This is a genomic window from Pseudoalteromonas sp. G5_S1_54_S4, assembly GCF_054968565.1.
In genome coordinates this window covers 57672-115342 of record NZ_JBQKUL010000004.1, presented here as the reverse complement: position 1 = coordinate 115342, position 57671 = coordinate 57672, and the positions used below count along the sequence as shown (strand labels likewise).

The following is a 57671-nucleotide window of genomic DNA, read 5'->3' as shown; positions in this document are numbered from 1 at the left end:
GTTGCACCGATGGATTCTAATTACCGCCGGGACAAGCCCGGTAAGTCGCCTATGGGGATGGATTTAATACCTGTGTATGAGGAAGAATCATCTGGTGATGACTTTGGCCCCGGAGCAGTAAAAATTGCGCCTCATGTAGTGAATAACCTTGGGGTTCGCACTGCACCTGTTGAACTGAAAAATATGCATACTGAAATCTCAACGGTAGGTTATGTTCAATATGATGAAGATACGCTAATTCATATCCACCCACGGGTTGATGGCTGGATTGAAAAACTTTACATCAAAGCAGCAGGTAACCCTGTAGAGAAAGGGCAGCCTCTTTATACACTATATTCTCCTCAGTTAGTTAATGCTCAGGAAGAGCTGTTAATAGCGTTAAAGCGCAACAATAGTTCTTTAATTTCAGCAGCCAAAGATCGCCTAAAAGCGTTACAGCTTTCAGCAGACTTTGTTCAAAAGCTAGAAAAGACACGAAAGGTTCAGCAAACAGTTACCTTTTATTCACCACAAGCAGGTGTTGTCGATGGTTTGAAGGTTAGAGAAGGTTTTTATGTAAAGCCGGGAAACACCTTATTAAGCATTGTCCAGCTAGATCAAGTTTGGGTTGAAGCAGAAGTGTTTGAACGTGACGCAGCCTTAATTAAAAAAGGACTTCCTGTATCAATGACACTGGATTATTTACCCGGTGAGGACTGGGCTGGTGTCGTTGATTATGTTTATCCAACATTGAACAGTAAAACACGCACACTCCGAGTGAGATTGAAATTTGATAACACAGACTATCAATTAAAACCAAATATGTTTGCACAAGTCTCTATTCACGCTAATCAAGCTGATAGCACCATCCTCGTGCCTAAAGAAGCCGTTATTAGAACAGGTAAACAGGACAGAGTAGTACTTGCGTTAGGTGATGGGCAATTTAAATCTATTGAAGTGACTATTGGCCGGGTTGATATCGACAGCATCGAAATATTAGACGGCTTAAATGAAGATGACGTTGTGGTGACATCTGCCCAATTCTTGATTGATTCTGAATCAAGTAAAAGCTCTGACTTTAAACGAATGACTCATGATGAAGTGCCTAACTCTGTTTGGATGCAAGGGGATGTTAATAGTGTTATGGCAGGGCACCGCATGGTTAATATTTCACATGGCCCTGCTGAAGCTTGGGATTGGCCTGAAATGGTTATGGATTTTACTGTGGCTGAAAAAGTCGATATTGACTCATTAAAGTCAGGTCAATCTTTGCACTTTGAAGTGAGCAAAACCGAAGACGGTGGATATGAAATTACTGGAATTCATATCATGAGTGAGCCTGGTGATATGAGTGAAGAAGTATCTTTTGCAACAGTATCAGGTCTAATTAATTCTATTAATGTTGATACGCGTGTTCTAAATATTAGCCGAGGCCCAATAGATAAATGGGATAGACCTGCTGCGACGATGGATTTTATCGTCGCGGACAATATAGAAATGGTTGATTTCAATGTCGGTGATAATGTCACTTTCACTTTTGAGGTTAGAGATGACTTAGTTATCACTGACATTTCTCTTGAATCAGATGAACAACACGGCAAGGAAAATAAAGCTGCTGTTGATCATTCTAATCATTAAGTGGGAGAAAAATAATGATTGAATCAATTATTAGATGGTCAATTGGCAATCGTTTCTTTGTTATCTTAGCTACCTTAATTTTGATTGGTGGTGGGCTATTTTCAATAAAGAATACGCCTGTTGATGCACTACCAGATTTATCTGACGTTCAAGTAATAATTAAAACGAATTACCCCGGTCAGGCACCGCAAGTTGTTCAAGATCAGGTTACTTATCCACTGACAACTGCAATGTTGTCTGTTCCCGGCGCTGTTACTGTTCGTGGCTATTCATTTTTTGGTGACTCATTTGTTTACGTCATCTTTGACGAAGACACTGACTTATATTGGGCAAGGAGCAGAGTACTTGAATATTTAAGTCAAGTAGCCCCTTCACTACCCGCTAGTGCGCGTCCACAACTAGGGCCAGATGCGACAGGTGTTGGCTGGGTTTACCTATATTCTCTTGTAGATAAAACGGGCAACTTGGATATTAGCCAATTGCGTAGTATTCAAGATTGGTTCTTAAAATATGAATTGCAAACTGTCCCCGGAGTGTCAGAGGTTGCTGCCGTTGGTGGAATGGTTAAACAATATCAAGTACAAGTCGATCCCGATAAGTTAAGAGCCTACGGTATACCACTTAGTCACATTCAAATGGCCCTTAAACGTGGTAACCAAGAAACAGGTGCCTCTGTTGTTGAAATGGCTGAAGCAGAGTACATGGTTACCGCTACTGGCTATATCAAAAGTATTTCAGATATAGAGTTGATCCCTCTCGGTGTGAACGAACAAGGAACGCCGCTTACTATTGGCGATGTGGCAGAAGTTAACTTAGGTCCACAAATGAGACGGGGCATCGCTGAACTTAATGGTGAAGGAGAAGTTGTTGGTGGTGTGGTTGTTATGCGCTTTGGTGAAAACGCACAAAAAACCATTGATGGAGTAAAAGCCAAATTAGAAGAGTTAAAAAAAGGTTTACCCGAAGGAGTTGAAATAGTTACGGTTTATGATCGCTCTGGCTTAATAGAAGAGGCGGTAGAAAACCTATGGAGTAAATTGCTCGAAGAGCTTGCTGTCGTCGCGATTGTATGTGTTGCATTTCTGTTTCATTTGCGATCTTCGATTGTTGCACTTGTCACTCTACCTATTGGCATCTTAGCTTCATTTATCATCATGCATATGCAAGGTATCAATGCGAATATTATGTCATTAGGTGGTATCGCTATTGCAATTGGTGCGATGACAGATGGCGCAATAGTGATGATTGAAAATATGCATAAACATATGGAAAAGACACCGCTAACAGATGAAAATCGTTGGCAAATAGTCTCAAAGGCGGCATGTGAAGTCGGTCCTGCATTATTCTTTAGTTTGCTCATCATTACAGTCTCATTCTTGCCTGTATTTATTTTGGAAGCGCAAGAAGGAAGAATGTTCTCTCCTCTTGCTTACACAAAAACATATGCAATGGCTGCATCAGCAGGCTTAGCGATAACATTGGTGCCTGTATTAATGGGGTACTTTATTCGAGGCAAAATTGTTTCAGAAAAGAAAAATCCGTTAAACCGATTGCTAATTGCTATTTACATGCCTGTTTTAAAGCAAGTAATGAAGTTTCCAAAATCGACAATTATAGCAGCAATATTAGTGACTATCGTCGGTTTTTGGCCTGTTGATAAGATTGGTAGCGAGTTTATTCCTCCTCTAGATGAAGGAGATTTAATGTACATGCCGACTACATATCCGGGGCTCTCTATTGGTAAGGCAAGAGAGATTCTACAGCAAACCGACAAGCTAATTAAAACAGTGCCTGAAGTTGAAACTGTATTTGGTAAGATCGGAAGAGCTGAATCTGCAACTGACCCTGCACCGTTAACTATGATTGAAACCTTCATTCAGTTGAAGCCTCAAGAAGAGTGGCGTGAGGGAGTTACAACAGAATCGTTAAAAGCTGAGTTTGATAAGTTGGTTAAGTTTCCGGGCTTGACGAATGCTTGGGTTATGCCAATCAAGACCCGAATCGACATGTTAGCAACAGGCATAAAAACGCCTGTGGGTATTAAAGTCGCCGGACCAGAGCTTGATGTGATTCAGGAAATCGGCCAACAAATAGAGCAAATTTTACCCGAAGTTACAGGCACAGCATCAGTTTACTCAGAGCGAGTTGCAGGTGGACGATATATCAAGGTTGATATTTCACGCGATAAGGCAAGTCGCTTTGGGTTAAACATCGAAGATGTTCAACAAGTGGTTTCTACAGCTATTGGTGGTATGAACGTTACCCAAACGGTAGAAGGTCAAGAGCGTTACCCTGTTAACTTACGCTATCCGCAAGACTATCGAGACTCTCCTGAGCAGCTATCACGATTACCTGTTGTAACACCAAGTGGTCAACGCATTGCACTAGGTGATGTCGCAGATATTCGAGTTGAGAACGGTCCGCCGGGAATTAAGAGTGAAAATGCTCGTTTAAATGGCTGGACGTTTATCGATATAGACGGTGTTGACGTAGGTACTTATGTTGAAAGTGCAAAAATACACTTGGCTAATAATCTAAAACTACCAGCAGGTTATTCAATTACTTGGGCTGGGCAATACGAATATATGGAAAGAGCGAAAGAAAAGCTCACCTATGTATTGCCTTTAACACTCGCCATTATTGTTATTCTACTTTACTTAAACTTCAGAGCGTTTAGTGAGGTGGCTATCATTATCGTTACCTTGCCGATGGCGATGATTGGTGGCTTATGGTTGATGTATCTGGAAGGGTTTAACTTCTCTGTGGCTGTTGGCGTGGGCTTTATTGCTCTAGCTGGGGTAGCGGTTGAGATTGGTGTGATAATGTTGGTCTATCTCAATCAGGCACTTGCTGAGCTTAAGGAAAAAGCTGAAGAGCGAGCTGAACTCATCTCAGAAGATGAATATCAAGATGCCTTATTGCACGGTGCTGGATTACGTGTTCGTCCTGTAATGATGACAGTAGCGACAATCATTATCGGCCTAATGCCTATTTTATATGGTACAGGAACAGGTTCGGAGATTATGAGTCGTATTGCTGCACCAATGGTAGGTGGGATGACAAGTGCAGTCCTGCTAACTCTAATTGTGCTCCCAGTAATTTACTCAATCGTTAAAAAGCCAGAATTAAACGCCTTTAACAAGGAGCTTTCTAAGGCGGAGCTAAAAAGTAATGCTTAGCACGGCTAGAAAATATCACAAATGGCTAATGGCATTTGTCGGAATACAATTCCTCTTCTGGTCTATTACAGGCGTGTATATGGTGACTATGGATATTCACTATATACACGGCGAAACCTTGGCTAAGAGTGAGGAAGCCAAAATAGATTTAGCAAGTATGGATTACTCCATTGTAAAGCTAGCTGCGGATTATCCTAAAGCTAGCCAAGTTACACTTACTCAAAGTATGGGCCGTCCTTTGTATTCTTTTATTAATGGAGAAAATGGAAAAGTAGCAATAGATGCTAAAACTGGAGCTGTTCAGGCACTTGTAGATGAAATCAAGGCTAAAGAAATCGCACAATACCATTATGCGCTGAATCATCAAATCGACAGCGTAAGGTTGATTAAGTCAGCGACAAACTTGCCTGCTGAGTTGTCCCCAAGGCATTTACCTGTTTGGAGAGTGACGTTTGAGCAATTCTCCACACCGACATTTTATATAAGTCAACAAACAGGATCACTTGTTGCCAAGCGTCATGATTACTGGCGATTGTTTGATTGGATGTGGCGGTTCCACATTATGGATTACTATGATGGAGAAAACGTATCTAACTGGTTTTTGTTCTTGGTCGCAACTCTAGGTCTAATGGGAGCAATTACTGGCGCAGTATTGACTTATTACCGAGTGCTTTCCCCAAATAAAAAGGGAGTCATTTGATGCGACTATTTAAGTTAAATACAACGATACACAAGTGGCTTTCTTTATTTGTTGGTTTACAACTGCTTATTTGGTTGGGAACGGGCCTTTACTTCAATTTGATGGATCACAGTAAAGCCAGTGGTAATGAACTTAGAGTTCATTCTCATCATGAAGGTAGCATTACAGGCTTTGACCTATTCCCTATTAAAGACATTACTAGTAATGCTCCGCAGGAAGTAAACCTTATATGGGTTTTACATCAGCCTTACTATCATTTTGTGTTCGATAAGGGGCAGCATAGCTATCAAGAACGCCACTCAAAGCTATTTGATGCTGTAACAGGAAAGCCATTTAATTTGTCTGAAGAACAAGTACTAACTTTGGCAAAAAACTCCTACTCAGGACAGGGTAAGTTAACTACTCCAGTGTTATCTCAACCTCCGTTTTCTGATCACGTAAGGCAGCAAAATCCTATGTGGCAAGTTGCCGTTGAGGATGAGAACAATACAACTATTTATTTAGATAGTATTACAGGTCAAGTACTTCGCCATGCCAATGATGATTTCAGATTGAAAGATCTGATGATGAAGCTTCACTTTATGGACTATGGCAATTCTGGAGGATTTAACCATTGGTTGATCATTGCATTTGCTTTTGCAACGCTATTCCTTTCAATTACTGGTGTTACTTGGCTGATACAACAGTATCGAAGTGGTTTACTGAAGCTAGGTTGGGGCACTAACAGGCAAAAAGTGGCAGTGACGTTTTCCAATGAAAATACTATTACTGACATCTCAGCAGTTGGTCGCTCAACTGTACTAGAAGGGCTAGCTAGTTCACATGTATACCTTCCTTCAGGTTGCGGTGGTGGCGGTACTTGTGGCAAATGCGTGTTCTTAAGTTCAACTAAATTACCTATCACACTATCTGAACAGGAACATTTATCTCAGGAGCAACTTAAGGAAGGTTATCGGCTTGGATGTCAGCATAGGTTCTCTGAAATTAGTTCGATTGAAGTTAATACTGATCGCAATATTGAAAATCATGAGCTAGTTGTGGTTGCGACTAATTTCATTACTCCTTTTATCAAGGAAGTGAAATTTAAGCTGAAATCAGGCAAACAGTTGGCATTTAAAGCTGGTGCATATATGCAATTTGATGTGCCAGCAGGGATGAATAGCTTACGTCCAGATGATATGCCAGAGTGCTATGAAAAATACTGGGATAGCTACTATCATGGAAAATTTTCTCATAACGGTGTAACTCGCCACTACTCATTAGTTAACTTTGACGAGGAGTCTGATGAGTTAATGTTTAATATCCGTTGGCAGACCGCAAAGAATGGTTTTAAAGCAGGAATAGGTTCAAGTTATTTAGGTTCACTCCAAGTAGGTGAAACGATAACTGCAAAAGGCCCTTTTTCTGATTTTTATGCCACTTCAAATAAAAAAGTTAGTCGCGTGTTTATTGGTGCGGGTTCAGGACTTGCACCACTGAGGTCTATTATTTTTGAACAGTTGAAAAAGCATAAAGATAAAAGTGGTTTGACTCTTATCTATGGTGCGCGAACTGAAGATGACTTGCTATACCATAATGAATTGAAGTCACTGAGTGAGAAGCATAAAAACTTCTCTTATATTCCTACTCTTTCTAATCCTTCAGAAGAATGGCAAGGGCACTCAGGCTATGTTCAAAAAGTACTTCTGCCGTATATGAACCAAAAATCAGAACTGCTTTTGGCTGAGTTTTACTTGTGCGGTCCAGAAGCAATGATGAGTGAAGTGGAAAAAATAATTACAGATGCTGGGATTCCAAGTAATCAAATTTTCAAAGATAAATTTAGTCGTTAATCCATTAAATAAATAGAGGTATATATGAAAACATTAATTAAATTTTTAACCGTAATCAGTGTCGTTTTTAGTAGTGCGGTATTTGCGCATGTGCATCTTGAAAAAAGTGTGCCTGCTGATAATGCAATGCTAATGAATCCTCCAGAAGAGTTAACTTTGGTGTTCACCAAAGAGGTACGGGTTGTAAAAGTTTCATTGGCCAATAAACAAGGCGAAGAATTTAAATTTGGATTCGAGCCTTCTAAAGTCGCTACTAGCAAATTTACATGGAAACTACCTAAATTAGCTCCTGCAAACTATGCTGTGGATGTAACCTTCTTAGGTAACGATGGTCATAAAATGAAACATAGCTTCGGCTTTATGGTTCACTAAAATAGGCGGTGTGATTGATATGGAAATGTATATCTGGAATACAGTCATTGTACTGTCAAAAATTGTATTTTACGTCGGCTTTGCCTGTATTGCTGGTTATACATTTTTCAGGCAAATATTTGAGAATAATGAATCTCATACTAATGCTGTAATAGCGAATTTAACGTGGACAAGAACTTATATAGTTATGGCTTTGATCGCTAATATTACTTGGTTCTTTGCCAGTACTGGTGCAATGGCAGAAGAGGGAATTCAGGGGGCGATAGACGCTGATATATTGGCTATTATGTGGGACTCCTCTGTCGGCACTGGAGCTTTGCTTCGAGCGCTTGGGCTAGTTACCGCAATAATCGCTTTAGCTTTAAGGTTCAAACTCGCTGTGAACTCGTACTTAAAACAAAGCGCTTTAATGTTGAGTTTATTAATCCTTGCATACTCATTCACGTTACTGGGTCATATTTCTGAGTTAGGCACAATTGAAAAAGGCTTGCTTATTTTGCATGTGCTCGTTATGGCATGGTGGTTTGGGGCGTTATTGCCACTAAAACAGGCTTGCCATCAGCTAAGTTATGCAGAACTTCATTTGCTGATGGAAAGCTTTGGCAAACAAGCAAGTTTTACATTGAGCCTATTGTTGGTAGCAGGCCTCTGGCTCGTGATTCAATTGGTCGGAAGTCTTGATGCACTAATAAGCTCAAGTTACGGACAAACACTGTTGTTTAAATTGGCCCTTGTAGTGTCTATTTTGGCACTTGCTGCTAAACATAAACTAATACTCGTTCCACAACTTAAAAATAGTCAAGGCAGAGAGGCTTTATCTAAATCTATCTCGATAGAAATGGTAGTAGCTTTTGCCATTTTATCTGTAACGGCTGGGCTTACTAGTGTTGTTGGCCCTGCAAATTAAAACCTAAAAGAGAAAATGAAAATGAAAACAATAAATATCCTACTCGTTTTATTAATGACGTTTAGTTTCGCAGCAAACGCTCATGGTGATAAGAATAAAGACAAAGGATTGTTTAAAGGTGTAGATACACCAGCCGCAAAAGTTGTTTTGGCATTTCATCAAGCACTTGAAACTGGCAATCAAAAACAGGCTAGAGCGCAGTTAGCGGATGATGTCATCATTTTCGAGGGAGGCCGCGTTGAAAGGAGCGCTGATGAATATGCTCATCATCATATGTTGTCGGATATGAAGTATTTAGCAGCGATGAAGAGCGACACACTTGAACATCAAGTGACGATACTTGGAAATACCGCTATCTCTGCGTCGCGTAGTCAAACTACAGGTACTCATAAAGGTGTTGAACGCGATTATCAAGGCATGGAAACAATGGTTCTCGAAAAGCAAAATGGTGAATGGAAGATTAAGCACATTCATTGGTCACATTAATTTATTGGTTAAATAACGGAGTACAAAATGAGAATTAAAAATCCATTACATCAAGTTTCTACGCCACGTAGACGCTTTGTACAAGGTGTAATTGCTGGCGGTGTATTAGCTGCTTTTCCAAGTGTTCTTCATGCAGCTTCATCTTTGATTGCTGGAACTTCAACAGGTACTGCGCCCGAACTAAGTGGAGAAGTAATAGATTTAGTGATAGATGAGTCACCCGTAAACTTCACAGGTGTTGTAAGAATGGCTACAACAATCAATGGCTCAATACCAGCTCCTACCTTGCGCCTCAGAGAAGGTGATGACGTTACTATCAGGGTAACTAATAAATTATCAGTGCCGAGTTCAATTCATTGGCATGGGATCATTCTTCCGTATCAAATGGATGGTGTACCGGGCATTAGCTTTAAAGGCATTATGCCTGGCGAAACGTTTGTTTATAAATTTAAGTTACAACAAAGCGGTACTTATTGGTATCACTCACACAGTGGCTTTCAAGAAATGACAGGTATGTACGGCGCATTAATTATTGAGCCAAGAGAAAAGGATATTATTAGTGCTGACAATGAGCATGTCATCCTATTGTCTGATTGGACTGATGATGACCCAATGGAGTTATTCCGTAAATTAAAAATTCAGGGGGATGTGTTTAACTTTAATCAGCCCACTGTACCTGAGTTTTTTGATGACATAGCAACAAGCGGCGTTGCTAATGCACTTCAACGACGTGAAATGTGGAACCAGATGCGAATGAGTCCAACCGATTTAGCTGATTTATCGGCTTCGGCAATGACCTATTTAATGAATGGTACTGCGCCAATGGCTAATTGGCGTGGGCTGTTTAAAGCGGGCGAAAAAGTACGTTTAAGATTTATTAATGGCTCAAGTAACACCTTTTTTGATGTACGTATCCCAGAGTTAAAATTAACTGTGGTACAAGCAGATGGACAAAATGTTGAACCCGTTACCGTAGATGAGTTTCGCTTTGGTCCAGGTGAAACCTACGATGTGGTTGTTGAGCCTAAAAATGACGCATACACAATTTTTGCACAAAGCATGGACCGCTCAGGTTATGCCAAAGGGACTTTGTCTGTCGCTGCTAATATTGATGCGCCAGTGCCTGCACTTGACCCAGTTGAGTGGTTAGCAATGCGGGATATGATGGGCAATATGGATCACTCTGCTATGCCTGGAATGGATCACAGCGCTATGGGCCACGCTAGCATGGACAAAACCAGTATGGATCAGGGGGCAATGGATCATAGCACAATGGACCACGGTGCAATGGCAATGGACCATAGTAAGCATAATATGGGTAAAAACCCACTGGCTGTTCCAAGTCAGAAAGTTCGCCACGCTAAAACAGAATATGGCGCCTCAATTGATCAGCGCGTTGATACGCCACGCACAAACTTAGACGATCCTGGTGTTGGGCTGCGCAATAACGGCCGTCGAGTTTTAACACTTGCAGATTTACGCTCTCTTGATGGCATAGTTGACCACCAAGCACCCGAAGCCGAAATTGAGCTGCATTTAACCGGCAACATGGAACGCTACAGCTGGTCTTTTGATGGCTTAGAGTTTGGTAAAAGTACCCCTGTGCATATGAAGCATAATCAGCGGGTACGAGTTATTTTACAAAACGATACCATGATGACACACCCTATGCATTTACATGGTATGTGGAGCGACTTGGAGAACGATCAAGGCGATGTGTTAGTTCGCCGCCATACCATAATGGTACAGCCCGCCCAAAGAATTAGCTTTTTAACTACGCCACATGATCTTGGTCGTTGGGCTTGGCATTGTCATTTACTGTTTCATATGGATGCAGGTATGTTTAGAGAGGTGGTTGTATCATGAGAAATTTAACCTTATCAACAGTACTTACTAGTGCACTATTAATTAGCGCACCGTTATTGAGCCTGAATGTGTTTGCTCAAACTGAAATGGGCGACATGTCTGGCGATATGGCGGGCGATAAAATGCAGCCGCAAGGCGGCGATGCCCCTAAAAATGCTCGCGATCCACACGCTTATGCTAATGGCACAACCTTAACGCAAGGGCCATATGCTTTAGCAGATGGCGAGCGCTTAACCCTTGCAGATGAGTATAAGTTTTACGCTATTTTAGGTGATCGCCTTGAGTATAACGAACAAGCCGATGCTGCTGTTTTCGATTTACAAGCTTGGTACGGCACCACCTTTAATCGATTAGTGATAAAAACCGAGGGCGATGTTAGTTATGGCAAGCTTGAAGAAAATCAAACTGATATTTTATGGGGTCATGCAATTTCGGCTTATTGGGATACGCAAGTCGGTATTCGCTACGATTATTATAAAGAAGGCAAAAACCGTCAATGGTTAGCGTTTGGTATTCAAGGCTTAGCACCTTATTGGTTTGAGCTTGATATGACAGCGTATGTAGGTGAGAGCGGCAATACAGCATTTACAGCACAAGCTGAATATGAGCTGCTTTTAACACAAAGGCTCATTATACAGCCTCGTGCTGAAATAACATTTTATGGTAAAGACGATGAACAAAATGAGCTAGGCAGTGGGCTATCTAGTACTGCTATTGGCGTTAGGGTTCGTTATGAATTTACTCGCCAATTTGCACCTTATGTAGGTGTAGAGTGGACTAATAAATTTGGTAGCACAGCAGATTACGCCAAGCTAAACGAGCAGAGCAGCAACGATACTGAGTTTGTTGCCGGTTTAAGATTTTGGTTTTAATACGAAGAAATAACTACATTGATTTAATGAGAGCTACCGCAATTATATTGATGGTAGCTTTTCATTTTGTCTGGGATTTAAACTATTTTGGTTATATTAGAACAGACATACCTAACGGCTTTTTCTGGAAAGAGCTAAGAGCAATAATTGTAAGTTTGTTCTTGTTTTCTGTTGGTGCCAGTCTGGTTTATTCCTATCAAGGTGGTATATCAGCGAAGAAATTAGCTTGGCGAACGGTTAAGATATCTAGTGCTGCGTTACTAGTGACTTTATCCTCACTATTTACCTTGCCAGAACATTGGATTTACTTTGGTATTTTACACTTCATAGCAGTTGCAACACTTCTATTAGTTTGGTTGGTGGGGAAACCTAAACTTGCTTTGCTGCTATCTTTATTTATTTTTAGCGCATACATAGCGATAGAAATACCGTGGAATTGGCCTTTTAGCTATATTGAACAATATATTTCAAAACATCCTAGTGACTTGGTTACTCTTTTTCCTTGGTTGGCTTTGCCCTTGCTCGGTATCTGGGCTGCAAATTTCCGAATCTTTCGTCTGGCTCCCGCCAATCAACATGCGATAAACCCTTATTTGACATTGCTTAGTCAACACTCTTTACTGATTTATTTACTTCACCAACCTTTGCTTTTTGCTGGCTTTAGCGCTATCGAATGGATCAATTGAATATGAAAGTCCTCTATTTCGGAAATAATCTCTTTTCAAACTGTTTAACATTTATGGTTAACCAAGGCTTTAGTGTTGAAGCTGTTTATATTAATGATGTAGAGGAAAACGCAAGTATCGTTAAACGAATTTGTGGCATACATAAGATAATGACACATTCTTTAAGACCGACTAAAGAAGAACTTGATGAATATATAAAATCTGGAGTAACTCTTTTTGTCGTTGCTGACTATGGATATAGACTGCCCATAACAGATATAAAATATGCCTTTAATATTCATCCCTCACTTTTACCTAAAGGTAGAGGCCCTACGCCATTAACTTACATTGTGGATCTACCAGAATTTGCAGGTGTAAGCATACACAAAATCACATATATGCTTGATGGCGGAGATATCTTACTCCAAGAACAATTTGAAGTAGGACAAAATGAATCCATTTCCTCCTTAATGGTGAAGTCAAGCTTACTTGCGGAATCTTTACTGCAAACCTTGTTAAATGATCTCGAAACTATCTATGAGAGTGCTACGCCACAACAAAAACGATTAGCTACTTATTGGAAGCAACCTAGTATAGAAAGGAGAATCATGTCGTGGCTCAATGATACTCAACAATTTAGGCAAGCAATACGTCAATATGGGCATTTTGGCATCTTAATAACAATTTATGAAGAGCTTTTTATTGTCAGCCAATTAGAGGTGGCCGATTTCAAACATGACTACAAGCTAGGCAGCATAATTTTTGAAGACCAAGCGCTGATTAGTGTGGCTATGAATGGTGGCTTTGCTGTTGTTTTTAAAAGTTCTATGGTGCTAGTAAACTCAGCAGTACTAGAGTAATTCGTATATTAAAAGTGTGTATAAAATGTTTTGAAGCAGACTTTAAGGGCTAGGTTAGAACGTAGGTTTTAGTTCAAAGGTTGATCAAGATCATAAAATTATTTTTATAAAGTGGCTAATATTGTAGGTGCTAAAGAAGGAATGATAATGTTTGGACTTTTCAGGTGGTTTAAAATAGTAATAATAACTGTGTTGCTTACGCAGCATGGCTTTGCGATTGCTAAACCAATGAATTGTGAAGAGCATCATAATGGCTCATCCGACACGCATATTATACAACCAAGCAAAAATATGCATCATCAATCAATGATTGACAATAGTCACTATCACACTGAAAATTCGCAAGATTCTAAAAACCGTCATGGTGATGAAGACTGTGAAAAATGTAAAGCTGGTGATTGTGTTTGTTGTGAAGGCGGTTTTTGTACAAGCTTTCATTTAAATGCCTATCTTGTGGAAGCGCAAGACGAAGGTATTTGCAATATTCATTCTGAGCTAATTCTACAGCGTATACCCCTACCAAAATCTGGTATCCATCTCTTACTTTATCGTCCACCAATTATTGGCTAATCACGGGAACAGTGCGTCTTTTTTTCGCCACTCCCATCAAAATAGAATGATTTTTTCATTGGTTTAAATAACCAATTGTTTTGAACGATTAGTACGATATTTTGAAGGCACTATGAAAATGCTCAAACTATTGCCATTTACAGTACTTAATGCTGTCGATTTTGACCGAGATTTCTCTTTTACCAAAAAATTAGTTTTTAGCTTTTGCATTATTAATCACGAATAATCACTTGACCTGTGTCTTAGACACAGGTCTAAGCTGTAGGTGAGATTACAAACTTAGGTGAAGAACTAAGGAGTGAACATGAAAGTTGCAGAGCTGGCAAAAAGCCTTGGAACGACTGCTGATACGGTGCGCTATTACTCGCGATTGGGATTGTTAAAACCTGCCAAGTCAGTGAACGGCTACAAGTCATACTCGAATAAAGAAGTATCGAGACTTAAATTCATTTTAAGTGCCAGAAACCTTGGTTTTTCCGTTGTAGATATCAAGGAAATTATTAATGAATCTGAAGATGGTAAAAGTGCGTGCCCATTAGTCAGAAGCCTGATCAAAGAGCGGCTTGAAGAAACAGAAAAACAGTTTCAAGCAATGTTGGCACTTCGAGGAAAAATGTCTTCTGCGCTTTCTCGATGGGAAGAAATGGAAGACAAAGCACCGACTGCAAACATGGTTTGTCATCTCATCGAAAACTTTGAGCAAATTAAAAAAACATAGGAGGAAAAAGGGTGGCTACTAACACAAATATAAAAACTGAATCAGGCTGTTGCTGTCAGGCAAAAGCTCAATCCTCTTCGTGTAAAAGTAAGGAGAATACGTTGGAGAAAGTATCACATAACCAACAGCTTATCATTGAAGGCGCTGGGTGTGCTAGCTGTGTAGGCAAAATTGAAGGGGCATTAAATGCAACTCTTGGAGTCGTCAGTGCGGAAATGAATTTTGCTGATAGGACTGTAACAGTTTCTGGGACAGCTAAGACAGAAGAATTGGTCAAAGCTGTTGAGTCTGTGGGGTATAACGCGAAGCCAATTGATGATAGCTCGGCAACAGATGCGCTTGATGAGAAAGAGGCGGCTGATTGGGCATATTATAAGAAGCTAATGCGCGATACGTTTATTGCCCTTTCACTCGGCGTTCCTTTGATGATCTACAGCATTGTAGTTGGAGAAATGACGGTTGAAACAAACCTTGAACGAATTTCTTGGTTGGTTGTAGGCATTTTAACTTTTGGTGTTATGTATTTTTCAGGCAAGCATTTCTATGTAGGAGCATGGAAGAGCTTCAAAAATCATTCAGCCAATATGGACACCCTAATTGCTTTAGGAACAGGCACGGCTTGGTTGTATTCGATGGTTGTCGTGTTTGCACCTGACGCTGTTCCATTGATGGCACGGCATGTTTATTTTGAAGCTACCGCCATGATCATTGGCTTAATTGATTTAGGTTTAGCATTAGAAATCAAAGCCAGAGGTAAAACCTCTGAGGCCATTAAACGTCTTATCGGCTTGCAAGCCAAAACAGCAACCGTGGTTCGTGACAACAAAGAAGTTCAGATAGGTATTGAGCAGGTTTTATTTAACGATATTGTGAAGGTAAAACCGGGTGAAAAAATTCCCGTCGATGGCGTGGTATTGGAAGGACACACCTCTATTGATGAGTCCATGCTGACAGGCGAACCTATGCCTGCTGAAAAAGCTGAAGAAGATGAGGTTGTCGCAGGTACTTTGAACAAATCAGGCATGATTTTATTTAGAGCCACACGCGTTGGTAAAGACACGGCGCTTGCACAGATCATCAATATGGTGAAACGAGCACAAAATTCAAAACCGCCGATTGGCCGTTTGGCCGATGTTATTTCAGCTTTTTTCGTACCTGTCGTGATGATTACCTCTGTGTTAAGTGCGCTAGCATGGCTTAACTTTGGACCTGAGCCAGCCATTGCTTTTGCCATCGTTTCAGCAACTACTGTGCTTATTATTGCCTGCCCGTGTGCTTTAGGCTTGGCAACACCCATGTCTGTCATGGTGGGAGTAGGAAAAGCAGCAGAAGCCGGAGTGCTTATTCGCAACGGTGAGGCACTGCAAACCGCCTCTAAAATCACTGCCATGATTTTAGATAAAACGGGCACTATTACTGAAGGGGCACCTAAGGTAACCGATATTATTTTAGCAAAAGCTACTGACGAAAAAGACGTACTACAGCTTGCAGCAAGTTTAGAAAGCGGCTCAGAGCATCCTTTAGCGCAAGCGATTGTTGAAAGTGCGTTAGATCAGGATATTGAGTTACTAAAAATTGAAGCCTTTAACGCCATTACGGGTTTTGGTGTAGAAGCAAGCTGCAACAACAAAGCCCTGCTTTTCGGAAACGATAAACTAATGAAGTTAAAAGGCATAGACCTCACAGGCTTTGTTGAACAAGCACAGTCTTTAGCCAAAGAAGCCAAAACACCTATGTACTTTGCTGTAGATGGTGAACTTGCAGCAATCATTGCTGTTGCAGATCCTATCAAGTCAGACTCAATCTCTGCTATCAAACGGCTTCATGCTAATGGTATACGCGTCATCATGTTAACGGGTGATAACAAGGAAACCGCTGCCGCCGTAGCTAAAAAAGTGGGTATTAGTGAGTTTCTTGCTGAAGTGCTGCCAGAAGATAAAGCCAACAAGGTGAAAGAGCTACAAGAAGGCGGCGAAATTGTTGGTATGACAGGAGATGGCATCAACGATGCTCCTGCGCTAGCGTTAGCCGATGTTGGCTTCGCCATAGGCACAGGGACTGATGTAGCTATCGAAAGTGCTGACATTACCCTAATGCGTGGTTCACTTCATGGCCTTGCTGATGCCATAGCGGTAAGCAAAGCTACTTTACGAAATATCAAACAAAACTTGTTTGGCGCGTTTGTCTATAACGTAGCCGGGATTCCTTTTGCTGCGGGGGTTCTATATCCCTTCTTTGGCATTCTGCTTAGCCCTGTAATTGCAGGTGCTGCAATGGCGTTTTCGTCATTGACTGTAGTGTCAAATGCAAATCGACTTCGCTTTTTTAAAGCAAAAGAGCATTAAGGAGAATCACAATGATGGTTATTAACTTATTAGGCTTAATGTTAATCGCGCTGATTGTTTGGTGGTTTTGGCTATATAAACCCAATAAAACAATCGTTCAAGGTAATGAAGTACTCATTGAAGTGAGGGATGGTGTGTATTCCCCATCCTCAATTCAGGTGTCTGCTAGCCAACCTGTCACTCTGAAGTTTATGCGCAAAGATCAATCCCCCTGCGCTGAAACAATGCTTATTCCTTCATTGGATATAAGCGAACAGCTTAAATTAAATGAAATTACTCAAATTACCCTATTGAACTTATCACCGGGAGAGCATGAGTTTCACTGTCAGATGCAAATGTATCGCGGTGTCTTAAAAGTCGTTTAGGAGGGCAATATGAAAAATCAACACCCTAATTTTTGGTCAACACCTACAGGCTGGGCTGCACTGGCACTTATTGCCGCAGTGACCTACTTCTTAGTGCTTGAGCATGGTCAACATATGCTGCAATTTCTTCCCTACTTGATTTTATTGCTATGCCCCTTGATGCACGTATTTATGCATGGCAGTCATGGTAAACATGGTCACGATCATTCACATGCGCCTGATGAAAAAAAGGAAGAGAGCTTTCAAGAACTCACGGATAAAAATGCAGCCTATCGCGATGGCTACATACAAGGGTTAGAAAAGGCACGTAAGGAATCACATAAAAAGGAGAGCAGTGATGAATGAAACATATGATTATGACTTATGGTCAATGGTGATACTGAACTCAGCAATTTTTATCTTTTTTGCCTTTAGTTTTGTCAAACCAAAAACATCAACTGATTGGAGAAGTCTAAGCGCGTTCTCTGCCTTTATTGTTGCCCTATTTACTGAAATGTATGGCTTTCCTTTAACTATCTATTTTCTGTCGGGGTGGCTGACGGAGACCTATCCAGAAGTAAATTTCTTTGCGCATGAAAATGGGCATTTATTACATACTTTCTTTGGATTTCAAGGTGATGCCCATTGGGACCCATTTCATATAGTGAGTATGGTGTTAATTGTTGCAGGTTTCTTTATGTTGTCTTCAGCATGGAATGTATTGCATCACGCGCAAAAACATCATCAATTGGCTACAACTGGATGGTATGCAAGGTGTCGCCACCCACAGTATGTAGCTTTCATTCTAATCATGTTCGGCTTTTTATTGCAGTGGCCGACAATCCCAACACTTGCGATGTTTCCGATCTTAGTCGTTGTTTACGTCAAGCTAGCGAAACGCGAAGAAGCACAAGCGATTGCTGAGTTTGGTTCGGAGTACCACAGGTATATGGAATCGACACCAAGTTGGATCCCAAATTTTAATAAAAGTGTAGAAGGTAAAAATCATGAAAACGTTAACTAAATCAATTTTATTTATTAGTTCACTACTTATAACCACTAGCTCATTTGCCCAAAACAATGAGCATAAGCATGAAGGTGCGAACAAAGCTGATATGCATCAAGGCATGGCAATACCACATGAGAACATGGGAGAAATGCACAAAAAGATGATGGAAATGAAAAAGGAAGTCCATGCCATTAAAACTGAAAAAGATCCTGAAAAGCAACAGCAGATGATGGTTGAACATCACCGTTCAATGATGAAGATGATGCAATCCATGCACAAAAACATGGAAGAAATGCCAATGCATCAACAAATCAAGATGGCTGAACATCATTTAGAAATGATGGGGAACATGATGCCGCAGATGAACCGTAAAATGGAAGAAATGAAAGATAGCAATCAACAGCATTCACACAAACATTAGGAGAAAAATTATGAGCGATTTAAATCATAGAGTTGGCGTTAAAGAGCAAAATTTAGTTGTTCGAAACCTAAAGCTTAGCAATGTCACAGAAGAAAGCTGTGACGAGTTAGTAAAAGAAATAGATCAGCTTTTTGGTATAGATGAAGTTAGTTACAACATCAAAGAAGGTGAAATACACCTTGCCTATGATGCCGCAAACGTAAGCCTTGATGGGATTGAGGAGGTAATCCGTAAGTATGGCGCAGATGTTCATAATGATTGGTGGACACATACTAAAGAAAGTTACTATAAATTTGTTGATCAGAACATCAAAGATAACTCTGTTCATAAGCCTTGGAGTTGTCATCAAGCACCTTCGGGGGCTGGCCGGAAAAACAAATGAATTCATAAAAAAGTGTATAGATAATTAGTTAGTCAAATGAGGTAACAGTGATGAAAACACCCTATATAAAAGCTCTTTTATTGCTTACATTCGGTTTATATTTAGTGGGTTGTTCCAATACCACTTTTTATCATAAATACATGATGAGAGGTCAGGTAGTAGAAAGTTCTGATAATCGAACTCTAATCTGTATTGGTGCTAAGCATGGCGCAGAGGTTGGGCAAAAATACAGTGTTATTAGATTCCATGAAAGAATAGTATTGAGTGAAGGTGAAGATCCCTACACTATCGAAAAGGTAGGAACGGTACAAATTACTAAAATTGTGAATGATCATTTCGCAACTGTAAAGCTAGTGTCTGGTGACATTGCAGCGAAAGATATGGTGGAACTTGAAAACTAATAAAGTGGTGGCGAAAGCCACCACAAGAGCATAACAATAAAACTTAATGAAAAAACTTTAGTGTTATTTTGTACAACCTTTGAGATTGTTTGCTCAGTTCTGGTTATCTTGATGCCAGTACGACAGAAAAAATGTTACATATGAATTAGAAAGGTGTGGGCTGGCATCCTAGGTCTAATCTTAACAGTTAAGGGGCCGCCGAATAGAGCTATACCTTTACATCAGCAGCATAATCAATGCTCCCGCGATCATAAATAAGTTTTCAGATAGCGATACAAATCCAAGTGGCACACTGCTATCGCCGCCTACACAGGCACACTTTAACTGGCGTTTGTCGATGTAAACGGCTTTGAAAACTGAAATTGCTCCAACTGTGCCGATAAACAATGAAAATGGTGCCACTGCGAGAGGCTGTAGTTGGGCAACCATACCAATACCTGCATATGCTTCAATGAAGGGATAAATATAACCATATCTTATCCATCTCATCGCTAGTAAATCATAAGTAATAAACGAATTTGTGAAACTGTATAGGTCTTTCAGTTTTTGCACCGCTAAGAGCGTCATTGAAAAAGCTATAAATAGCATCAGTGTTCTGATGGAGATAAATGAGCCGGAAGCAAAATGTTGAGATGCGACAGCAAGAAGTGCAGCTATCGAGAAAATGGCTACAACGGGCGTGTAGGTTGTGCCAGTTTGACCTGCTTCATCTTTACCAAAATACTCTCTTAAGTCATCGTATCCTCCGACACGCTTTCCTTCAATAAAGGTTTGTGGCGTAGTTTTGACATCATGCTTAGCTTTGAAGTCATCAGCTTGTTGTCTTGACGTGAGCTTATGATCTTCTACATCATACCCTTGCCTCTCCAGCAAATCTTTCGACCTTAAACCATAGGGGCAGATATGTTCGTCAGTGACCATTCTGTACAGGGTAGCTGTCTTAGTCATCTTAGTCTCCTTTGTTCAGTGTGCCTTCAAACTTTGGGAGCGGTCGTTGCTCAGCCTGAGCTTGTGAGCTGACCTTTCCATTTTCAGAAATATCTTTAATCAGCCATTCCATTTCTTTTATTTCTTTTCGTTGGGCTTTAATAATACCATTTGCCAATTCACGCACGCGTACATCCTCCAAAGTTGAATGCTCACTAGTAAGAATAGCAATGGAGTGATGAGGAATCATCGCTTTCATGTAAGCAGTGTCAGAAATTGTGCTTTGAGAGCGAACAAGATAAAGACATATGGCAAACAGTATTGTCGCCAATAGAAAAATAGCCATGTTGAGCTTCTTGTTACTGTACATGCCAAGCATAAAGGCCAGCATGATCATTGCCATACCTGCTCCCATATACAACGCCATATAGATACGCGTTTCACTAAACCATATATGTGATACTGCGTAAGTGTTGAGATACATCATGACAAACATAGCAATGGTTGAGGTGATGATCATTGCAGCAAATCTTGAGTATTTCATAAGTAATCCTTACATTGATAGTGTAAATATTTCCCACTGTTAGCCTATTATTCTCTACATGTGGTCATGTTCTCGAAAAAGTGCAAGTAATGAGCCAGTATCAATAAGAGTATTTGTAATACGATTGACTCAATTTCAGCTTATATCTAAAGTTTAAGTTTTGAACTTATGATAGACACAGGCTAAATTGGCTTTAGTTAACAATCTAATGGGAGAACTCAAAGCACTACAAGCTGAGCTTCAACAAATGGCAAGCTCGTGTACAAGTGAAGCGTGTGAAATAATTAAGTCACTTTATAGTTAGAATTGTCATTCATTTTCTATCCGTAGTGTACGAATTTCTATTTTTTATTACGTTCATGTACGAAATTTATTTAATATACTTTCGTTCATTTAATTGTTAAGGTGTGCGAAAGTTACAGGTTTCGTATATATGAAAGTTGGTTTTGCAAGAGTTTCAACTAAAGAACAAGATTTAAATGTTCAACTGTCCAAGTTGGACGCTCAGGGCTGTGAAAAAATATTCCAAGGCAAACAGTCTGGTGCTTCGATTCGAAATGAAGAAAAGCTTTAGGAACTCATCGACTTTATCAGGGAAGGTGATGAAGTTATTGTTACTCGCCTCGACCGTTTGGGACGGTCGTTAAAATCTATTCTTGAGGCAATTGAAAGCATCCATAAGAAAGGTGCTTGTTTGAATATTATCGACGGCTCTCTCAATACCAAAAATGATAATCCGTTTGCCACTGCCATGATCAACCTATGTGGAGTATTTGTGACTGTGCATAATGATTGAGATTGATCTCATTTTAGACTGAAAGGTTTTAAAGGGATGCCGCCAATCTCTCTTTTTATGAAAGTATGATTTTTTAATCATAATATCTGAGACTCAATCAGTTATATTACGATAATTTGATGCTATTTGCTAACGGCAGCTCCTCCGACATTGCGAACATTAGCATCAATGAATACCTTATGACTTCACTTAGCCAAAAGCGGAAGTTAGCTTTTGAGTTATTAACGAAAATTCAGAGTGTAAAGCAGACGTTGAAGAGTCAATAATAAACTTCAATTTAAACACTCTAGTGCATTAACGGCTGCAACTAATTTTGTCGTTCTAGAATTGGCGGAATTTTGCTGTTCCATATGAGAAGTAAACACACCAGTCACCATTCAATAGTTTGGCAAAACCTTGTGTGACTCATACTTGTGATACCGCTGACATGAATTTGTCAGCATTTCTTCCGTTTTTATCTGTCCACATTTAGGACATGCAATAGTCGATTAATGTTCTATATTCTGCCCGTATGCCTCTAACAGAGTTAACTATCTAGTGACTTAATGATCCCGCATGCTTCAATAGTATTGTTCGAACCACAAGCACTAGCCATCTGTTGTAATTCAGCTTTAAGCGCCCTTAATTCTTTCATGCGTTTATTCACTAGTGCAAGTTGCTGATCAATTAATGCATTAACGCTAGAGCAGCTTTCTTCTGGCTTATTTTTTAATTCGATAAGACGTTTAATATCATTGAGTGATATATCTAGGCTGCGACAATGTTTTACGAACTCCAATTGTTTAAGTCCTTTACTATCATACAGCCTGAAATTACCTTCTGAACGGTTTGGATTTAACAGTAATCCTTCTCTTTCATAATATCTAATTGTTTGTATAGAACAGCCCGATTTTTTAGACAATTCGCCTATTTTCATCAATTTCCCCCAGACATTTGATTCTATAGTTACTATAGAGTCTGTAGTATAAGTATGCAACGAAAAGGATATATAAAAAATGACCGAGAAATATTTAAACAATACGAATATCGTTAATTTTGAACACAAAGATATCCAATCCCTGATCGATCAGCGAGGATGGCAAAGCTTAGACGATTTCAACAAAATTGGAGCAGCATACCAATTTGTGAAAGATGAAATAATGTTTGGCTATAACAAGAGTGATGATATAGCAGCAAGCGATGTACTAGCAGATGGTTATGGGCAATGTAATACTAAGGGTAATCTGTTAATGGCGCTATTGCGTGGACTAGGTATCCAGTGTCGTTTCCATGGTTTTACCATTGATCAGCAATTACAAAAAGGGGCTATACCTAGCTATGTATTTTGGTTAGCACCTAAATACATCATTCATAGTTGGGTAGAAGTTTATTTCGATGGACGCTGGATAAACTTAGAGGGCTTTATATTGGATGAGCAATACTTAAGCTCACTACAGCAGAAATTTAGCCAAGCAAAAGATGACTTTTGTGTCTATGGTGTTGCAACAAAGTGTTTCTCTTCACCAAACACAAATTGGTGCGGCCAAGATACCTATATTCAAAAAGAAGGTATTCATGACGACTTTGGGCTTTATGATTCCCCTGATGAGTTTTATCTTGAAAAGGGTACTAATTTGTCGGGAGTAAAACGTTGGATGTATCAAGGTGTGATTCGCCATTTGATTAATATGAATGTATCAAAAATTAGAAATACAAAAGCACTGGAGGTACAAAATGCACAACCATAGTCACAGTCATCAGCATTCTAAAGATGATCGTATTGGTTGGGCATTTTTTCTGAATGTGACATTTACTATTATCGAATTTATAGGTGGTTGGCTCACTAACAGTACTGCGATAATGGCAGATGCAGTTCACGATCTTGGTGATAGTCTTTCAATAGGTTTTGCGTGGATTTTAAGTCGTTTTTCAGATAAAGAAGCATCAGATAAGTTTAGTTATGGTTATCGTAGACTTACTCTCTTTGGCGCATTGATAAACAGTATTGTTTTAATCATTGGCTCAATTTGGATTTTATTTGAAGCAATTCCAAGGCTGTCCAATCCTGAAATGCCTGTAGTCGAGGGGATGTTAGGGCTAGCGATACTCGGCGTTGCCGTTAACGGATATGCGGTATTAAAATTAAAAGCGGGTGAAACATTAAATGAGAAAGTGCTGACATGGCACCTTCTTGAAGATGTACTTGGATGGGTTGCCGTTCTTATAGTCTCTATCGTACTGTTGTTCGCTGAACTGCCGATATTAGATCCCCTTTTATCAATAGGGTTCACGCTGTTCATCTTGTTTAATGTTTTCAAAAACCTGAAATCAACACTCGTTTTATTTCTTCAAGCTGCACCCGATAAAGAGACTCAAAAGCGTATTAAACTATCACTAATGGAATTTCCTGAAGTTAATGGTATCCACCACATGCACTTTTGGTCACTAGATGGTGAAAGTCACGTTTTAACAGCGCACCTTGAGCTGAGTGACAACTTTGACGTTAAAGAATTAATTAGGCTTAAACAAGAAGTTGCAGCTAAATTATCTTCCTATCATTTATCGCATACAACGATAGAGTTTGAGTTTTTAAATGAAAATTGTCGGGATGAAGCGCAGTAAGCTTTATCAATAAAATGTTGGGCATACAATATAAAAAGCAGCTTAATTAGGCATAACCTATTAATTAAGCTGCTTTTTGGGCTTTAAATTTCGTCAGATTACTGTTTGTTACTCTCAGAGCCATGCGCCCATTGATATAAAACAGGTAATACAAACAAAGTTAAAATGGTAGAAGATACAATACCGCCGATAACGACTGTTGCTAGTGGTCGTTGTACTTCTGCACCAATTCCAGTGTTTAGCGCCATTGGAATAAAACCTAAACTAGCAACCAGTGCCGTCATTAAAATAGGTCTTAAACGAATGATGGCACCTTCAATGATCGCTACGTAAAGGTCGCCTTTTTCATGCCAAAGATCTCGAATAAAAGCCAACATAACCAAGCCATTTAATACGGCGACACCTGACAATGCTATGAAGCCGACACCTGCCGAAATTGATAAGGGCATGTCTCTTAAATAAAGTGAAAATACGCCCCCAGTTAATGCTAAAGGCACGCCACTGAAAATGATTAATGCATCTTTTAATGAACCAAATGCGATAACCAAAATACCTAAGATTACAACTAATGTGATCGGTACAACTAAGCTTAATCTTTTACTCGCTGACTCTAGTTGTTCAAACGTTCCACCATAATCAAGCCAGTATCCTGCTGGGATTTCTCCTTCCTGATTAATTTTAGCTTTCACTTCTTTTACAAAGCCGCCTAAATCTCTGCCACGAACATTGACGGTAACCACAACTCTTCTTTTTCCGTTCTCACGGCTAATTTGAGCAGGTAAAGACTCTGATTTAAGCTCTGCAACTTCTTCAAGTGGCACATAGTTACCACCCTCAAGTGGAAGCGGCAGGTGCTTCAAGCTATCGATATCTGTTCTTGTTTGCTCTGGTAGGCGAACAACTAACTCAAATCGTCTGTCTCCTTCATAAATGATCCCCGCAGATTCTCCACCAATTGCAGTAGCAACCCAGTCTTGCAGTTCTGAAACGCTCAAACCGTATCGACCAAGCGCTTCTCGTTTAGGAATTACTGATAAAGATGGAACACCTGTGACCTGTTCCATTCGGGCATCAGCAGCACCGTCCACGGTTTTCACAATATTTAGAATATCTTTTGCGGTAAGTAATAATCGATCTAAGTCATCACCAAATATTTTGATGCCGACATCAGCTCTAACGCCAGAAATCAATTCATTGAAACGCATTTGAATAGGCTGAGTGAATTCATAGTTGTTGCCCGGAATGTTTTTCAGTACTTCTTCCATTTCTTCAACTAATTCACTCTTTGGCTTTGAAGGTTCGGCCCATTCTTTACGTGGTTTTAAAATAACAAAGATATCAGCAATACTCGGTGGCATTGGATCAGTTGCTACTTCTGATGTGCCGATGCGCGAGAATACTTTATCAACTTCAGGAAACGCTTTAATACGTTGCTCAAGTACTTCTTGCATTTCTACTGATTGCTCTAGGCCGGTAGAAGGTATTCTTAGCGCTTGGACTGTTATATCCCCTTCATTTAGCTGTGGAACAAATTCACTACCCAGCGTTGTTGCTAACCAAAGGCTATACCCCATTAACAGCGTTGAGAATGAAACAATAACCCAACGAAATTTCAACGCCATTTTTAACAATGGTTCATAAATAGACTTGGTTGAACGAATAACTACACTTTCTTTTTCGCTGATTTTACCTTTCATAAACACAGCTACAGCAGCAGGAACCAGTGTAACTGAAAGGATCATTGCGGAAATTAACGCCATAACGACAGTTGCCGCCATAGGGTGGAACATTTTCCCTTCAACGCCAGTTAGCGTGAAAATGGGGATGTAAACAACAGTGATAATTGCCACACCAAACAAGCTTGGACGTATCACTTCTGAAGTGGCTTCAAAAACGGTATTTAGGCGTTCTCTTAAGTCTTGCCTATGACCGTTGTGTTGGGCCTGTGCTAACCTACGGACAGAGTTTTCAACGATGATTACAGCCCCGTCCACTATCAAGCCAAAGTCCAATGCGCCGAGACTCATTAAATTGGCAGATACTCCTGCTTGCGCCATACCTGTGATTGTCATTAACATGGAAATAGGGATAACAGCAGCGGTAATGAGAGCTGCACGTAAATTTCCAAGTAGAATAAATAACACAACAATAACTAAAAGCGCACCTTCAACGAGGTTTTTGGTAACGGTTGCAATCGCTTTATCTACTAACGTTGTTCTGTCGTAAACAGGCTCTGCGGTAATGCCCTTTGGCAGAGATTTTTGTATTTCGCTGAGCTTATGTTCCACTTCTAAAGCAACGGTGCGAGAATTCTCACCAATCAGCATCATGGTTGTACCAAGCACTGTCTCAATGCCATTACGAGTAGCAGCCCCTGTTCTAAGTTCTTTGCCTATAGCAACATTGGCAACATCACTTATTTTTACAGGAATACCATCGTTCTTTTTGATGATGACATTGAGGATCTCATCTATTGTCGCTAGTTGCCCAATGGAGCGTACTAAAACTTGCTGTCCGTTTTGTTCGATATAACCTGCGCCACGGTTGTCATTGTTTTTACGTAATGCATCAGATATTTCTTCAAAGGTTACCTGATGAAAAAGTAATTTTTCGGGTTTAGGCGTTATGTGATATTGCTTGTTGTAGCCGCCGATACTGTTGACCTCAATGACGCCTTTAACTTGAGCCAATTGCGGTTTAATGATCCAGTCTTGTATTTCTCTTAAGGCAATAGCGGTATAAGGCTCTCCATTAGGCATTTTAGCGTCAGGAGAAGCTTGTACGGTATACATAAATATTTCGCCAAGCCCTGTCGAAATAGGACCCATTTCTGGCTCTAAGCCAGAGGGAATAACGCCTTTTATCGCAGCTAATCTTGCATTGATTAAGTTGCGAGCAAAATAAATATCGGTTCCCTCTTCAAAGATAACGGTTACTTGAGATAATCCATATCTTGACAGGGAGCGGGTGTGAGACAGCTTTGGCAATCCGGCTAAGGCGGTTTCTACAGGAAAGGTCACCCTTTGTTCCGCTTCCAAAGGTGAATAACCGGGGGCAGAAGTGTTTATTTGTACCTGCACGTTTGTTATATCTGGAACAGCATCAATGGGAAGTTTTTGATAACTCCACATGCCAACGCCGATGATTACCATCAGCAGACTTAATACTAAATAGCGTCTATTTATTGCAAGACGCAAAATTGATTCAATCATATTGCGTCTCCTAATCGTCGTCTTCTACTTCAGATTTCAAAATATCCGCTTTTATCAGATAACTGTTTTTGTTTACATATTCAGCGTCTTTACTGAGGCCATCAATGACCTCGATATAGTTTTTGTCTGAACGTCCGAGCACAAGTGGCGCAAACTCGTACTCTTCATCTTCTTTTACAAAGACACCAAATTGTCCTCCCAGTTCTTGTATCGCAACTTTCTCGACGGCTAAATCCACCTCAAATCGGTTTATCTTTACGCTGCCCATTAATAATTGGCCTGAGGTTAGGTTTAGCTCAGTGTTATTTAAACGTACACGTGCTAAAACATAAGACTGATCTTTAGCTGGAATTATATTGGTGATGGTTGAGTTGAATGCCTGTTCACCATGCTCAATATCAACAGGTTGACCGACTTTGATTTGATTATATTGGCTGGTAAACACCTTAAATTCAGCCCACAAGGTGTCAAAATTGACGATTTCAAACAAGCTAGTGTTTTGCGTGATACCGCCAATATTTCCATTTCGCTGTAAAACAGTCCCAGAAACAGGGGATGTTATTTTATAGGTATTTAAGCTTTCATTAGATTCAATAACGGCTAATAGATCTCCTTTTTTTACCTTATCACCAACAGTGGAGTTAATTGTCTTTATAACGCCGTTATATCTAGCGCCAACTTGAAATAATTGTTCAGCGCCTATCGTCGTAGCGCCGTATACAGGGATAGTTTGGTTCAACGTTTTTGAAGCTAAATAGGCTGTTTCAACACCAAGCCTTTTTGCCATGTTATTGTTTATTTTGCTAATGCCTTCTTCGCCTTCATGTTCATCTTCACTAGCGATAACACTTTGAATGGGTGATAGATACCCAATAAAAATCAATAGTGCGAGTAAATAGTTTTTCATTTTGAATTCCTAAACGATTCAGTTAATAACTGAATCAATAAATTGTTATTAAACTTAAAGTGATGTTTATTTAGAGTGACAGCGCTTCGTTTGTTAGTTTTTCTATCTCTGCGCCATAAATTAGGGCAGCAGATGCCGCATCAATGAGGGTTCGCCGAGCATTTAACAGCTCTTGTCTAGCCGATACATAATCAAGATATCCATATCGACCTTTTTGATAGGCGTCTTGAGTATCTTCCAGTGCATCTTCAAGCATTGGGATAACCGACTGCTTTAATGAATTAGCTGTTAATATGGCTTGTTTTCTATTGGAGTATGCTCGTAGTAAGTGATTTCTAAACCTCAACTTAGTCGCCTCTTTCTCTATGGCAACTTGGTCACGCTCTGCTAGCGCACTAGCGATTGCACCAGAATTTCGCTTTTCAGCAAACAAAGGTAAGCTAAAGCCAGCGACCAGTGCCGTATCATTGGCTTCTTGAGAGCGCCTAACACCAACAGACCATTTGATATTGGCCGTTGACTCTGTTTTAGCTAACTGTATTTCAGCCTCTTTTAGTCGCTGTTCACTTGCATAGATTTGAATAGCAGGGTTCTTCTCTAACTTCGCAAAAAGGCTGTTAAAGTCACTATCATTGCCAAACTGAAAAAGATCCCCTTGTACTTCAGAGAAGGTTACAGAGTTTTCCCCCCAGTAGGCTGCTAATGAGAGCTTCAAATATTCCAAGCGCTTTTGTTCAGATTGAAGGGTGAGGTTAGCCTGAGCAATAACTGCTTTTGAGCGTTTCACTTCAGCCTCAGGAGTAGCACCTGCGCGGTTACGCTGAGATACAATCTCTAACGTTTCTTGTGCTAAGCTCAAAGCATTTTCTGCCAATATAACTCTTTGTTGGGCTGCAAGTACTTCCACGTACTTCTCAGTGACTTGAGCCATTAAATTAAGCGCAGAGACTTCTTTCTCAGCATTGAGTAGTGCTCTTGATTTTGAAACAAGTCCAATCCGCGCTGAGCGTTTATCTCCCATTTCGATAACCGAAGATAGAGCGACTGTTAATTCAGCACTGTCGAATGCATTAAATTCACCTGAGCCTGCAAAGTTCTCAGCTTCAACTTTTAGTTCATAAGCAGGATTTAAACTTGCTGTTTGTTCTTGTCCTGTTAATGCGGTTTGTTTGAAATCAAATATTTTGAGTTCAGGATTTTGTTTAAGCGTCCACTGAATTGCCTCTTGAAGATTTAACTGCTTTTCAAAGGCATAAACATTAAATGTAAAAAGTGACAACGCGAGAAACGCGATATATTTAAGCCGAGGTGTTACACACCTCAAAATTGCTATCTTGCGATGCACACAGGTATTAAGTGCCATGTATACTTTCCTATAAATTTATATGTTTTTTTCGGTCATTAACATTTGACCTTTCATAATTTTCTATAAAATTTAGGCGTATTTAGGTGGGCGGAATGGCACCGAGATATAGCCTTTTAGCTCAGGAGAAACTAAGGCGTAGGTAAGGAAATATTCTATTGCTTGGAAAATGTTACAGGAAGAATCAGCATTTAAAAATAAGTGACAACAGCAACAAAAATTACAATTATCAATTGAAGAGTTGCTATTATTCACCTCAAGCATATTGGAGTCTTCTGGAGCTTTTAGCGGGGTAATAGACTTAGTTAGTGATGAACTAAAAGAACTTTCACTTAAGTTTATTTCAAGCTCTTCTAGCGAAAAAAACACAGACTGCACCGCGATTAAAATCATTATCACGTATGATATATTTGATTTGATATACGATGAGTGCATTATTTTCATTTCTCTGCTTAATACTTTAGCTGTAAGATGCGGCGAGCACCGTTTAAAACGACAAGAGCAATTATCAAACCAATCACTAAATCTGGATAACGACTGCTTGTTGCTGTAACTAATAAGCCAGCTAAAATTACACCAACGTTTGCGATAACGTCATTTGCGGAAAAAATCCAACTCGCTTTCATATGAGCGCCGTCTTCTTTGTTGCCAAATATCAAAAACAGACAAGCAACGTTAGCGATTAGTGCTATTCCACCAAATATCATCATTAAAGAAGAGATCGGTTCACTACCGTAAACAAAGCGTCTTACGACTTCGCTCAAAGCACCTAGCGCTAGAATAACTTGAAGCACACCAGATATATGTGCTGCTCTAAGTTTCATGCTAATACTTTTACCTACGGCATAAATAGCTAAACCATACACAGCAGCATCAGCAAACATATCTAATGAGTCTGCAATTAGGCCAGCAGACTGTGCAATAATCCCAGCAATTACTTCTATAAAAAACATGACTCCATTAATGGCTAACAACCATTTTAGGGTTGATGCTTCTTTCATCTCATTTTTTTGGGCTAAGTCTTTTGCTTTTGCAGCTTCTGTACTGCAACTTTGTTTAGTTGACTCTAACTCTGCACCGAGTTTAAGTTGTTGTAACTTTTTTGTTATCTCATCTAAATTTTCATCATGAAAAACTTTGACTAAGCGATTAGGAATATCAAACTGCAATCCAACTGAAGGCTGAATTGAGTCAAGTGCTAATCTGATCAATCTCTCTTCTGAAGGACAGTCCATTTGAGGCACTTTATATGTACTGACAAACGCGCCACTATAGTTATCTAATTGTGTATCAATTTTTACGTCTTCGTTGGTAGGAGATGATTGACACTGACCACTACATTTTTCTGACATATTTAACATTCCGAAACAATATTAAAATAAGTATAAAATCTATAGTGGCTATAGAGTCAAATAAAAAGTTATTTAATTTGAAAAGATTGGGAAGTAACTCAAATAGCTATTCCAAGAAAATAATTGTTGGGGGGTAGTGACAGCAAACACTGCTAACATTATTTGGACTGCCCGTTTTATACCGATGTTTATCAAAGATAAAAAATAGAAGAGCTATCTAGATAGAATAAATTAACCGATGATCCTAATTCCACATTAAAGTCGCGTTGGTGTGTTACTAATTGTACAGAGGATCTAAAACAAGATTTAAATTTAAAAGTAAGAGCAACGACTATATTGTTGGAACACTTGTCATGAGATACGCTAAGCCTAATGTCCGGTTTCGTATCAAAGTGAATTTTAGCTGAAGTAATTTTGTACCATCGTTTACGACTGCTTCAGGCTCAAATCTGACGAAGATTTCCTAGTACTCACCCAATCTGGCTTGATGAGAAATAATCTCAAACATTATGCGTAGCCACATATTCGCTCAACTTGAGCGGGATCTTATAAAAGCCAGAACCACAGAAGGTCGTGAAGAGGCTAAAGCTAAAGGCAAACACATGGGCAGATTGCCTGCTTTATCAGACAAACAAGCGAAAGAATTATATAAAGATAAATTAAATGGTGAATCGATCTCTGCATTAGCGAAGAAATATTCTGTTAGCCGCCCCACGGTTCACCGAATTATTGAAAGAATGGAACAAAAGAAATAATAAATAAAAGGAGACGTTATGTGGTCTGATAAAGAATCAAAAATTGATTTCTTAAATTTTAATGAAACGGCTGAGTCAATAAAAGATCTTATAACAGAAAAGGAGTTAATGCCTATTAGTATAGGCGTTTTTGGTGATTGGGGCGCTGGAAAATCGACGATTCTTGAACTTACTAAGGCTTCTCTGGAAAGTGATGAACAAGAATATATCCAAGTACATTTCGATGCATGGACTTTCCAAGGGTATGATGACGCTAAAGCGGCGTTACTAGAAACAATTGCATCTACTTTAGTTAAAAAAGCAGCAGACGATAAAAATCTCAGTGCAAAAGCAAAAGAGTTTGCTGGACGAATAGATAAGATCAGACTGATGGGATTGCTAATGGATGGTGGTGCAGCATTAGCTGGTATACCAACTATGGGTGGTATACAGAAGATCATGGGACTATTCAGTGGTGGTGACGATGGTGAACTGGATGTTGATGATGTAAAAGGTGCTGTCGATGGCGCTAAGGATGTCGCGAAGAAAAACAAAGGTTTGATCAAAGATAATAAATCATTTTCACCTCCTAAAGAAATTAAAGAATTCCGAAAAGCATATTCTGATCTGTTAAAGGAGTTTGATAAGCCACTTATTGTCTATGTCGATAATTTAGATCGCTGCTCTCCATTTAATGCTATTTCGACCCTTGAGGCGATCAGGTTATTTCTATTTTTACCCAATACTGCATTTGTTATTGCCGCCGATGAGGACATGATCCGCTTGGCAGTGCCTGAGTATCACAAAGGTGCATCTCAACGACATCAAACTGATTATTTAGACAAGCTTATTCAAATTCCTGTGCATGTACCAAGACCCGGCGTTCTGGAGATAAGGGCATATTTAATGATGCTTACTGCTCAAGATCACGGCGTTACCGATGCGCAATTAGAAACGATAAGATGTGCCCTTGAAGAGTCATTAAGGCTGTCGTGGAAACAACCACAAATTACCGTTGACGAGCTACTTCAAGATCACGAGATTGAAAAGCATTCCGAACTCAGAAGTAAATTTGTGGTTGCTGAACAGTTAGCTCCACTATTAGCTGAATCCACAAACATTAACGGCAACCCTCGCATAGTTAAGCGATTACTCAATCAGGTTAAGATGAGAAAGAAAACCGCTCATCGCAGAGGAATGCAGCTTGATGAAAAAACTATCACTAAGCTGGTAATTTTTGAGAGGTGCTTAGGCACTCAGGCTACCAACAAGCTTTATGAATTAATTGATAAGGAAAACGGATATCCAAAAGTATTAGCGGATCTTGAAAATTCAGAAGTCGAATTTGACGAAATTAATTTACCTGAAGAGTGGAAACTCGACCTAGCTTTTATTGATAAATGGTCGAAATTACCTCCCATGTTCACTGAAATGGATTTGACACCAGCGGCATATCTGAGCAGAGAAAGCATTCCAATGGGGGCTGTTAATTCGGTAATGTCTGGAGCCGCTCAAAAACTCGTAGAAGAATTAATGAAGCAAAAGGTAAGGGTCAGTGGCGTTAACTCTACTGCGATTACCACAACTCCGAAGGAAGAATACATGTCAGTCATGGATGGTTTGATTGAAAACTTTAAGTTGATTGGTGATTGGACCGAAAGACCAACAGGCATTTATGGGGCTGTGTTACTTGCCAAGCAGGATGATAAATGTAGCTTAAGTCTTCTTACATTTTTAAAAAGCTTGCCCCGCCAAAGATGGCTTAATCCAATTTTAAAAGAACTAGAGGGAACTAAGTAATATGGGTACGTCCGCATCGTCAACAGGACCAAATAATAAGAGTCCACTTATTCCATCTTGGGCAGAGCAAGGAGATCCTGTCACAATAGAACCTGCATCAGGTACTGATGGGGATGAGCAAGCTGGCTCTGATAATAATCAAGCTGATGATCAGAATGACAATAGCAATGATATTGACAATGACAAGGTTCAACAAGAAATCGGTGGTTCACCTACAGCAACACCGCCTCCAAATAGGTTTGCCAGTGCCAGAAGAGCATTTGGTAAATATGCGCAAACAGGTGGCTCAACCTCAGATCTAAGGCGTTCATTAAAAAGTTACTCTAGAAAAGGCTCTGGCGGAGGTAAAAGCACAAGCAGGAGACTATCAAGCGGCATAACTGCTGGTTCTGGATTGCTTGGTGTCATGCGTGGCGACACCGTAACGGTTAATAATCAAAGCTTATCATTAGGTGATCTAACTGGGCTATCGACTGATCAAGCAATCGACAAAATTGCTAGCCATTTAGCGCCTGATAATGCCGATTCGGATGCTGTAAGAGTTGCGTTGGATTACGCACTAGAAGAAGCACTCCCCGATACAGAAGAATTTGACCCAAACAGTTTTACTGACGAAGTTATCCAAGAAGCCATAGGCTGTTATTTAACAGACCTTATTTTTCAGGATGTGGTTGAAGGCATGGGCAGAGCTTGGTTTCATGTTGAGCCAGCAAGCAAGCATCATCAAATGGAAGTTGAATTAAGGGAACTAATAAAAGTGATTACACAAGAGCAGTTAGACAAAGTAACTAATGGCAACCCCAGTACTATTAGCAAAGAAAATATTACTAAAATTCAAGCCGATGCTATTGCTATGACGGTTGATGAATGGGAGAGCTTTAATGACTAATTTTTACTTTAACCATGACCCTGCTAACTTGCCTGACTTTTCTGATGATTGTCATCCTGTCCAAATGTTTCATACGCATCAAAATGACATCACTAAGCACAGCTTGGTGTCAAAACAACTACTACAAACAGTTCGTGATTTAGGATTGAATGTAGATGCTGATTCAATAGATCTGATAACAATTGCTACCGCCGTTACCGCTGCTGATACATTTGAATTAAGGGATAATGCAGAAAATGCATGGGCTAGAAAAATGCATTTGCATGTTCCTGTAACTGATGAGGATATGTGGAATTTTGTAGAACCTGAACTGAGTTCTTTGCTCAACTTTCTTACAGGCGATCAATGGCTGTTTACTTTTGAAAAAACAACTATGCCGATGCCGACTCCTAAAACAAGTGAGCAAGCGAAAGCAAAAGCAAAATCATTAATTGGACTCAACTCTGTTTGCCTTTTTTCTGGTGGTCTTGATAGCGCAGTTGGTGCAATTGATATTTTGAACGGAGAATCAGATTTAAAGCCTCTCTTGGTTAGTCACGCTTATCGTGGTGATGGCGCTAAGCAAGAAGACATTAAGCAATTATTATCCCCGCCATTCGGCGAATTGTCCTATTCAATGTCTCCCCATATTATTAAGCACTTAGAAGGTAAAACTGACATTAGTATGAGGGGAAGAAGCTTTAACTTCCTAGCTATGGCGGTACTTGGTATATCAGCCTTAAGAAATGCTAATTGCGATAGCAGTATTGAAACTATTGTCGTCCCAGAGAATGGCTATATTTCTATAAATCCGCCGCTTACCAGAAGACGGATTGGTAGCCATAGCACTAGAACTACTCATCCTAATTTTCTAAGCAGGCTTGAATCTTTGCTTAGAGACACTGGGTTTCATGTCAAATTTGTAAACCCCTATCAATTCAAAACTAAAGGTGAAATGTTAGCGGAATGTGTTGATCAAGACGCAATTAGAAAAGCAGTTCCCCTAAGTGTTTCATGCAGTCATTGGCACAGAGAACATAAACAGTGTGGGCATTGTGTACCTTGCCTTATTCGAAGAGCGTCAGTTTTTCATGCTGGTTTTACACAAGATGCGCCATACAAGACAAAGCGGTTGAGAGATCTTATCAAAGAAAAAGATACTCGCGATGATCTCCAAGCGGTTCAAACTGCCATTATTAGATTGAAACAATCCGATAACTATCGTTCTTGGCTTCGAAGTTCAGGGCCAATACCACAAGAAAAAGATATACGAGAAAAATTAGAATCAACTATTAAGCGAGGATTGGCAGAGGTTGAATTATTTCTCCAAGCGGATAAATCGTCATGATGGATCTTCATTGCCACGTTGATTTATATCCAGATCATCAAGAGGTATTGAACGACATAAAAAGCAGTAATTATTACGTGCTATCAGTAACTACGGTGCCTTCAGCTTTTGAAGGTACTGTCCAGTTAACAAGTGGCATAAAACACTGTAAGACGGCCTTGGGGCTTCACCCTCAACTTGCTCATCTAAGAAAAAATGAATTAGCACTATTCGATAAGCTAGTTGATAGAACTAGATATATTGGAGAAATTGGACTGGATGGCTCAAAAGGTTACGCTGATTACTTTGATGATCAATTAGAGGTTTTCACGCATATTCTAAAAAAATGTGAAGGCTTTGATGACAAAATACTAACTATCCATAGTCTTAACGCGACTGGTGAAGTTCTTGAACAACTTAAGTTACATCCCAATGCTGGTACTTCTATTCTTCATTGGTTTTTAGGTACTAAGAAGCAAGTTCTAGAAGCCGTCGAGCTAGGCTGTTTCTTCTCTATTGGGCCAGCCATGCTAACTTCAGCCAGAGCTAAAAAAGTAATATCGTGGATACCTCAAGATAGAGTTCTACTCGAAACTGATGGACCTTTCGCCAAAGTGGCGGGGAATATTCTGTTTCCTTCAAGTGTTGGCACTGTTACTGAATATCTGGCTGAAATTTGGTGTAAAAATAAGGCTTTGATAATAGAAAAATTGTCAGTAAATCTTAGGTGTTTAACATCAATCAAGTAACTAATTATACGTCACGTAATCTTATAACAATTTTATTCAGGTTTAATCGGTTTGTTTGAAGTATTTGTATTAGCTATAGCACTCAGTATGGACGCGTTTGCAGTATCCATAGGCTTAGGTTCTAAAAAAGTAGTAAATGCTGAAAAGCTCTTTATTAAAGCCGCTGCTTATTTTGGTTTTTTCCAAGGCTTTATGCCTCTTTTAGGCTATTACAGCGGTAAAGGTTTATCATCTTGGATTGAAGATTATGCACCTTGGATAGCTTTTATTTTGCTAGTATTTATCGGTGGCAAAATGATTTATGAGTCCCAATCTGAAGGAATTGAAGAAGATATTGCTAATGTTACTCATCGTGTGCTATTTGTTCTTGCTATTGCCACCAGTATTGATGCAATGGCGGCAGGTTATGCAATCACATTGCTTGAGGTAGATATAGCCGTAGCTTGCTTGATAATAGGCGTCACGACGTTTGCCTTTAGCTGGATTGGTGTGAATATCGGCGAAAGAAGTGGCGTATGGCTGGAATCTAAAGCTGAACTATTTGGTGGTTTAGTGTTAATCGCAATCGCATTTAAGATATTACTTGGTTGACACAGAACCACCGAATACTAGGCTACTTACCTGAGCAACATGCATTGCCTTCTTGAATAGGAGGACACTTAACTGTTCCATAAGAGCAATAAACGCAACAATCACCTTTTAACGGTTTAAGTAGTGCTTTACAGCTTTCGCATTCGTAATACCATTGGCAAGCGTTTGTAGGCATGGTTTCAACTTTGCTAAATCCACATTCAGGGCAAGTGATTTTAGATTCTAGTTCTATACCTTGCATACTGGTTCCTTAATGGGCTTAACAATATCTAAAATAGACATTACGACCATCCAAATGATCCCAAAGTAAAATAAGTAAGTGCTCCAGTCGTATTGCCATAAAGGATAAAGGGTCAGCAATACTGCAATTGGGCCAATGACACTTAAAACGCCTCTCAATGAATCTCGATGTTGATACCAATTATAGAAATTAACTAACAACGCTAGTGAAGCAAATAATGGCAATAAGGTGTTCACCGCTATCCCTTCAAAATGTGAAAGAAAACCTAACCCAAGAGCAGATGCCAATGAGCCGAGTGCAGGAAAACATGCTGTGCAGCTAAGGGCGGCTAGCCAAACGCCACCAGAACCTACTTTATCTAGAATTTTATTGATCATAACTATCTACCTCAATTTTTAAGGTAGTATAAACTCCGTACATAAGTACGGGGTCAATAGCTATTTAAGTGAATTTATTACCGGGCAGGATTGAGGGTCTTGATTGGCCTTGCAAGAATCTGTCATATCTTGAATTACTTTCTCTAATCGCTGTAAATCAGCAATTTTATTACGAATGAGATTAAGTTTTTGCAACCCCATCGACTCAATATCAGCGCAACTGTCACTTAGTGACATAAGCGATTCAATTTCTTTCAGCGTAAACCCTAATGCTTTAGCTTTCAGAATAAATTTGAGTTGACTGGTAAGGGCATCGCCATACATTCTGTAACCAGACTCTGGTTTTAAAGGTTGCTCTATCAGACCTTGGCGCTCATAGAAACGGATTGTTTCAACATTGATATCTAAATCTTTTGCCAGTTTTCCAATGGTTCTCATAAACATACTCTTTAGAAGCAGAAATATCATTATACAATTAATGCGGATTGCCTAAACTCAATTTTATTGCATGAACGGGGTCGCTAAGCGTCCTCTTTGTAGAATTAAGTTCACATATCCAGATCACTCTGACCGTCTCTTGTTCGCTCTTGCTGCCTGTCAGGTGAAGTCTAAGCCTAATCAACAAAACTGTAAGTTGAGATATGAGCTACTACATCTAATCTTGTTAACACCAAGCGACTTTGTCGTATCTTAATTACCAAGCGATTCTGTCGTAATCGCTAATTACCAAGGGAATTTGTCGGTCACTTTTTTACGTGTCTGTTAGTGTTTTGTTTTTGGAATACTAGAAGGCATGTTGAGGATGATTGTGATGGATTCTAAAGCTCAACTCACCGTTGACATCATAGCTAAAGTGGTTGAAGGCAGGATAACAATTGCCAATGCTGCTAAGTTACTCAGTAAGTCTCGACGCACTATTGAACGCTACGTAAAGCAATATCAGCAAGTTGGTATTCAATTCGCTGTTCATGGTAACAGTGGCAAAGCCCCACCCAACAAAACGCCGGTATCAATAAAAAAAGTGGTTCAAAAATTGATTCAGGAAAAATATTACGATTTGAATCTGTTGCACTTGGCTGAACAATTAGCTACGAATGAGAACATTGTTATTAAGCGTGAAACCCTACGCGGTTGGGCACATGATATTCATCACGTTAAACGAGCCAAACGAAGACGTAGCAATGTTCGAAAGCGCAGAGAGCGGATGGAAGCACCGGGTCTAATGATGCAAATGGATGGCAGTCCACATCGCTGGTTTGGGGATAAAAAGCACTGTTTAATTGCCATGATTGATGATGCGACCAGTGAAGTATATGCTGAGTTCTTCCCGTCAGAGACCACCGTTGGATGCCTGAAAGTCATGAGAGAATGTATCGAAACGAAAGGTGTGTTTAAAACGCTTTATGTGGACAGAGCCGGTATCTTCGGCGGCCCTAAACGCTGCAACTTCTCACAGATGCAGAGGGCTTGTGAGGAGCTGGGCATTGAAATCATCTTTGCCAATTCACCCCAAGGCAAAGGCCGTATTGAGCGAGCATTCGATACCTTCCAAGACCGTCTTGTTCCCGAGCTTAGGTTGAACAATATTAACGATATTGCCGCTGCCAATGCCTACCTTAAGCATGTCTTCATTCCGCAGTTCTGGCAGTCGAAAGTTCAAGTGAAATCAAAGCAAGTACCTGAATTTACGCCTCTGTCGAAACACATCAACCTTGATGATATCTGCGTCATTAAAGACCATCGTAAAATACGTAACGACCATACCTTCAGTTATGGCAACAAGTTCTACCTAATAGATTCACCGCTCAAGCACTCCATTGCCAATCAGAAAATCGAGATAAGGAACACGAGTAAAAAAGGGTTTACCGCTCACTTCGCTGGTCGCAAACTCAAGATCTCGGAAGTTAATGAACCAAGCAAACTGGCATCAGAAGACTTGGCAGTACAGAAGAAACTTGAAGTATTAGCGTTAATCGAAAAACTCGGAAGCGTCAGCGCTGCATCACGCCAAAGTGGCGTATCACGAGACACTATTCATCGGCACTTAAGACTGGTTAAGCAAGGTGGCCCTGAAGCATTAAAACGCCAAGAAACACCTAATCTACGGCACAAAAACTGTGTGGATAAGGCGATAGAAGACGCCGTTGTGCAATTCTCAATTGAACACCCTCACCTTGGTCAGCAGAAAGTCGCGATAAAGCTCAGTGAAGCCCTAGGTGTTGATATTAGCGCGGGCGGTGTGCGCAGCATGTGGCTAAGAAACAATATGAATACCACCGCATTGCGAGTCGAAAAATCTAATGCTCTGGCTGAATCGGCATAAAAGGTAGCCAGTTTAGCAACTGGCTGATATGCTATTTACGACAAAGTCGCTCGGTAATTAGACCGACATAATCCCTTGGTAATCACACTACTACATCTAATCTATTGTTTCGTTGAAACTAATTCAATAATTTCACCAGTAGACGTATCCACTCTTATTTCTGTATGTTGCCCTGAATGCTGAAGTTGATTTTGTAAATCGGCATTAATCAGTTTGAGCTTATCTATTTCTGCGTACATTTCACTCAACAACACTAATAACTTTGTATCTTTATTATCGATTTCCTTAGTGCCGATATTATTTTTTTGCTTTTCTTTAGCAAGCTTGCTTTTTAGTTCGGCTACCTTTGTTCTGAGTTGTTTTATTAAATTATCTTTATTTTTTTCTTCCCAAGTTAATTGAGCTTTTTCAATACTTTCTCGTAACTTTACCCATTTTTCTTCTTCTTTAGATAGATTCGCAATATTTCTTTTAGCTCTCGTTGCTACTGCATTTTTGGTTATCTTGCTGCCATCAGATTTCATCTCTTCAAAAGCACGTTTTATATCATCATATGCGCTACTCATGCTTGTTCTCCTTGGTTTGTATGCGCTTTGCCTTCATCTAATACATAGTCAGCTGCTGCTATATTATTTTTCCAGTGAATAGCAAATAGCTCGTAATCTTCTTGCTCTTCTGTGGTTGATGCTGCATATGCCTCTAGTTTCTGGGTCGCATCTTTTTTTATCACTTGCCAATTGACCTTGTGGCGTTTGGTAATGATTTTACTACCACAATACACACAGCCACTAGGGATTCCTGCTCCTTTTATCTTGCAAGCTTCTCCCGCAGTGCAGTACCCCGTAGGCAAGCCACGTATGTTTTTAATATTTTTGACGAGAAATTTTTTCAGTTCTTCAATTGAACTGAAATGGATCTGCTTAATCACAGTCGAATCTTTACTTTGACTATCAGTAATACCTATTATCAGATCTTTAGATGTTTTATTAATTTGCTCACCAGCACCACCTTTAAGTGATTGTGACTCGGCTTCATCTATTAACTCTTCTGCAACACGGTCAATTAAAATCTCATTAAACTCTTCAGTAGTTTTAATTAAAGTTGTTGAGGCCAAAAATGCTCTTCGAGTATAAACAAACGTCATTAGGCTGGTTAAATGTTTAAATTGATATCTAATATCATCAAGCTCACCTAATTTATTGGCAATGACAAAGTAGGCCAACGTATGTCGAAACATGTGAGCGGTTAATCTAAACGTATCGCCTTCTTCGTATGGGACACCTCTATTCTCTCCTCTAACTTCTTTGTAGTTAGATTCAAGGCGTTCAAGCTCTGCTATATCATCATCGTCTAGAGTTAAGTCAAAAAGCTCAATGTTTTCACTGTTTTTAACCTCAAATTTTGTGAATCGCCCAGCATCGCTAAAACTAACACTACAGCTACTATGTGAAACCCCGAAAAGACGGTTTCTTTCTAACCCTTCTTTCAAGTTGTGTGCTTGACTACTTGTTATATTGGCTCTGCATGAAGAAAGTACAGCTTTTGCCCTTTCTTGCATACCGAACACATATTTTTCGTAAATACCAACACACTCATGTACTTCAGCGTTTGAAAACCATTCCATCTCAACCTTACTGTTGTCGGTTTTGGTCATGATTGCCGTAATGTAATAAATATCATCTTTGTAATTGGCACAGCCAACCTTGCATGTAAGTACTTCGTTATATCTCATGCCTGTATAGGCCAAGATATTAATGTATGTGGCTAATTTTAAATCTTCTAATTCTTCGGATAATTGAATGAATTCCACTTCATCGGGTAAGTTTCTTACATGTTTTGCTATTAGCTCACCTGTACTAATTTTGGGCGGTGGTTCAACGGAGCCTTCATTTAAACTATCTATTAAGCGTGCATTTAATTCTAGCCATCGTTCTATCTTATCCTTAGAGTTTTCAACTATTTTTTCTGCAAACTTCAGAATTTTTTTCATTACTTTAGTAGGAATGACAGGGTGCGAATAAGTGACTGGTCTCGGATGGTGTAACTCGTTTAGTTGGTTAAGTACATCAATAAAAACACTACACACCTTAGGGCCAAAAAGACGAAAGCTGCGCTGCACGTCAAATAGTTTAGTAAATGAGTGTGATTGTCTGTAAATAGCTATTTTCCTGACTTCATATAAATAGTCTTTTATGAGATTCCTAATAACTAAGTCAGATTTGAACTCCAACTCATGAAATGAGTGATAACCTCTTTGTCTTAAGAAGGCTGCAAATAAATTTAGATACGTTACATCATTTTGAAGTGTAGAGATTTTTAGAGGTTTACCGCCTACAACATCACCATGTGTGAGTTTAATTAGTGAATAAATTCGAATTTGATATGCTAATTCATCAACACCTTTAAAATTCACATTTCTTTGCGTTTCTTCATAGCTTATCCAAGTGTCATCGCCAAAGTGAATAGTGCCATGTTTAGCAATATTCAATGCTCTGTTTTCCCACAAAGCAATCGAATTAAAAGCGCTAGTATCATCAACTTTAAAATCTTCTAACACCTGAACCAAAGGTTTTATAGTGATTTGACCTGTATGTGTTTTTACAACAGCGATATCAAGTAGTTTTGTTTTAGTTATCTCTTTGGTCATAGCAAACCTGTGTTTTTCCAATGAGGATGAATACCCTCTGTTCTCAATAGTTCTTTTCCATCAGTCACAGCTTGAGCATTAAGCTTGGCAATATCAGCTAATATTTCGTTAACCCTATTTTTCAACTGCTCTATGTTTTCCAGTTGCTCTGTTATAGAGTCAAATGTTGCGGCTGAGTTTTCCATATCAGCAACAACAAAATCCCGGTATGACAAAAGTTTCCAAACATGCAATGCGTCAGCAACACAGCGATAGAACGGACACCACAAGCATGCGTTAAAGTCGGCACATGCATGCTCGTTTGTATCTCGCTGGTCTAATAATTTCCTGTTTTGTGATTCGAATGCCACTACTGCGGATTTATCTTTTGAGTTAATGCATGTGCCATTCGGGACTTTTTTACCGTCTTCTGGTGGAGTCTGCAAAATGATTACTTTGTCGGTAACATCGCGAACAAAATAGTCTGCCATTGTTTTTGTCGCTCTGTTGATTGTCATTGCAACATCTTTGTTATCTTGCATTAAATAATGACGCAAGAACGTTTCATAAGAGTGCTTGCCAGCTTTTTGATACCACTTAAATTCTTTGGCAACTTTTCGGTAAATGTAGTTAAGCCCTGATTTTCTGATCTTTTGCGAATTAAATACGATATCACACCCAAGCTCAGTCAATATCCTATCTATAGTGGTCTTGAAACGTGATGCTGTTAATAATTGAATCTTTACTTCTCCAATACTATTTACTTTGGGAAAAACAAAAATTCTTTTTGATAGGTTCTCAATAGAAGGGCGGTAAATAGACGTAAGTTTAGTCGCAGCCTTAATATCAAATATTACTGGTTCGACAACGTCGCCGTATAAGACGCCTTCTTTTTCTAGATCTTCGGCTTTAATTTCAAATTTATGCCATTGTGTTTGATAATTAGCTCGGCGTTTAAATAAACGAAGAGCAGGAGTTTTACTTGAATGTAATGGCGTGTTAAAGAAAAATAAGTCGTCAGTATCAAGCTCTAGCGTAGGAGTTGAATTCCAACCAGTTTTCAATATGACTTTTGCTGCATAAAGTGTAACTTTGTCTTTAATTGTGAGTAAGGTCTCAGAAAGCCCTTTTTCTATGTAATATGCTAATTCTACTACTTCTCTATATGAGTAGAGCTTATCTTGATTCTGAGAGAGTTGCTCTTGATGTTGTGCAGTTAATTCGGTGTTGACCGGAAAGCTTTTAATAGTATCTAGACCATAAAACGATAGTAATTTGTCGATAGCGCTCTGATATTGATTACCAACAAAAACCAACAAAAACCGACAAATCGCCTTGTTTTGATTTTAGTTGAATTGCCTCTCTTATAGCCTTTAGTATCTCACAGTTATTTTCAACAAAAGCATGAACCCCATGATTGGCAATAAGCTTCATTTGTTCATCTGTTAATGATGATGCATTTTCTTTCAATGCTCTAGCCATACTACCTATGTAACCTTTGAGAGTGACGATGCCTATGCTCTCGCCATCAATTCGCTTTGTAAAAACTTTATGGTATTCGACTAGGTTTTGATAAAATTTATAGGCATTGTCATATACCCACTCATGCTTCTGCCATTCGGTAGTGTCACTTTCTTTAAGGTAATAGCCCAATGAGTAGGGTAATAAACTTTCCTTTGCGATTTTTTCACCCGTAACAAAGTGGTAAAGGTCCAATGCAGCGTTTAGTAGCAGTAAAAACTGCTGGTTATTTTGAGTTTCTTCTTGGTAATGCTTATAAAGGTATTTAAATCCCTGAAGGCCATTTTCTGCAAACCCTTGAATTCCACGCTCACTAAGCAGCTTAATTATTGGTGATGCTACGCTACCAGCACTATTCAACCACCTTGGAAATGATAAAGTTGAGGATCTAACTCTTGTTGTATTAGCTTCCGAAGCGCTTGCTATCTGATTTTTCAAAAAAGCATCAACTTCATTGCCAAATTTGGATGATATGCTTTGTGCATACCCTATCACTTCGGCTTCAGTTTTAAATTGATTGACTCTAGCTTTACCCCACACATCGGGTAGTATAAATTTTAAAAAAGTACGGAAGTTGTGATTGCATATAAATGATGAAACGAATTCCCTATCCTTTAATGTTGCCAATAATGGCAGTTTGACGCGTTCAGTATTCTTAAAAGTATCATGTAGACAAATATTTATAATAGCAGTCGCAGTTTTGAGGATGTTGTCTCTAATAGAAGAATCTTTGAGGCTTAATTCTGGAAGGACGAGATAGTCCAGATATTTTTTTAGTAATTTACGAGTCTCTTTTACTTGATGGAATTCAAGTTCGAATAATTTAGTTATGTCGATTGAAGTAGCCCCATTTACTAGCCTAAAAGGAGCGTTGATAGCGTTATCATAAAAATGAAACTTAGCTATGTTTTCTAAAGCTTCTTCTATACGAGTAGCATAACTAGGTAGCTTGACATCATTTATTTCATTAATGCAAAAGTATTCCAGTTCTTGCCAAATTTCAAAGTCTGATAGAGCATTTAATCCCGAAGTTTGAATTGATGTCGCAGTATCTGCACTAACCTTATTAAGGGCTAGAGGAAGAATGTGCTGTAAACTGACACAAGCATTCCGCAAGCGACTCATTGAAATAGCAGTGTCGTCACCTGTGCTAATATTGCTTTCTTTGTCATATGCCCTGTTAAATAAAACGTCTAACTGTTCGGCTAGAACAATTGAATGAGGTTTAAATCTAGCAGGAATACGATTGGACTTCCGCGTTTTAACTTGCTGTAGCATCTTCAGCCTCACGCATAAGCAATTCGTTAACATCACCGTAGATATCTTTTACCCACTCTGACATCGCTCCGTATGCATCCACTGATACACTTTTGGCAAAGTCGATGTAACGTTTGGTTGTTTTAAAGCTTTCGTGACTCATCAAAGTCATTAGTGTTTGTCGGATGGAACTTTCTGATTCACCTTTGTCAATTAGGTATTTAGCGACATAAGTAGCAAAGGTAGCGCGTAAGTCATGGAATGTGCGTAATAGTATTTCTAATCCCTGCTTCCTTTGTTCTTTTCTAACTATGGAAATAGTATTCCCCGGTGTATCTTCGCTTATCCGCGATCCTGAACTATTCATAAACAAAGGAAGCGGATGTTCGCTATTGTCCATACCATGATTAGTCTCATGTTTGGTACGTCGCTTCATATTTTGAATTGTCAAAGTGTGATTGTACAAAAGCTTCATTAGAACTCGCGCTATTGTTAATCTCACTGGCTTATGTCCTTTTCGTACAATGTTCAATTTTGGAATACGTTTCTCGTTTTCTTTTTCATCAGGGTTAAAGAGGTCTTTCTGGTCGATGGCCGAAATTTCAAAAGATCGAAGTCCACCTAACAAGGCACACTGCAAATAAAGTTTATAAGTCTCTTTTTGAGCTGTATTCGTCTCCAGTAACTGTTTAAGTTCTTTTGGAGAATATGGTTGTAGACCTTTGTCTGGTGAGTCTTCTTTTTGTTTCAATGTATTTGGAATGCTCAAATTACTGACCCATTTCCATAAGCCCCCAGAACGATTGTTGCTGGTAGGTAATTGAAACAACGAACTGACACCTGATTTAGCTTTCGATTTAATACGTACCTGTTTGTATTCAAGTGAGAAGGGGAGGCTATCTATAGCTCCGCGCTTATGGCTCCATATATAGAATGCTTTAACAGCTCTAATTCGTTCTTGAGCGCTGTTAAAGCTTATGCGTTTAGACTTATCTTTGGTTTCGACTCTTTCACATAAATGTTTGTGATATCTCCACACAGGTAACCTAGAAATATCATCATCTACAGATTGTTTTGAAAGTGGTGCAGCTATTACTTCAAAATAGGATGCATCATCTTTATCCAACCAATCTAAGAAAGCTTTTAAGTGCTTAGCTATACTGCGAACAGACTTAACATCTAATGGCTTTCCCGGTTGGCTGGCATGATAAGCGTCACTAAAAGCCTCATTGTCTATTTGATTCTTTTTGAGACTGAAATGACCTTCAAAGCGGTGCATTAAAAATAAGTTCATTTCTTGGCATTCGGTGAAGCGAGTCGGGTGATATAGCACTGGAAAATTAGGTTCTATTTTATCGTGCCTATATGAGTGAGTTCTGATGCCTTTTTCAGTCTTAATAGGTTGCCCTGATTTATCGAGGTGAAAAGACATTCCTTTTCCAAAGTTGACTGATGTTTTAATTATTTTAGTTTTTGTTGTATTTCGAAGTATCATTTTCGTTCACCTTTGATTCTTAGCTAGAGTATGTGTGTAAAAACTTTTTTGTTCAAGTTTATTGAGGGTATGATAGTATTATATCAATTCGGGGGTGATTTTAGATGAAAGCCAAAACTTAACGGCTTCTCAGCTAAAAACTATTATTACCCGTTGCGGAGAAGGAACAAAACTAATTTGTACTGGGAATTTAGCTCAAATAGACAGTAATTATTTAACGGCGGTTACTTCGGGGCTTACCTATATTGTAGAGCGGTTTAAGCACTTTGAAGGTGGCGCTACCGTAAATCTTAATGGGGTAGTACGCAGTCGACTAGCTTCGTTCGCCGAGGAAAATTTATAACTTGCGCTTAACATCTTGGCTCTATAGTCTACAGTTTGATTTTTGAGCTAATAATTAGGTAGGTCGTTGAATTTTTTACCGCTAAAACATTATCATCGCTCTGTTTTTGTGGCGTTAGCAATCCCTTTATTGGTGGCCTCTTTTTTGTGTTTGCATTTTTATGATATAAAAATGGACCGTGCAATAACAAAAAAGACCACCGATTTTAGTGCGTTATCGGCGCAGCTTGATCATGATATGCAAGCCATCGACGATTTACTTAATACGATGTTTATTATGTATGACAAACACGCCCCACAACCAGTGAATCAGGCCTTCACAAAAAACATTAATCAATACGAGCATTATTATTATAGCCAGATAGTACATTTTAATGGCGAAATAGTAGGAAAAGGCCAATTCAGCTATTCCGAACAGGCATTATTACGCTGGCAAAAAGTCATGTCGCTGGCTCCGTCTTTCAATACTGCTTTAGCGCTACTTTCGTCGTTGCATTCTGTAGCCTATGTTGATGAGCGCGGCTTTGCTTATTTAGCTCGGCGTAACAATACACAAAGTTATATTTTAACGCAGGTACTTAATGGCGACTTTAAACCTTTACCTTCAGCGAACAAACTCACTTCAAGTGCCGTTATTAAAGTAGACAATAACGCATATTTTGCAGTTGGCCGACAGCGAGAGCTTAACTCCTCAGATTATATTGTTTTAATATATGACTTACAGGCTATTTCTAGTTGGTTGAAAAAAATAACCTCAAAGCAAGGCGAGTATGTTTTTATCAACCAAGAGAATGAAATTATTGCCAGTTCACAGCAGCCAATTAATCAAGCCATAAAGTTATCGACCTATTGGCCTAATATTAATAGCCCCTCACAAAAGAGTAATGCGCGAGCAGACTCATTATTTTTAATTCAGCCTTCAAAAAAGAACCCTATTCATCTGGCGTTTCTTGCTGACAAGCACACTCTCTCAAGCGGTATTGTGTATGAAGTATTGATAGAGTTTATTTCGTTAGCCTTATTTTTATGTTTGATGTTTTACATCTTTTTTTGGTTAAGCAAACGTATATTTATCAAACCCATGACCGAGTTGATGCGTTATTTAGAGCATCATAACGATGACAATAGCGGGTATTTAAATTACCAAATACCGTTAAACTGGCAACCTTGGTTTGCTCGGGTAAAAGCTATTTTTGCGAAAAATGAGCATTTAGTTATTTCTTTGCAAAATGCTAATCAAAAGTTAGATGATCAAGTACAGCAACAATCGCAAAAGCTAAAACATAGCGACCAAGCAAAAGAGCGTCATTTAGCGTTATTAAACACAGTACTTAATAGCGTGCCTGATTTTATTTATTTTAAAAATACAGAAGGCATTTTTTTAGGCTGTAATAAAGCGTTTGAGTTGTTTATTGGAAAAACTCAAGGTGAACTCCTTGGGCAGCAAATACACAACATAAGTAACGAGTATGAACAAATTAGTTTGCTGGAATATCAAGTATTACAGCATAAAATGCAAATTCAGCAGCGCATAGATGTTGCTGAGCGAACTTATCAGTTAACCATTGCTCCCTTTTACAATGAACAGCAGCAATTATTAGGAACTATGGGGGTTGGCCGTGATATTACAGAACAACAACATACTTTGTATGCATTAAAAGAGTCTGAATCTATATTTAGAAGCGCAATTGAATTTGCCGCAAATGGGGTGTTTTTACTCTCGCTTGAGTACGCTATTTTACAAGTAAACAAAGCCGCACGAAAATTATTTTCCAAGCATGATAAATTAACCGATACTCCTTTTTATGCGCTTTTTAATAATACACAATGGCAGGAGCTTGAAGCATTACTACAGCAATTATTAAATAATAAAAAAAGGGTGTTTCACTTAACCTTGGCTCATACCCAATTAAATGCCTGGTTACAGTTGAGTATGTCGTTAATTTGGAATGAAAATAGTCAGCCGCTTTATTATGTTATTCATATTCAAGATGTTACAGAACTTACCAAAGCCAAAGATGATGCAGAGCGTGCCACGTTGGCTAAAAGCCGTTTTATTGCTAATTTAAGCCACGAAATACGCACCCCCCTCAATGCCGTGTTGGGATTATTGGATATGCTCGCAGAGCACGGATTAACACAGCGGCAAATTCAACAAACTAGCCAAGCAAAATATGCGGCCAATAATTTGTTGCAGATGCTAAATAGTATGCTTGATTTTGCCCGCGTTGAAAGTAAAGAAGCAACGCTGCAATTAGCGCCATTGTGCTTAGTTGATTTGATTGATACCTGCGAAAGTTTAATTTTACCTTTATGCCAAGCAAAACAGATACAGCTAAAAATCGACATAGACTCGCAAATTTCTCCATTTTTAGTCGGTGATACAATTCGTTTGCAACAAGTATTAGGTAACTTACTTACCAATGCCGTTAAGTTTACCAATAAAGGCAGTGTGACATTAAAAATGACATTACAGCCGAGCCAGAGCCATATAGAGCAGCGTATTTGTTTTCAGGTTATTGATACGGGAGTGGGGATTGCTCAAGCGGATCAACGCCGTTTATTTGATGCCTTCACGCAAGGTGATGAATCATCTACTCGCTTGCATCAAGGGGTTGGCTTAGGGCTGGCAATTGTAAAGCATAGTGTGGCATTAATGGGAGGTGAAATTGCACTCAGTAGTGATAAAGGCCATGGCTGTCATTTTTACTTCACGCTTGATTTAGCGACAGATACCGAGAAATCAGCAAGCTTTACAGATAGACTATTACTGATCACCAGCGCGAAGAGTCAGTTGCTTAATCAGGTTATTACCGCGCATCCTTTTTTCAATAATCAAGCTCTTGAAATAGTCGTAACTGATCCAGATTGTTTGCAACAAGCGCATAGCATTGTAATCGATGCTGATGACGTACCTGCCTTTCTCACGTCAGCAATAAAAGCAGTATTACACACTCGTACTACTTCACTCATCGTTATAGAGCACTCGCAACCGAATCAGCTTTCAATAAATGACTCTTTTATTAGCCAGTATTTACCGCGCAGTGCACTGGCGCAGCGGTTACTTAGTTTAACCCCAGAAAAGTTAAATAAAGTAATTCAATATAAAGCGGATAAACCACGAGAGAAAATAGCGGGAACCTTAGTATTAGCCATAGATGATAACCCGCTCAATCTCGACATTATTAGCAGTATATTGTGTAAAGCCGAAGTGAATGTTGTGACTGCTAGTGATGCTAAACAGGGGGTTGAATGGGTGAATATATTGCGCCCCGATTTAGTTTTAATGGATATTCAAATGCCGGGTATTGATGGCTATCAAGCAACCCAAATAATACGCCAACAGTTTGACGCCCAGCAATTGCCTATTTTTGCATTAACTGCACATTGTGAGCCTGCCGATATTGCACGTTCATTGAATAGTGGTATGAATAAACATTTAACTAAGCCCGTGGTTGCGCCTATTTTATTTGCATCGATAGCTGATTTAGGCATATCTAAGCCTTGCTTTTTTGATAAAACCTTCGCTTTGACACAGTTCAATGATGATGAGAAGCTATTGCAAAGCATGCTTACTAAGTTAGCGGTGTTAAGTGAGTCATATTCAGCTGAGCTTCAAAAAGACATACCTACTATTGAAATGGTACGCTTAGTGCATAGTCTAAAAGGGATAGCAGGAAACTTAGGGTTTAACCGATTATTATTATGTGCTCAACATACTGAGCAATTATTAAAAGTGGGCGACAAGAACGCCAATGCTGCAATTAAAGAGCTGATAATACAGTTAAAACAAGTTCATATTTTTATAAAAATTTTAGATGTAAGCAATGATAAATAAAGCAAAAATATTAATTGTAGATGACGATGCGCTTAACCGAATCATTTTAGAAAAAACCTTAAGCGATGAGCATGATGTTTACTTAGTGACAAGCGGCGAAGACGCGCTGGCGTTTGTTAAACACACGCAAGTAGACTTAATCATTTTAGATATCATGATGCCTGGTATGAATGGTTATGAAGTACTCGTACAGCTAAAAGAGAACAGTATAAGCCAGGCTATTCCTATTATTTTTATCTCTGCAAACAACCGTCATGAAGATGAGGCAAAGGGGCTAGAGCTCGGCGCAATGGATTATATTGGTAAGCCATTTAGTGCCGCTATTGTGAAAGTTAGAGTGCGGAACCAGTTATTAATTAAGCAAAAAAATGATTTGCTAGAAATGCTTGCCTCTATTGATGGCTTAACAGAAATACCCAATAGACGTTATTTAGATGAGAACTTAGAAAGAGAGTGGCGTAGAAGTAAGCGTAACTATTCTCCTTTGTGCGTTTTACTCATAGATATTGATCATTTTAAACGTTATAACGACTACTATGGCCACCGAGCTGGAGACGAATGTTTAAAAACAGTGGCAAAAACGTTAGCCGCGCAATGTGAGCGTGGCAGTGATTTTGTTGCGCGTTACGGCGGTGAAGAATTTGTGGCCGTATTACCAGAAACCAATCAGCAAGGTGCAATCGCTTTTGCCAACAAGTTACGTAACGCCGTTAATGATTTGAATATTGAACATAATGCGTCTTTAAACGCTACACACGTCACCATTAGCATCGGTATTGCTTCTAGTGAGAGTAGCCAAGCTTACACTGAAAAAGCATTGTTAGAAGAAGCTGATTCCGGTTTGTATAATGCGAAAAAGTTAGGGCGCAATCAAATTAGCGCCCAATAAATGCTGTAGTTACTTAGTTTGTCAGCATTTGCAGTGCTGAGGCACCAATACCAACTAATTTATCATTTTTAAATACCAACGGTGTGCATTCATCTTTAGTCATTTTACCATCTGAATGGATGCTGTGCGTTGCATAAAATAAGACTTGGTAAACATCCTCTTCTTTTTTGAGTAATTCGGTGAAGTCAGGTGTTTTTAGGGTTTTTAATACCGACTGATAAGAGCTATCCATTGCCAAGCCTGAAATAATTTCACGATTATTCTTATGTGTTGCTTGCCAGCTAGAAGAACTATTACCAGCCCAATGACCTTCCGCTTCGCCATCGGATACAGCAATAACACAGCCAGTTAAAAAAGGAGCGGTGAGGGCGGCGATTAAAAGTGTTTTTTTCATTTTTTATTATCCTAGATGATTAATTACAGACTTTAGAGCAAAGACTAGGCCAGTTTTTTAATCTTTAAAAATCAATTGCTTATTTTTAAAGTGATTTTTGAGTTAGTGGCTTTTTTAAGAAATAAAATTAAAAAGCCACTTTTTAGTTATTTTGACTAACTTAATTTAACGGCATTAAACCAAGCGATTACGCGACTCTTGTTGACTAAATGCAGCGATATTTAAACTCACTTCTTTAACCAAGCGCACAATAGATTCGGTACTGGCCCACGCTATATGTGGGGTTAGTAGTAAGTTATCTCCCGTGTAATTGGCCAGTGGATTGTTGTGCTCAGCAGGCTCTTTAGTTAGTACGTCAACACCTGCACCAGCAATCACATTGGTTTTTAAGGCTTGTGCTAAGTCGGCTTCGTTAATGATCCCCCCGCGCGCGGTGTTAATAATAAGCGCAGTTGGTTTCATCATTTTTAATTCATTAAGCGTAATTAAGTCACGCGTTTCATCATTAAGTGGGCAATGTACGCTGATAATATCCGCTGTTTTTATTGCGGTTTCAAAAGGCGTGCGTCCTTGGCGACACTCAGCACCTTTGCGCTCTGCAACAATGACATGAGCACCAAAGGCTTCAGCCACTTTAGATACAGCATTGCCCAGAGTTCCCCCACCAATAATGGCTAATGTTTTACCCTGAATGTCATTAAAGCTGTAATCAAGGCGACAAAACATTTCACTTTTTTGCCATGCGCCTTGTTGGCAGTCCGCTTGGTAGCGATGAGTATTGCCTAATAAGTTAGTAATTAACGAAAAGGTATGCTGCACAACCGAGGGGGTTGAATAACCAGCAACATTGGTTACCGCAATGCCTAAATCTTTCGCGGCATTTAAATCAACATTATTGGTGCCGGTGGCACTAACACAAATAAGTTTGAGTGATGTTAATTGTGCCATGGTGTCACGATTAATCACTACTTTATTGGTGATTAACACCTCTGCATTTTGGCTATGTGCTAGCACTTGCTCTGGGCTAGTTAGCTGATGCACGGTAAGCTTTCCCAGTGCTGAGATACAATCAAGTGAGGTGTTTGCCAGTGTAGCGTTATCAAGAATTGTTATGTTCACGGTGTGTCCTAATAGTGTATGTGTTAAGGGAATAATAACCCCTGTACGCGAAGTGCTTGTGATAAAAAGAGTATCATCTATTTGAATGTTATTGGGTTTATCATATTGCGTTTACATTAGCAGTTGTAGAGCCATATTTAAATGTGGTCTGCCCACTGACGGTTAACTTGCATGTTATTATGATCAACTGCCTTGCTAAGTTAACTTGAACAAAGTGCTGTTAGTAAGGTCTACCCATTTAAATTAATAATTAATAGCCATAGTTTATACGTATGCGTTGTTAGCAAGACAGCTTGGCTCGGCGTTAAACTATAACGCTATGAAAACTCAGTAAATCGAACTTTAGTATTGCTAGTTTCGTATTTTTGATTGAGTTATAATCAAAATCAGACACAGCGGGGCGTTTTAACGCGCCGTTTTTAACTTTGTAGATGCAGTAAATGATTGAATTAGAAGATAAGTACGCAGATATAAGACCTTACAATGACGATGAAGTTGCCGCCTCATTAACGCGATTAATTAACGATAATGCGTTTATTGATGTAATTGCAAAATACAATTTGCCACGCTTTATATCCGCAGTTGGGTTTTTAGCACGCGCTATAATAAAGCATCAGTTGCGCAAAAAGTGGGGCAAAGTTAAAACGGTTGAAGATGTACAAAATGAAGTGGCACATTACTTAAATAAATTAATAAAACGTACCACCTCAAAAGTCACTTTTTCTGGCTTAGAAGACTTAGACCCTAATCAAGCCTATCTTTTTGTTTCAAACCACAGAGATATTGTACTTGACCCTGCACTGGTTAATTGGGGCTTATTCCAGCATAAAATGAAAACAGTGAGAATTGCGATTGGCGATAACTTGCTGCAAATTCCTTACATTACTGAGCTTATGCGCTTAAATAAAAGTTTTATTGTGAAACGCTCAGCAAAAGCCCCAAAAGAGATGTTAAAAGCGCTGACTCAGTTATCGGCTTATATTTATGATTCACTCAGTAGCGGGCACTCAATTTGGATTGCCCAAAAAGAAGGGCGCGCTAAAGATGGGGTTGATCAAACTGATCCTGCGCTTTTAAAAATGTTGCAACTTAATGGCCGTAAACAAAAGAAAGAATTTGGCGAATACATTAAAGAGCTCAAAGTGGTGCCGGTTGCAATCTCTTACCAATACGAACCTTGTGCTATAGCTAAGGCAAAAGAGCTATATCATAAACAACATCATGGCAAGTATGTTAAATCGGCAGGCGAAGATATTGCCAGCATTGTTGAAGGGTTTAGTTCAGCCAAAGGGCATGTGCATTTATCGTTTGGTCAGCCCATTGAGTCAGGTTGTGACAGTGCCGATGAACTGGCAAAAACCATTGATAAGCAAATTATTGATTCGTTTTACTTACACCCAGGCAACTTTATTGCTGCTGGCTGCACTGAGGCGGTGATCAATAAAAATGACGCAGCACAGTTTGAAGAACGTTTGGCCAAGGTGCCAGAAGAGTTAAGGGCTTTGGTTTTAGCTATGTATGCCAAGCCATTTCATCGAAAAACACAAGTAGATGAACAAAGCTGTGAGCAGTAATTAACAGCTTAAGCTAACAACAAAGCAGCAATTTATTTGCTGCTTTTTTTTTGCACAAAAATAGCGCTATACTCAGGCTATGCTTTTAATACCGGAGGGTAAAATGCAACAAATTGAAATATTTGATATTCCTAGCCCTTGTAAAGGTATTTGCTTAGTTAATAATCGCGGTTATTGCAAAGGCTGCTATCGCAGTCGCGATGAACGTTTTTCTTGGAATTCGTTAACGAATTCCCAAAAGAAAAAAGTATTGAGTTTATGTCAGCAGCGCTATAAACGTTACTTACAGCAAAAAAATAAAGTGGCACAATCATCACCGCAAGCAGATCAACAAGGTTTTGATTTTTAAAAATGTAGGTTGTATTTTGACCTGAGTTTTGCAACTGTGCCGTTATTGTGTAACTTATCCAGTGTTGCTTCTAGCTGGGGAACAATATCCGCATGACTATTATGTAAATAATGATAAAGCGGGTAGGTTGCAACTACTTGTTTTTCATAGCAGCCTAAAGAGGGGGGAATGGTTTTATTTGCCATCGCAAAATCAATAAGTAACGCTCCTTGTACTTTTTGCTGGATCAGTAAGTTAAGCTGCGTATTATTATTTTTAACTTCAATTATCTTACCTTGAAAATCAATACTGTCTAAATATCGCTGTTGCACAGGGTAACTGGAAATAATAGCAACGCTATCTATGGTTTTAGTGGAGCTGGGCTCACAGCGTTTATAAAGTTCAAGGTTAAATTTAAAGAGTGGATAGTTAACTCGAATTAAATTTTTATAGGCACTTTCAATACTGATATCGCGAGCAAGCTGTCCATCTAACATGCCATTATCTGCTGCAAATAATGCATTTTGACGATTAAAATCGACAATATTTAGTTTAAAGCCCATATCTTCATAGGCCAATTGTAATAGCTCAATGGTATAGTTTGCTTGTTGAGTGTTTTGCGGGCGATTAAATGTGTAGCTATAACTGTGCGCAAAAGACATATTACTAAAAACTAAGCACAGTAATACCAGCAATCCGTTAAAGCGTTTAAGCACGTCAGTATTTCCAATTAATTGCGGCAAGATAATAAGCAGCCATAGTAACAAATTGTCTGTCTTTTGCACAGTTTGCATTAGTAATCTTGCAAAAGTTACCATCAACAATTATTGATTACGTTGAATTATTTACAGTCGCTTATTTTTATTAGTTATAGAGTTAGTTTTTTATAAGTTTAAACGTATAATCTACGTTTTATTGAGCGAGGGGCTGTTGACCTTTGCGGATGAAAATTTGTTCAAGCTAGGGGCGCTCGGCGCGACTTGTTTAACCTAGTGGGCTAGTAAAAGCCTCCGTGTGCTGCTCACGGCCCTTACCTGTATTCATGCAGGCAACAATAAGTTTATAGCCCCTAATAATTGGAGTGAATATGAGTTTTAATCTGTGTAACTTGCCGCGAGAGCAAAAGTATCAAATTCAGTTAGATTACGAGGCCTCATTTTGGGCTTATCAAATTAAGCGCGGTAAAAAAACGCGTGAGCAAGTGTACGACACTCTGCATAGTCGTCCTGTTGCAGAGCAAGGTGTTTTAAAACAAAAATTTGAGCAGTATTTGGCAATTATGCTTAGCTAGGGTTTGCCTACTATGCTTGTAATTAAACAATTAGAATCAATTAAAACGCCCTTAGTTAATAAGTTTTATACGTTACATAACGTCCGCGGCCGTGCTAACAAACAGGATCAAGTCTGGGTCGCTTACGATAATAATACGATTATTGCCGCCTGCCGGTTACAGAATAAGCCCACTTTTTTATTTTTATCAACGGTGTTCGTGGCTCCTTCTTATCGTTCAAAGGGGGTGGCAACCCAGTTATTAGTTGCCCTTTTAAATGCGCAAACAGAACCTGTTTACACCTTTGCTTATCAACGCCTTACTGATTTTTATCAAGCACTTGGTTTTAACCAGGTGTTAACATATACTCCTGCATTATTAACGCTATTTGATGCTTATAAGCACCGAAATATTACCGCATTGAAATATCAATAAAACATAAATTAGTAATAGGACAAGCATGGGTATGAGTATTAATGGGTTTATCACAGCCATATTTGTGCTGTTTATGCTCATAAGCGTTGAAGTAACAGCGCAAGTAAAACGATTATCCCCAAGCGAAGGCTTATCTCAAAGTTACGTTAATACCATGCTTATTGATAACAATGGGTATTTATGGCTCTCTACTGAGGGAGGCCTTAACCGATACGATGGCTATCAAGTTATTCCAATCAATGGCCCTAATGGTGAGTTAGAAGAGGCGATCATCGATCGCATATATCAAGACCAACAAGGGCATATCTGGATTGCCTCCTTATTA

At 39.3% G+C, this 57671-nt stretch carries 54 protein-coding genes and 2 pseudogenes (2 of these 56 cut by a window edge); 38 read left to right on the top strand and 18 right to left on the bottom strand.

From position 1 onward, the window contains the following. The 20 genes from ACTRWE_RS03135 to ACTRWE_RS03040 all read left to right on the top strand — a co-directional run. A protein-coding gene (locus ACTRWE_RS03135) for an efflux RND transporter periplasmic adaptor subunit (protein ID WP_392342951.1) crosses the window boundary here: on the top strand, positions 1-1617 show its 3' portion. It extends 141 nt beyond the left edge of the window; the window shows 1617 of its 1758 coding nt (coding positions 142-1758); the start codon falls outside the window, past its left edge; the stop codon is at positions 1615-1617. Positions 1618-1631: 14 nt separating this feature from the next. Next, the gene (locus ACTRWE_RS03130) at positions 1632-4796 is read left to right on the top strand and encodes an efflux RND transporter permease subunit (protein WP_462879475.1); all 3165 of its coding nucleotides are present in this window, start codon (positions 1632-1634) and stop codon (positions 4794-4796) included. An 88-nt stretch (positions 4797-4884) separates the two neighbouring features. After that, positions 4885-5496 carry a PepSY domain-containing protein gene (locus ACTRWE_RS03125; protein ID WP_232311327.1) on the top strand — a complete coding sequence of 204 codons (612 nt, stop codon included), beginning with the start codon at positions 4885-4887 and terminating at the stop codon, positions 5494-5496. Beyond that, positions 5496-7328, top strand: coding sequence for a 2Fe-2S iron-sulfur cluster-binding protein (locus ACTRWE_RS03120; RefSeq protein WP_024596190.1), 1833 nt, complete (start codon positions 5496-5498; stop codon positions 7326-7328). The genes ACTRWE_RS03125 and ACTRWE_RS03120 overlap by 1 nt, the downstream gene beginning before the upstream one ends. 24 nt (positions 7329-7352) lie before the next feature. Further along, on the top strand, positions 7353-7700 hold the full coding sequence (locus ACTRWE_RS03115) for a copper resistance CopC family protein (RefSeq protein ID WP_004589258.1): 348 nt from the start codon (positions 7353-7355) through the stop codon (positions 7698-7700). Positions 7701-7719: 19 nt separating this feature from the next. After that, the gene (locus ACTRWE_RS03110; protein WP_024596191.1) at positions 7720-8607 is read left to right on the top strand and encodes a copper resistance D family protein; all 888 of its coding nucleotides are present in this window, start codon (positions 7720-7722) and stop codon (positions 8605-8607) included. Positions 8608-8622: 15 nt separating this feature from the next. Continuing rightward, entirely contained in the window at positions 8623-9093 is a 471-nt protein-coding gene (locus ACTRWE_RS03105; RefSeq protein WP_462879474.1) for a YybH family protein, read from the top strand. Between the two features lie 27 nt (positions 9094-9120). Next, on the top strand, positions 9121-10959 hold the full coding sequence (locus ACTRWE_RS03100) for a copper resistance system multicopper oxidase (RefSeq protein ID WP_138686577.1): 1839 nt from the start codon (positions 9121-9123) through the stop codon (positions 10957-10959). Then, positions 10956-11831 (top strand): copper resistance protein B, encoded by an 876-nt coding sequence (locus ACTRWE_RS03095; protein WP_008109642.1) that lies wholly within the window; start codon positions 10956-10958, stop codon positions 11829-11831. Before ACTRWE_RS03100 ends, ACTRWE_RS03095 begins: the two co-directional genes overlap by 4 nt. Continuing rightward, positions 11822-12517, top strand: a complete 696-nt coding sequence (locus ACTRWE_RS03090) for a heparan-alpha-glucosaminide N-acetyltransferase (RefSeq protein WP_259413530.1) — start codon at positions 11822-11824, stop codon at positions 12515-12517. The genes ACTRWE_RS03095 and ACTRWE_RS03090 overlap by 10 nt, the downstream gene beginning before the upstream one ends. Beyond that, positions 12505-13356 (top strand): formyltransferase family protein, encoded by an 852-nt coding sequence (locus ACTRWE_RS03085; protein ID WP_238529425.1) that lies wholly within the window; start codon positions 12505-12507, stop codon positions 13354-13356. The genes ACTRWE_RS03090 and ACTRWE_RS03085 overlap by 13 nt, the downstream gene beginning before the upstream one ends. Positions 13357-13503: 147 nt before the next feature. Then, entirely contained in the window at positions 13504-13926 is a 423-nt protein-coding gene (locus tag ACTRWE_RS03080; protein ID WP_138739853.1) for a hypothetical protein, read from the top strand. A 304-nt stretch (positions 13927-14230) separates the two neighbouring features. Next, positions 14231-14644, top strand: coding sequence for a MerR family transcriptional regulator (locus ACTRWE_RS03075; RefSeq protein ID WP_008109656.1), 414 nt, complete (start codon positions 14231-14233; stop codon positions 14642-14644). Positions 14645-14745: 101 nt separating this feature from the next. After that, complete coding sequence (locus tag ACTRWE_RS03070; protein ID WP_462879473.1) at positions 14746-16989, top strand: heavy metal translocating P-type ATPase; 2244 nt, start codon at positions 14746-14748, stop codon at positions 16987-16989. Positions 16990-17000: 11 nt separating this feature from the next. Further along, entirely contained in the window at positions 17001-17354 is a 354-nt protein-coding gene (locus ACTRWE_RS03065) for a cupredoxin domain-containing protein (protein WP_004589267.1), read from the top strand. Positions 17355-17363: 9 nt separating this feature from the next. Next, on the top strand, positions 17364-17699 hold the full coding sequence (locus ACTRWE_RS03060; RefSeq protein WP_008467859.1) for a DUF2933 domain-containing protein: 336 nt from the start codon (positions 17364-17366) through the stop codon (positions 17697-17699). After that, positions 17692-18357, top strand: coding sequence for a methyltransferase family protein (locus ACTRWE_RS03055; RefSeq protein WP_010558024.1), 666 nt, complete (start codon positions 17692-17694; stop codon positions 18355-18357). Before ACTRWE_RS03060 ends, ACTRWE_RS03055 begins: the two co-directional genes overlap by 8 nt. Continuing rightward, positions 18341-18763: a hypothetical protein gene (locus tag ACTRWE_RS03050; protein WP_008467863.1), complete on the top strand. Its 423-nt coding sequence runs from the start codon at positions 18341-18343 to the stop codon at positions 18761-18763. Before ACTRWE_RS03055 ends, ACTRWE_RS03050 begins: the two co-directional genes overlap by 17 nt. 10 nt (positions 18764-18773) lie before the next feature. Then, positions 18774-19145 carry a heavy-metal-associated domain-containing protein gene (locus ACTRWE_RS03045; RefSeq protein ID WP_462879472.1) on the top strand — a complete coding sequence of 124 codons (372 nt, stop codon included), beginning with the start codon at positions 18774-18776 and terminating at the stop codon, positions 19143-19145. A gap of 50 nt (positions 19146-19195) precedes the next feature. Then, positions 19196-19546 (top strand): hypothetical protein, encoded by a 351-nt coding sequence (locus tag ACTRWE_RS03040; RefSeq protein WP_004589646.1) that lies wholly within the window; start codon positions 19196-19198, stop codon positions 19544-19546. 216 nt (positions 19547-19762) lie between these two features. On the opposite strand, the gene ACTRWE_RS03035 is transcribed toward ACTRWE_RS03040, so the two are convergent. Then, on the bottom strand, positions 19763-20494 hold the full coding sequence (locus ACTRWE_RS03035) for a MauE/DoxX family redox-associated membrane protein (protein WP_008109669.1): 732 nt from the start codon (positions 20492-20494) through the stop codon (positions 19763-19765). Position 20495: 1 nt separating this feature from the next. Then, complete coding sequence (locus ACTRWE_RS03030) at positions 20496-21017, bottom strand: DUF305 domain-containing protein (RefSeq protein ID WP_008109672.1); 522 nt, start codon at positions 21015-21017, stop codon at positions 20496-20498. 433 nt (positions 21018-21450) lie between these two features. On the opposite strand from ACTRWE_RS03030, the pseudogene ACTRWE_RS03025 reads away from it, so the two are divergent. Beyond that, a pseudogene (locus ACTRWE_RS03025) lies at positions 21451-21813 on the top strand (recombinase family protein). Between the two features lie 526 nt (positions 21814-22339). On the opposite strand, the gene cadR reads toward ACTRWE_RS03025, so the two are convergent. After that, complete coding sequence (gene cadR, locus ACTRWE_RS03020) at positions 22340-22729, bottom strand: Cd(II)/Pb(II)-responsive transcriptional regulator (protein WP_041695792.1); 390 nt, start codon at positions 22727-22729, stop codon at positions 22340-22342. Between the two features lie 79 nt (positions 22730-22808). Here cadR and ACTRWE_RS03015 point away from each other — a divergent pair, with 79 nt between their 5' ends. Continuing rightward, positions 22809-23540 carry a transglutaminase-like domain-containing protein gene (locus ACTRWE_RS03015; protein WP_008464145.1) on the top strand — a complete coding sequence of 244 codons (732 nt, stop codon included), beginning with the start codon at positions 22809-22811 and terminating at the stop codon, positions 23538-23540. Continuing rightward, positions 23527-24414 carry a cation diffusion facilitator family transporter gene (locus ACTRWE_RS03010; RefSeq protein WP_008464143.1) on the top strand — a complete coding sequence of 296 codons (888 nt, stop codon included), beginning with the start codon at positions 23527-23529 and terminating at the stop codon, positions 24412-24414. Before ACTRWE_RS03015 ends, ACTRWE_RS03010 begins: the two co-directional genes overlap by 14 nt. 98 nt (positions 24415-24512) lie before the next feature. On the opposite strand, the gene ACTRWE_RS03005 is transcribed toward ACTRWE_RS03010, so the two are convergent. The 4 genes from ACTRWE_RS03005 to ACTRWE_RS02990 form a co-directional block, all read right to left on the bottom strand. Next, positions 24513-27626 carry an efflux RND transporter permease subunit gene (locus ACTRWE_RS03005; protein WP_013465884.1) on the bottom strand — a complete coding sequence of 1038 codons (3114 nt, stop codon included), beginning with the start codon at positions 27624-27626 and terminating at the stop codon, positions 24513-24515. 10 nt (positions 27627-27636) lie between these two features. After that, positions 27637-28533, bottom strand: coding sequence for an efflux RND transporter periplasmic adaptor subunit (locus ACTRWE_RS03000; RefSeq protein WP_008109684.1), 897 nt, complete (start codon positions 28531-28533; stop codon positions 27637-27639). 70 nt (positions 28534-28603) lie between these two features. Further along, the gene (locus tag ACTRWE_RS02995; RefSeq protein ID WP_462879471.1) at positions 28604-29896 is read right to left on the bottom strand and encodes a TolC family protein; all 1293 of its coding nucleotides are present in this window, start codon (positions 29894-29896) and stop codon (positions 28604-28606) included. Between the two features lie 452 nt (positions 29897-30348). Further along, a complete protein-coding gene (locus ACTRWE_RS02990; protein WP_013465880.1) occupies positions 30349-31248 on the bottom strand; it encodes a cation efflux transmembrane domain-containing protein in 900 nt (299 codons plus the stop codon). A 509-nt stretch (positions 31249-31757) separates the two neighbouring features. Between ACTRWE_RS02990 and ACTRWE_RS02985 the strand changes: the two genes are divergently transcribed. The 6 genes from ACTRWE_RS02985 to ACTRWE_RS02960 are packed head-to-tail and all read left to right on the top strand — an operon-like array spanning position 31758 to position 37317. Further along, on the top strand, positions 31758-32003 hold the full coding sequence (locus ACTRWE_RS02985; protein WP_016899212.1) for a helix-turn-helix domain-containing protein: 246 nt from the start codon (positions 31758-31760) through the stop codon (positions 32001-32003). A gap of 18 nt (positions 32004-32021) precedes the next feature. Next, entirely contained in the window at positions 32022-33782 is a 1761-nt protein-coding gene (locus ACTRWE_RS02980) for a KAP family P-loop NTPase fold protein (RefSeq protein WP_024596196.1), read from the top strand. Position 33783: 1 nt separating this feature from the next. Then, complete coding sequence (locus ACTRWE_RS02975; protein ID WP_008109702.1) at positions 33784-34671, top strand: hypothetical protein; 888 nt, start codon at positions 33784-33786, stop codon at positions 34669-34671. Continuing rightward, positions 34664-35998, top strand: coding sequence for a Qat anti-phage system QueC-like protein QatC (qatC, locus tag ACTRWE_RS02970; RefSeq protein ID WP_008109704.1), 1335 nt, complete (start codon positions 34664-34666; stop codon positions 35996-35998). Before ACTRWE_RS02975 ends, qatC begins: the two co-directional genes overlap by 8 nt. Further along, complete coding sequence (gene qatD / locus ACTRWE_RS02965) at positions 35995-36726, top strand: Qat anti-phage system TatD family nuclease QatD (protein WP_128583154.1); 732 nt, start codon at positions 35995-35997, stop codon at positions 36724-36726. Before qatC ends, qatD begins: the two co-directional genes overlap by 4 nt. Positions 36727-36777: 51 nt before the next feature. Next, a complete protein-coding gene (locus ACTRWE_RS02960; RefSeq protein WP_008109708.1) occupies positions 36778-37317 on the top strand; it encodes a manganese efflux pump MntP in 540 nt (179 codons plus the stop codon). 22 nt (positions 37318-37339) lie between these two features. Here ACTRWE_RS02960 and ACTRWE_RS02955 read toward each other — a convergent pair whose 3' ends face one another. Genes ACTRWE_RS02955 through ACTRWE_RS02945 form a run of 3 tightly spaced genes read right to left on the bottom strand, consistent with a single transcriptional unit; the run spans position 37340 to position 38373 of the window. Further along, positions 37340-37558: a GDCCVxC domain-containing (seleno)protein gene (locus tag ACTRWE_RS02955; RefSeq protein ID WP_008109710.1), complete on the bottom strand. Its 219-nt coding sequence runs from the start codon at positions 37556-37558 to the stop codon at positions 37340-37342. After that, positions 37546-37935, bottom strand: a complete 390-nt coding sequence (merC, locus tag ACTRWE_RS02950; RefSeq protein WP_008109712.1) for an organomercurial transporter MerC — start codon at positions 37933-37935, stop codon at positions 37546-37548. Before merC ends, ACTRWE_RS02955 begins: the two co-directional genes overlap by 13 nt. 60 nt (positions 37936-37995) lie before the next feature. Then, on the bottom strand, positions 37996-38373 hold the full coding sequence (locus tag ACTRWE_RS02945; protein ID WP_008464133.1) for a MerR family transcriptional regulator: 378 nt from the start codon (positions 38371-38373) through the stop codon (positions 37996-37998). Between the two features lie 364 nt (positions 38374-38737). Here ACTRWE_RS02945 and ACTRWE_RS02940 point away from each other — a divergent pair, with 364 nt between their 5' ends. Beyond that, complete coding sequence (locus ACTRWE_RS02940) at positions 38738-40258, top strand: ISNCY family transposase (RefSeq protein WP_290208166.1); 1521 nt, start codon at positions 38738-38740, stop codon at positions 40256-40258. Positions 40259-40359: 101 nt separating this feature from the next. On the opposite strand, the gene ACTRWE_RS02935 is transcribed toward ACTRWE_RS02940, so the two are convergent. Genes ACTRWE_RS02935 through ACTRWE_RS02915 form a run of 5 tightly spaced genes read right to left on the bottom strand, consistent with a single transcriptional unit; the run spans position 40360 to position 47157 of the window. Further along, the gene (locus tag ACTRWE_RS02935; RefSeq protein ID WP_008113385.1) at positions 40360-40824 is read right to left on the bottom strand and encodes a hypothetical protein; all 465 of its coding nucleotides are present in this window, start codon (positions 40822-40824) and stop codon (positions 40360-40362) included. Further along, a complete protein-coding gene (locus ACTRWE_RS02930; protein WP_008113384.1) occupies positions 40821-42905 on the bottom strand; it encodes a site-specific integrase in 2085 nt (694 codons plus the stop codon). The genes ACTRWE_RS02935 and ACTRWE_RS02930 overlap by 4 nt, the downstream gene beginning before the upstream one ends. Next, positions 42902-44203 carry a hypothetical protein gene (locus tag ACTRWE_RS02925; RefSeq protein WP_462879470.1) on the bottom strand — a complete coding sequence of 434 codons (1302 nt, stop codon included), beginning with the start codon at positions 44201-44203 and terminating at the stop codon, positions 42902-42904. The genes ACTRWE_RS02930 and ACTRWE_RS02925 overlap by 4 nt, the downstream gene beginning before the upstream one ends. Further along, positions 44184-45683 (bottom strand): hypothetical protein, encoded by a 1500-nt coding sequence (locus ACTRWE_RS02920; protein ID WP_462879469.1) that lies wholly within the window; start codon positions 45681-45683, stop codon positions 44184-44186. The genes ACTRWE_RS02925 and ACTRWE_RS02920 overlap by 20 nt, the downstream gene beginning before the upstream one ends. Further along, on the bottom strand, positions 45667-47157 hold the full coding sequence (locus ACTRWE_RS02915) for a site-specific integrase (protein WP_008113382.1): 1491 nt from the start codon (positions 47155-47157) through the stop codon (positions 45667-45669). Before ACTRWE_RS02915 ends, ACTRWE_RS02920 begins: the two co-directional genes overlap by 17 nt. A gap of 85 nt (positions 47158-47242) precedes the next feature. On the opposite strand from ACTRWE_RS02915, the pseudogene ACTRWE_RS02910 reads away from it, so the two are divergent. The 3 genes and pseudogenes from ACTRWE_RS02910 to ACTRWE_RS02900 all read left to right on the top strand — a co-directional run. After that, positions 47243-47500: pseudogene (locus ACTRWE_RS02910) on the top strand (PhoH family protein); the annotation flags it as partial. A gap of 66 nt (positions 47501-47566) precedes the next feature. Then, on the top strand, positions 47567-51337 hold the full coding sequence (locus ACTRWE_RS02905) for an ATP-binding protein (RefSeq protein WP_462879468.1): 3771 nt from the start codon (positions 47567-47569) through the stop codon (positions 51335-51337). Further along, positions 51327-52226 carry a diguanylate cyclase gene (locus ACTRWE_RS02900; RefSeq protein ID WP_016900589.1) on the top strand — a complete coding sequence of 300 codons (900 nt, stop codon included), beginning with the start codon at positions 51327-51329 and terminating at the stop codon, positions 52224-52226. Before ACTRWE_RS02905 ends, ACTRWE_RS02900 begins: the two co-directional genes overlap by 11 nt. Positions 52227-52239: 13 nt before the next feature. On the opposite strand, the gene ACTRWE_RS02895 is transcribed toward ACTRWE_RS02900, so the two are convergent. Further along, entirely contained in the window at positions 52240-52620 is a 381-nt protein-coding gene (locus ACTRWE_RS02895; RefSeq protein WP_013465869.1) for a DUF3192 domain-containing protein, read from the bottom strand. A 174-nt stretch (positions 52621-52794) separates the two neighbouring features. Beyond that, positions 52795-53739: a D-2-hydroxyacid dehydrogenase gene (locus ACTRWE_RS02890; RefSeq protein ID WP_013465868.1), complete on the bottom strand. Its 945-nt coding sequence runs from the start codon at positions 53737-53739 to the stop codon at positions 52795-52797. A gap of 440 nt (positions 53740-54179) precedes the next feature. Between ACTRWE_RS02890 and ACTRWE_RS02885 the strand changes: the two genes are divergently transcribed. Beyond that, positions 54180-55313 carry a 1-acyl-sn-glycerol-3-phosphate acyltransferase gene (locus ACTRWE_RS02885; protein WP_013465867.1) on the top strand — a complete coding sequence of 378 codons (1134 nt, stop codon included), beginning with the start codon at positions 54180-54182 and terminating at the stop codon, positions 55311-55313. A 103-nt stretch (positions 55314-55416) separates the two neighbouring features. Then, positions 55417-55662, top strand: coding sequence for a DUF1289 domain-containing protein (locus tag ACTRWE_RS02880; RefSeq protein WP_013465866.1), 246 nt, complete (start codon positions 55417-55419; stop codon positions 55660-55662). On the opposite strand, the gene ACTRWE_RS02875 is transcribed toward ACTRWE_RS02880, so the two are convergent. Then, positions 55659-56303 carry a type 2 periplasmic-binding domain-containing protein gene (locus ACTRWE_RS02875; protein ID WP_051686728.1) on the bottom strand — a complete coding sequence of 215 codons (645 nt, stop codon included), beginning with the start codon at positions 56301-56303 and terminating at the stop codon, positions 55659-55661. The genes ACTRWE_RS02880 and ACTRWE_RS02875 overlap by 4 nt on opposite strands. Before the next feature lie 425 nt (positions 56304-56728). Here ACTRWE_RS02875 and ACTRWE_RS02870 point away from each other — a divergent pair, with 425 nt between their 5' ends. The 3 genes in view from ACTRWE_RS02870 to ACTRWE_RS02860 are tightly spaced (at most 25 nt apart) and all read left to right on the top strand, a layout consistent with a single transcriptional unit that may run on beyond the window. Beyond that, complete coding sequence (locus tag ACTRWE_RS02870) at positions 56729-56932, top strand: DUF3283 family protein (protein ID WP_013465864.1); 204 nt, start codon at positions 56729-56731, stop codon at positions 56930-56932. Positions 56933-56944: 12 nt separating this feature from the next. Further along, entirely contained in the window at positions 56945-57346 is a 402-nt protein-coding gene (locus ACTRWE_RS02865) for a GNAT family N-acetyltransferase (RefSeq protein WP_024600832.1), read from the top strand. A gap of 25 nt (positions 57347-57371) precedes the next feature. Continuing rightward, a protein-coding gene (locus tag ACTRWE_RS02860) for an EAL domain-containing protein (RefSeq protein WP_033102535.1) crosses the window boundary here: on the top strand, positions 57372-57671 show its 5' end (the start). It continues 4206 nt past the right edge of the window; only the first 300 of its 4506 coding nucleotides appear in the window; its start codon is at positions 57372-57374; the stop codon falls past the right edge of the window.

Bases quoted from the DNA above. Each gene is read 5' to 3' on its own strand.
- ACTRWE_RS03130 (WP_462879475.1), top strand. From the start codon at position 1,632: ATGATTGAATCAATTATTAGATGGTCAATTGGCAATCGTTTCTTTGTT.
- ACTRWE_RS03125 (WP_232311327.1), top strand. From the start codon at position 4,885: ATGGATATTCACTATATACACGGCGAAACCTTGGCTAAGAGTGAGGAA.
- ACTRWE_RS03120 (WP_024596190.1), top strand. From the start codon at position 5,496: ATGCGACTATTTAAGTTAAATACAACGATACACAAGTGGCTTTCTTTA.
- ACTRWE_RS03115 (WP_004589258.1), top strand. From the start codon at position 7,353: ATGAAAACATTAATTAAATTTTTAACCGTAATCAGTGTCGTTTTTAGT.
- ACTRWE_RS03110 (WP_024596191.1), top strand. From the start codon at position 7,720: ATGGAAATGTATATCTGGAATACAGTCATTGTACTGTCAAAAATTGTA.
- ACTRWE_RS03105 (WP_462879474.1), top strand. From the start codon at position 8,623: ATGAAAATGAAAACAATAAATATCCTACTCGTTTTATTAATGACGTTT.
- ACTRWE_RS03100 (WP_138686577.1), top strand. From the start codon at position 9,121: ATGAGAATTAAAAATCCATTACATCAAGTTTCTACGCCACGTAGACGC.
- ACTRWE_RS03095 (WP_008109642.1), top strand. From the start codon at position 10,956: ATGAGAAATTTAACCTTATCAACAGTACTTACTAGTGCACTATTAATT.
- ACTRWE_RS03085 (WP_238529425.1), top strand. From the start codon at position 12,505: ATGGATCAATTGAATATGAAAGTCCTCTATTTCGGAAATAATCTCTTT.
- ACTRWE_RS03080 (WP_138739853.1), top strand. From the start codon at position 13,504: ATGTTTGGACTTTTCAGGTGGTTTAAAATAGTAATAATAACTGTGTTG.
- ACTRWE_RS03075 (WP_008109656.1), top strand. From the start codon at position 14,231: ATGAAAGTTGCAGAGCTGGCAAAAAGCCTTGGAACGACTGCTGATACG.
- ACTRWE_RS03065 (WP_004589267.1), top strand. From the start codon at position 17,001: ATGATGGTTATTAACTTATTAGGCTTAATGTTAATCGCGCTGATTGTT.
- ACTRWE_RS03060 (WP_008467859.1), top strand. From the start codon at position 17,364: ATGAAAAATCAACACCCTAATTTTTGGTCAACACCTACAGGCTGGGCT.
- ACTRWE_RS03055 (WP_010558024.1), top strand. From the start codon at position 17,692: ATGAATGAAACATATGATTATGACTTATGGTCAATGGTGATACTGAAC.
- ACTRWE_RS03050 (WP_008467863.1), top strand. From the start codon at position 18,341: ATGAAAACGTTAACTAAATCAATTTTATTTATTAGTTCACTACTTATA.
- ACTRWE_RS03045 (WP_462879472.1), top strand. From the start codon at position 18,774: ATGAGCGATTTAAATCATAGAGTTGGCGTTAAAGAGCAAAATTTAGTT.
- ACTRWE_RS03040 (WP_004589646.1), top strand. From the start codon at position 19,196: ATGAAAACACCCTATATAAAAGCTCTTTTATTGCTTACATTCGGTTTA.
- ACTRWE_RS03035 (WP_008109669.1), bottom strand. From the start codon at position 20,494: ATGACTAAGACAGCTACCCTGTACAGAATGGTCACTGACGAACATATC.
- ACTRWE_RS03030 (WP_008109672.1), bottom strand. From the start codon at position 21,017: ATGAAATACTCAAGATTTGCTGCAATGATCATCACCTCAACCATTGCT.
- cadR (WP_041695792.1), bottom strand. From the start codon at position 22,729: ATGAAAATAGGCGAATTGTCTAAAAAATCGGGCTGTTCTATACAAACA.
- ACTRWE_RS03015 (WP_008464145.1), top strand. From the start codon at position 22,809: ATGACCGAGAAATATTTAAACAATACGAATATCGTTAATTTTGAACAC.
- ACTRWE_RS03010 (WP_008464143.1), top strand. From the start codon at position 23,527: ATGCACAACCATAGTCACAGTCATCAGCATTCTAAAGATGATCGTATT.
- ACTRWE_RS03005 (WP_013465884.1), bottom strand. From the start codon at position 27,626: ATGATTGAATCAATTTTGCGTCTTGCAATAAATAGACGCTATTTAGTA.
- ACTRWE_RS03000 (WP_008109684.1), bottom strand. From the start codon at position 28,533: ATGAAAAACTATTTACTCGCACTATTGATTTTTATTGGGTATCTATCA.
- ACTRWE_RS02995 (WP_462879471.1), bottom strand. From the start codon at position 29,896: ATGGCACTTAATACCTGTGTGCATCGCAAGATAGCAATTTTGAGGTGT.
- ACTRWE_RS02990 (WP_013465880.1), bottom strand. From the start codon at position 31,248: ATGTCAGAAAAATGTAGTGGTCAGTGTCAATCATCTCCTACCAACGAA.
- ACTRWE_RS02985 (WP_016899212.1), top strand. From the start codon at position 31,758: ATGCGTAGCCACATATTCGCTCAACTTGAGCGGGATCTTATAAAAGCC.
- ACTRWE_RS02980 (WP_024596196.1), top strand. From the start codon at position 32,022: ATGTGGTCTGATAAAGAATCAAAAATTGATTTCTTAAATTTTAATGAA.
- ACTRWE_RS02975 (WP_008109702.1), top strand. From the start codon at position 33,784: ATGGGTACGTCCGCATCGTCAACAGGACCAAATAATAAGAGTCCACTT.
- qatC (WP_008109704.1), top strand. From the start codon at position 34,664: ATGACTAATTTTTACTTTAACCATGACCCTGCTAACTTGCCTGACTTT.
- qatD (WP_128583154.1), top strand. From the start codon at position 35,995: ATGATGGATCTTCATTGCCACGTTGATTTATATCCAGATCATCAAGAG.
- ACTRWE_RS02955 (WP_008109710.1), bottom strand. From the start codon at position 37,558: ATGCAAGGTATAGAACTAGAATCTAAAATCACTTGCCCTGAATGTGGA.
- merC (WP_008109712.1), bottom strand. From the start codon at position 37,935: ATGATCAATAAAATTCTAGATAAAGTAGGTTCTGGTGGCGTTTGGCTA.
- ACTRWE_RS02945 (WP_008464133.1), bottom strand. From the start codon at position 38,373: ATGAGAACCATTGGAAAACTGGCAAAAGATTTAGATATCAATGTTGAA.
- ACTRWE_RS02940 (WP_290208166.1), top strand. From the start codon at position 38,738: ATGATTGTGATGGATTCTAAAGCTCAACTCACCGTTGACATCATAGCT.
- ACTRWE_RS02935 (WP_008113385.1), bottom strand. From the start codon at position 40,824: ATGAGTAGCGCATATGATGATATAAAACGTGCTTTTGAAGAGATGAAA.
- ACTRWE_RS02930 (WP_008113384.1), bottom strand. From the start codon at position 42,905: ATGACCAAAGAGATAACTAAAACAAAACTACTTGATATCGCTGTTGTA.
- ACTRWE_RS02920 (WP_462879469.1), bottom strand. From the start codon at position 45,683: ATGCTACAGCAAGTTAAAACGCGGAAGTCCAATCGTATTCCTGCTAGA.
- ACTRWE_RS02915 (WP_008113382.1), bottom strand. From the start codon at position 47,157: ATGATACTTCGAAATACAACAAAAACTAAAATAATTAAAACATCAGTC.
- ACTRWE_RS02900 (WP_016900589.1), top strand. From the start codon at position 51,327: ATGATAAATAAAGCAAAAATATTAATTGTAGATGACGATGCGCTTAAC.
- ACTRWE_RS02895 (WP_013465869.1), bottom strand. From the start codon at position 52,620: ATGAAAAAAACACTTTTAATCGCCGCCCTCACCGCTCCTTTTTTAACT.
- ACTRWE_RS02885 (WP_013465867.1), top strand. From the start codon at position 54,180: ATGATTGAATTAGAAGATAAGTACGCAGATATAAGACCTTACAATGAC.
- ACTRWE_RS02880 (WP_013465866.1), top strand. From the start codon at position 55,417: ATGCAACAAATTGAAATATTTGATATTCCTAGCCCTTGTAAAGGTATT.
- ACTRWE_RS02875 (WP_051686728.1), bottom strand. From the start codon at position 56,303: ATGTCTTTTGCGCACAGTTATAGCTACACATTTAATCGCCCGCAAAAC.
- ACTRWE_RS02870 (WP_013465864.1), top strand. From the start codon at position 56,729: ATGAGTTTTAATCTGTGTAACTTGCCGCGAGAGCAAAAGTATCAAATT.
- ACTRWE_RS02865 (WP_024600832.1), top strand. From the start codon at position 56,945: ATGCTTGTAATTAAACAATTAGAATCAATTAAAACGCCCTTAGTTAAT.